The organism is Polaromonas sp. YR568 (assembly GCF_943369415.1).
Taxonomy (GTDB): domain Bacteria; phylum Pseudomonadota; class Gammaproteobacteria; order Burkholderiales; family Burkholderiaceae_C; genus Polaromonas.
Window position 1 is genome coordinate 1 of sequence record NZ_CALRNF020000021.1, and the last position, 54892, is coordinate 54892.

Sequence of the window (54892 nt, forward strand, 5' to 3'; positions counted from 1 at the left end):
CCACCATGGGTTCGGGCGTGGACAAGCGCAAGCTGGAAATGACGGTCTATGACGTGCTGCTTGAATCGGCCTCGGTGCTGGAGGCGCGCGTGCACAGCGACAAGTGTGGCTACGACGTGCTGGGCGCCAACCGCGAACTGGCCGGCGCCGAGGTCGAGCTGGTCGATGTCGAGCGCCGCGAAAAACGCCTCAAACTCGCGCTGGCCGCGGTCGACAGCGAGTACGACTTCGTGCTGATCGACTGCCCGCCATCCCTCAGCATGCTGACGCTCAACGGCCTGTGCTGCGCGCACGGCGTGATCGTGCCCATGCAGTGCGAGTACTTCGCGCTCGAAGGCCTGACCGACCTCGTCAACACCATCAAGCAGGTGCACGCCAACCTCAACAAGGATCTGCAGATCATCGGCCTGCTGCGCGTCATGTTCGACCCGCGCATCACGCTGCAGCAGCAGGTGAGCGACCAGCTCAAGGAACACTTCGCCGACAAGGTGTTCAACACCGTGATCCCGCGCAACGTGCGCCTGGCCGAAGCGCCCAGCTACGGCCTGCCGGGCGTGGTGTTTGATCCGGCCTCCAAAGGCGCGCAGGCTTTCATCACCTTCGCCGAAGAAATGGTCGACCGTATCAAGGCAATGTAAGACGGAATGGCTGGATTCCCCCGTAAACAGGGGCCGTCCAGCTATTAATACAGTAGCAATTGATTTTTTCGAACCATGACTCCCCGAAACGTCCTGATCCTTCCCGGCTGGCAAAACAGCGGCCCCGACCATTGGCAAAGCCGCTGGGAGCGCGCGCACGGCTACACGCGCGTCGAGCAGCACGACTGGATGCGGCCGCTGCGCGGCGACTGGAGCGCGCGCCTCGAAGACGTGCTGCTCGGCTGCGACGAACCGGCGGTGCTGGTCGCACACAGCCTGGGCTGCATGCTGACCGCGGCGTGGGCTTCGCATTCCAAAAACACCCATCGCGTCAAAGCCGCCCTGCTGGTCGCGCCGCCCGACGTGGAGCGTGACGACGTGCGCCAGATGGTGCCCGGCTGGTCGCCCGTGGCGCTGCACAAGCTGCCCTTTCCCGCCGTGCTGCTCTACAGCAGCGACGATCCCTATTGCACGCCCGAACGTGCACGCCAGTTCGCCATGGCCTGGGGTGCGGAGGCGGTCGACGCCGGGCCGCGCGGCCACCTCAATGCCGACAGCGGCCTGGGCGACTGGCCCGAAGCGCATGCGCGCCTGCTGCAACTGCAGAAGCTGACGCCGTCCGCCAACACACCATGAAGCACGGCACGCTCCCCTTGCTGCTGGCCCTCGCGCTGGCCGCCGGCGCCTCGCGCGCCGAGCCCGACGAGGCCGCGCTCAACAAGGCCAACGGCTACCCGATAGGCAAGGCCAGCACCTGGTACACCGAGGCTTACCGCGTGGGCTCCTGGTCGGCACTCGACAAGGTGCCCGGCGTGCGGACCCGCGTCGTCGCGCGCGCGGACCAGGCCAGCCCGCTGCCGCGTGTGGCGAATCCGGCGCCCATCGCCTACCGCTACAAGGGCGCCAGCTACACGCTGGCCGACTACCTGGACCGCCAGCGCGCCACAGGCCTGATCGTGGTGAAAAACGGCGAGATCATCGCCGAGCACTACCGTTACGGCCGCAAGGACGACGCGCGCTTCCTCTCCTTCTCGATGGCCAAGAGCGTGACCTCATTGCTCATCGGCAAAGCGCTTTCGCTGGGGCTGATCGCCTCGCTGGACGACCCGGCCGAAAAATATGCCAAAGACCTCGCCGGAAGCCCCTACGGCGCCACCACCATTCGCCAGCTGCTGCGCATGAGCTCGGGCCTGACGTTTAGCGAACGCTACGACGGCAAGGACGACCTCGCACGCCTGTCGCGCGCAGCCGCCGGCGCGGCGGGCGCGGGCTTGCCCCTGGATGTGCTGAAGTCCATCACCGACCGGCATTCGCCGCCCGGTGAAAAGTTTGTTTATGCCAGTTCCGAGACCGACGTGTTGGGTCGCGTGGTGGCCGCCGCCGCCGGCAAGAACATGTCGGAACTCACCACGGAGTGGTTGTGGAGGCCCATGGGTGCGGAGCACGATGCCTTCTGGCGCGTCGCCGTCGACGGGCAGGAGCAAGCCAATGGGGGCTTCAACGCCAGCCTGCGTGACTGGGCGCGGCTGGGCCAGTTGCTGGCCAATGACGGCCGCGCCATCGACAAAAGCACCGGCAAGCCCGGCGCGCTGCAAGTGGTGCCGCTGGACTACCTGCTGGACGCGACCGACCCGGCGCGCCAGCCGCCGGCCTTCCGGCCGCGCACGGCCACGCCTTACTTCGGCTATGGCTACCAGTTCTGGCTGGCGCCTTTCAAAGCCCGCACCTTCGCGATGCAGGGCATCCACGGCCAGACCGTCTATGTGCAGCCGTCCAGCGGCATCGTGATGGTGATGACCTCGGTCTGGGAACAGGCCAGCGGCAAGCAGAACGTGCAACCTTATGAAGAGCGCGACGCCCTCTGGCGCGGCGTGCTGCAGTCACTGGGCGGCGACCTCGCAGCCCCCTGAATAAAAGCCCCGAATTGAAAGAAAGAAAAGATACATGGTCACCAAAAAACCCAAGGGCTTAGGCCGCGGACTCGAAGCCCTGCTGGGCCCCAAGGTCAGCGAGAGCGCCACCGACGCGGAAAACGCCAACACCAGCGCCACCAGCCCGGGCCTGCCGGCTTCGCTGCGGCTGGAAGACATGGTGGCCGGCCAGTACCAGCCGCGCACACGCATGGACGAAGGCGCGCTCTACGAGCTCGCCGAATCGATCAAGGCGCAGGGCATCATGCAGCCCATCCTGGTCCGCCGCCTGACCTCGGGCAGCAACGACGGCAAGTACGAAATCATCGCCGGCGAACGGCGTTTTCGCGCGGCCAAAATCGCGGGCCTGGACAGCGTGCCGGTGCTGGTGCGCGACGTGCCCGACGAGTCGGCCGCTGCGATGTCGCTGATTGAAAACATCCAGCGCGAAGACCTCAACCCGCTTGAAGAAGCGCACGGCTTGCAGCGCCTGGTCAAGGAATTCGGCCTCACGCACGAGTTGGCCGCGCAGGCCGTGGGCCGCTCGCGCAGCGCCGCCTCCAACCTGCTGCGCCTGCTGAACCTGGCCGACCCGGTGCAGACCATGCTGATGGCCGGCGACCTGGACATGGGCCACGCCCGTGCCCTGCTGGGCCTGGACCGCGCCGCGCAGATCACCGCGGCCAACCAGATCGCGGCCAAAAAAATGTCGGTGCGTGAAGCCGAAAGCCTGGTCAAAAAACTGAGCGCCGAGTTTTCCCTCCAGCCGCAAAAAGCCACCAAGGAAAAATCGCGCGACACTCGGCGCGTCGAAGAGGAACTTGCCGACCTGCTGATGGCCGACGTCGAAGTGCGCATCAAGAAACAGGTCAAGCGCAACGGCCGGCGCGAAGACATGGGCGAAGTGGCCATCCAGTTCTCGTCCATGGATGAACTCAACGGGTTGATCGAGCGCCTGCGCGGCGGCAAGTAGCCGGCGGCGAAACTGTCCTACGGCGTTTCAGGCAAGCGCCGCGGGACGCCTGGCAATTGCCGGCGCCACCATGAGGGCATGGATGTCCTCAATCTTTTGCAGTGGCCCGCAATGGCCATCACAGTCATGGCCGCCTGGCTGGTCGCGTCCAGCCACAAACGCAAGCGCCACTGGGGCTTCTGGCTTTATATGGGGAGCAACGTGCTGTGGGTGGCTTGGGGCTTGTATTCCCACGCCTATGCGCTGATCGCGCTGCAGTTCTGCCTGGCCGCCATGAACATACGCGGCGCGCGCAAGACGGAGACCGCCGGCGCGGCCCCGAACTCCTGACGCGTTCAGGACAGCGAAAAAATCTTGCCCGGGTTCATGATGTTCTTCGGGTCCAGCGCGCGCTTGATGGTGCGCATCATGTTGACCGCGCCGTCGCCGGTTTCCGTCACCAGGAAGTCCATCTTGTGCAGGCCCACGCCGTGTTCCCCGGTGCAGGTGCCTTCCAGCGCCAGCGCGCGGGTCACCAGCTTGTGGTTCAGCGCCTCGGCCACTTCGCGTTCCTTCGGAATCGTGGGATCGATCAGGTAGCCGAAGTGGAAGTTGCCGTCGCCGACGTGGCCGACGAGGAAGTAGGGAATGCCGCTGGCGTCGACTTCGGCCACCGACTCGAGCAGGCAGTCGGCCAGGCGCGAGATCGGCACGCAGGTGTCGGTGGAGATCGCGCGGCAGCCGGGCCGCGACTGGATGGCCGCGAAATAGGCGTTGTGCCGCGCCGTCCACAGGCGCGTGCGCTCTTCCGGTGTGCTGGCCCATTCAAAGGCGTTGCCGCCGTGGCCGCTGGCGAGTTCCTGCACCAGCTCGGCCTGTTCTTTCACGCTGCCGGGTGAGCCGTGAAACTCCATCAGCAGCATGGGCTCTTCGCGCAGCGTGAGCTTGGAATGCGCGTTCACCATGCGCACGGTGTTGTGGTCAATCAGTTCCACGCGCGCGATCGGCACGCCCAGCTGTATCACTTCAATCGTGGTGCGCACGGCGGCCTCGATGCTGGGGAAGGAGCACACCGCGGCCGAGATCGCTTCGGGCAGCGGGTAAAGCCTGACGGTGACTTCGGTGATCACGCCCAGCGTGCCTTCGCTGCCCACCATGAGGCGCGTGAGGTCGTAGCCTGCGGATGATTTTTTGGCGCGTGTGCCGGTGCGGATCACGCTGCCGTCGGCGGTGACGACTTCGAGTGCCAGCACGTTCTCGCGCATGGTGCCGTAGCGCACGGCGTTCGTGCCGCTGGCGCGCGTGGCGCTCATGCCGCCCAGGGTCGCGTCGGCGCCCGGGTCAATCGGGAAGAAAAGGCCCGTGCTTTTGACTTCTTCATTGAGCTGCTTGCGCGTGACGCCCGGCTGCACGGTGACGGTCAGGTCTTCGGCGTTGATGGACAGCACCTTGTTCATGCGGCTCACGTCGATGCTGATGCCGCCCTGCACGGCCAGCAAATGGCCTTCGAGCGAGGTGCCCACGCCAAACGGGATCACGGGCACGTTGTACTGGCCGGCCAGCTTCACCGCGTCGGCGACGTCGGTGGTGCTTTCGGCGAACACCACGGCCGAAGGCGGCGGCGCGGCGAAAGAGGATTCATCGCGGCCGTGCTGCTCGCGCACCACCAGGGCCGTCGAGCAGCGCTCGGCAAAGCGCGCCTTCAGCGCATCGATCAGAGCAGCGGGGGTTTCACGTTGCTGGATTTCGGGAAGCAGGTGCTGGGGAAGGGGGGCGTTCATGGTTGTTGTCTCCGGGTGGTGGCACAGTTTACGACGCGCGCGCCGTTTCCGCCACGGCCCGCCCATGCGGCCCGCAGCCCGCGGCCTTGCGGCCGCGGGAGGGTTGTGGTGACTGCGTGAACGCGGGGCGATGGTCACCCCGCCAGGGGTCAAGAGCCTGTGGCGGCCTTGGTCAGCTCGGCCAGCGAGATAAAGGTGTCGTGGTTGGCGTCGATCTGGTCGAAGCGCTGGGCCACGGCCGGCAGGTGCTCGGCTTCCTGGCGATCCAGCTTGCCGTCCTTGTTGGCGTCGGCACGGCCGAAGGCTGCCTCGACGTCCTGAGGGGTGGTGCGGTTTTGCGGGACAGCCGTTGGGGGCGCCATCTGCGAAGGCGGGCTGGTGGGGCTGGCCGGTGAAGGCGGGGCCGTCTGCGCCCGCGCGACGCCGGCGGCGCCCACGGCCAGTGCGGCCACCAGCAGCACGCTGCGCAACTCGAAGCTGGGAATAGAATGTTTTGCAAGCCGTGTTGCGGTCGTGTTTGCTGTTGTGTGCAGGGTCATGCGAGGAATCCTTCAATCAAAGTGAACAATCCAGCATTGCAACGCAGCCCGCGCTTCAGGGCCAGCGCTTTTGCAGGGTGTTTCCTCACTGACATGACGGGTTACGACGACACATTTTCTTGCCCCGCGTAACGCTTGCCGCTTGAGCCCTTTTGGGTTCCTTTGCCTCATTGACTTTTCACTGCGCCTCACCCGCGCTTCGCACCATGGCCAACAGACTTTCGCAGATCGCAACCCGCACCGGAGACAACGGCACCACCGGCCTGGGCGACAACACACGCGTCTCCAAGGACAGCCTGCGCGTCCATGCCATGGGCGACGTCGACGAGCTCAACTCGCACATCGGCGTGCTGCTGTGCGAAGAGCTGCCGCCGGGCGTGCGCGAGCTGCTGGTCGAAGTGCAGCACCAGCTTTTCAACCTGGGCGGCGAGCTGTCGATTCCCGGCTTTGAACTGCTCAAGCCAGAAGCCGTGGCCCTGCTGGATGACGCGCTGGCCGAGCACAACGCGAAGCTGCCGCGCCTGGCCGAATTCATCCTGCCGGCCGGTTCGCGCGCAGCCTCGCTGGCCCATGTGTGCCGCACTGTGGCGCGCCGCGCCGAACGCGCCGTGGTGGCACTGGGCGCGGCCGAGCCCGTCAAGGACTCGCCGCGCCAGTACCTCAACCGTTTGAGCGACTTGCTGTTTGTGCTGTCGCGCGTGCTCAACCGCATGAACGGCGGCGATGACGTGTACTGGAAGAGCGAGCGAATGGCCCGCGCGGCCGGCGAGTAGGCGCTGCGCTAGATGTCGTAGCTTGCGGCGCCCGGCTCGTCGCTCAAGGTTTTCTCGACCACGGCACGGCTCAGCGTGGGCGCGAACGATTCGATAAACGCATAGACATAGCCGCGCAGATAGCTGCCGCGGCGCACGGCCAGCTTGGTCAGGTTGATGCCGAAGAGCGCGCCCGCGACCAGCGCGCGCAGCGCGGTGTCGCGCTCGGCCTCGTAGGCGATGGAAGCCACGATGCCCACGCCCATGCCCAGCTGCACATACGTCTTGATCACGTCGGCGTCCATGGCCGTCAGCACGATGTTGGGCGCCAGGCCGCGCTGCGTGAAGGCGCCGTCGATGTGCGAGCGGCCGGTAAAGCCCGTGTCGTAGGTGATCAGCGCGAATCGCGCCAGGCTCTCCAGCGTGAGCGGGCCGTCCAGCAGCGCGTGGCCGGGCGGCACGATGACCGAATGGGTCCAGCGGTAGCAGGGCAGGGCGACGAGTTCGGGGTAGTCGTTGAGCGCCTCGGTGGCGATGCCCACGTCGACCTCACCCGACATCAGCATGTCGGCCACCTGCTTGGGCGAGCCCTGGTGCAAATGCAGTTTCACGTTGGGAAACTGGGCGCGGAATTCCTGCACGGCCGGCGGCAGCGCATAGCGCGCCTGCGAGTGCGTGGCGGCGATCGAAAGCAGGCCGCTTTGCTGCGACATGAATTCCTGGCCGGCTTTTTTCAGGTTGCTGCTCTCCAGCAGCAGGCGCTCGATGATGGGCAGCACGTGGGCGCCCGGTTCGGTCAGGCCTGTCAGGCGCTTTCCGGCGCGCACAAAAAGCTCAATGCCGAGCTCTTCCTCCAGCTCGCGGATCTGCCGGCTGACCCCGGGCTGCGAGGTGTGCAGCGCGTTGGCCACGTCGGTGAGGTTGAAGTTGCATCGCACGGCCTCGCGCATGGAACGCAGTTGCTGGAAATTCATGGTGGCGAAGGCGCGGGCGCGCGGTGTTGAAGGTCAAACACCGGATTCTGGGCAGAGGCCCTTATTTGGGGAACTACTGATTAATTCCTTTTAAATAGCCAAAACAGCTAAAGAATGGCTTCTTAAGCCGGATTTTGTTATTTCGGCAACAACACGGCCATGGTGATGCGCGACACGCAGGTCAGCTCGCCCGCGTCGTTGGTGAGTTCGATCTGCCAGACCTGGGTGCTGCGGCCTATGTGCACGGGCCGCGTGATACCGGTGACCCAGCCGCTGGTCGCGCCCTTAGAACCTGTTCATGGTCTAAACGAGGCCGCGTTGGGGTGCAATCGGGATGAGTGGGCCGACCGGGCACGCCGCATGGGCTAATGCCCATGCAAGGGCCTGGGTGGCTCAATCGCCCGATTTCACCCCAACCCGGAGGGCAAGCGCTTTCTCGGGCGGTCTGCGGCGTTGCGGCGCTAACCCATAGCGTTGCTATGGGCAGCGCACCGCGCCTTGCATCCCATCCCGAGAAAGTGCTTGCGCGGCCCCGTTTAGACCATGAACAGGTTCTAGGTGGTTGGCATTGATGTCCAGCCCCACGGTTCGGTGGCCTGCGGGCGCCGCAAAGGCCGCACCGCAGGAGCCCAGGGTTTCGGCCAGCACCAGTGCCACGCCGCCATGCAGCAGGCCGTAGGGCTGCACCGTGCGGCGGTCCACCGGCACGCGGCCGCGTATGAAGTCGTCGCCGACTTCGAGGAATTCGATACCCAGGTGCGTGATGGCCGTGTCGGCGGCGGCGGCGGCGAGCAGTTCGATGGAGATGGGCTGTTTCCAGATGCGCATGATGGTGATGGGGTCCGCAGAGATGGCAATCCCCCGACTCTATAAGCTTGCGGCCTACAAAAGGTGGGCACCTTGTCGCCTCGGCAACAGCGGCCCCGCAGCCTAAGCTGGGAGACATGAGAAAGACGCTTCGATGACACGCAAAGGCAAATGGCTGGTGGGCCTTGGCATCGCGGCGCTGCTGGTCGGCGCTGCCTGGTTCGCCGTGCTGCGCTTTGTCCCCTCAGACGAGGAGCTGGCCCGCCGCGCCTCGGTGGAACTCGAGAAGCAGCTCGGCGTCAAGGTCCGCGTGGGCGCGCTGCACTGGCGGTTGCTGCCTTCGCCCGCCGTGGTGATCGAAGACGCCGCCACCGATCAGCCCCAGCCCATCCTGATCAAAAAACTCACGGCCTACCCCGACTTGTTCGCGCTGTGGCAGCGCCGCATCAAGATAGACCGGGCTGACCTGGAAGGCGCCGTGATCCCCCAGCTTTCCTTGCGAGGGCTGGGCAGCGGGCGCGAGAAGGAAGAAACGGCCGCCACCGAAGAGCTGCCGCTGGCGCGGTTTGTGTTTCGCGACGTCACCTGGATTTCGCGGCGCGGTATCGCCGTGGTGTACGAGGGCGAGGTCGATTTCGACCCGGCCTGGCGCCCGCGCAAGGCCGCGCTGCGCCGGCCTGGGGTCACGCCTGCCACCGACCTGACTTTGACCCGCCAGGGCCAGGACGACCGCTGGGCCACGCGCATCCGCGTGGGTGGCGGCACGGCGGACGGCGAGGTCAGGCTGGACTTCCGGGCCGGCGGCCGCATGCACCTGGAAGGCACGCTCAAGCCGCAGGGCATTGAAGTCGAGAGTGCGCTGGCCGCCTTCAACCGCCGCTCCGTCATCGCCGGCAAGGCCTCGGGCAACACCACGCTGTCGGCCAACGGCGACACGGTGGGTGAACTCGCGCAGTCGCTCCACACACAGACGCCCTTCACCATGGGCAAGTCCACGCTGCTGCGCTTTGACCTGGACAAGGCCGTGCGCACGGCCGGCAAGGAACACGACGGCCAGACGCCGCTCGACTCGGTCACAGGCCAGCTCGACACGCAGAACACGCCGCAGGGCATGGTGGTGACGTACACCCATCTCAAGGCCGCATCGGGCTCGCTGACCGCGTCGGGCGAGGCCAAAATCGCCAACCGGCAGATCGAGGCCGAATTCGCCGTCGACCTGGTGGACGGCATCGTCGGCGTTCCGCTGACCGTCAGCGGTCCACTGGACAAGGTCAAAATTTCCATGCCCAGCGGCGCCATTGCCGGCGCCGTGGTCGGCACCGCCGTGTTGCCGGGCGTGGGCACGGCGATAGGCGCGCGCATAGGCGCCACGCTGGGCAAGATCTTCAGCCCGGGGCCGGCCACGCCGGCTTCCGCGCCACCACCGGCGGCCCGCGCGGCCAAGCCCGCAAAAGCACGCTAGCCTGGCTCCCCGGGCGGATACCCCAGCCCGGCTAAAGCCTTTGAATGTGTCCCACCGCACTAAACGCGTAAAATCAGCTGCGAATCCCGCGCACCGCCGTTTGTAAGCCCTCGCTCTGGCGTGGGCCTGCCACCGGCAACGATCTGCACTTTCCATCGAGGCCATTGACATGCACCAGCAGCCTTCAGCCGCACCATCGGCCGCGCCCACGCCACTGCAACAGGCGCTCGATCAAAACGCGTCCGTGAAAGACACCGTCGAGCAGTCGGCCGCTGAATTGCTGGTGATCAACACCGTGCTCAAACAGGAAATCCCGCCGCACGTGAAAACCGGCGACGTGGCCCAGGCCCTGGAAAAAACCGACGCGCTGGAAACCCGCATCCAGGAATCCGCCGAAGACCTGGCCCAGGTCAACGAGGTGCTGGAGCAGCAAATCGGCGAACGCGCCGACCTGGAGCATGAGCTCAAGGTCACCAAGGCCGCGCTGGCCAAGGCCACCGGCCAATCCCAGGCACAGTAAGCCGCATCGCCGGGCATGCCCCGGCAGCCTCGCGCAGGCATAGCAGCCATCGCTGCGTCATCAATCAGTCAGGGTTTCTACCTAGAATCGTCCGGATTCAACCGATTCTCCTGCCCTTGCGTGCCTTGTCGCGCCCGTTGGCAGCCGGTTTAACCCTGCAAGGCCGCACGGCCCTGTCCTTTTGGCCTTCACGGCCTTCCTCCACTGGAGATTCGCGATGTTTCGCCGCCGCTTCCTTTCGTTCGCCCCTCAACTGGCTGTGCTTGCCGCCGCCCCCGCTTTCATTCGCAATGCGTATGCCCAGGACGGCTTGACCGCCAAGGCCATCACCATCGGCTGCACGGGTGCGACAAGCGGCCCGCTGGCTGCTGTGGGCGCCGAGCTCAAGACGGGCGTGGAAGCCGCCATGGGCCAGATCAATGCCAAGGGCGGCGTGAACGGCCGCGTGCTGCAGTTCCAGATGATGGACGATGCCTACGTGCCGCAGCGCAGCGCCGACAACGTCAAGAAGATGATTGGCGACGGTAGCATCTTCGCGCTGATGTCCTGCATCGGCACGCCCAACAACACCGCCATCGTGCCGCTGATTGAAGAGTCCAACCTTCCTTACGTCGGGCCGCGCTCGGGCGCCTCGTCGCTGCGCAAGCCCGGCATGCGCAACGTGTTCCATGTGCGCGCCAGCTACACCGACGAAACCCTGCGCCTGGTGCAGCGGATCGTGAGCATGGGCATCAAGGACCTGGCTGTCGTCTACCTGGACAACGACTATGGCAAGGAAGTGCTGGCCGACATCAACCGCGCGCTGCAGGCCCAGGGTACCAAGGCTGCGGCGCAGGTGGCCCTGGCTGTTGACGGCAAGAACCTCAATGAGGTCGTCGGCCAGGTCATCTCGGGCAAACCCGGCGCCGTGCTGCTCGGCACCGCCGGGTCGGTCTCCGTCGGCCTGATCACCGCGCTGAAGAAGGCCTCGCCCATGCTGCCGGTTGCGGGCCTGAGCGTCACGCTGGCAGCCGACGGCATCAAGGCACTGGGCGCCGCCGGTTCCGGCCTGGCCCTGACCATGGTGTTCCCCGATCCTTATCGCGCCAAGCTGCCGATCGTGCGCGACTACCAGGCCGCCATGCGCGCCATCGGCCAGCAGGAGTTCTCCCTTGTCGGCTTTGAGAGTTACATCAACACCCTCGTCATGGCCGAGGGCCTGGAGCGCGCCGGCCGCGAGGTGACGCGCGCCAAGCTGCGCACCGCGCTGGCGGGCCTGCAGAAGTTCGACCTTGGCGGTTTCAGCGTCGACTACGCCGCGCCGCCGTTCGCGGGGTCGAAGTTCGTGGACCTCGGCGTGCTGGGCGCCGGCGGCCGCTTTATCGGTTAAACCGCCCGCCGCGCGGACGCTGCGCCGCAGCGTCACCAAACAGTCAGGTTTGCCGCGGGCAATTGTCTAGACTTAAACCAACACAGCCGTTACCGCGGCCAGTGTCCTGAACAGGGCCTATACGGCCCTGTTTCTTTTGGCCCGCCGGGCTATCCCGTTCCGGAGAACTTCGCGATGTTTCGCCGCCGCTTTCTTTCGCTCGCCCCCCAACTGGCCGCCCTGGCCGCCGCCCCCGCCTTCATCCGCACCGCCCATGCCCAGGAAGGCCTGAGCGGCAAGGCCCTCACCATCGGTTCGTCGGGCGCGCTCAGCGGCCCGCTGGCCGGCTTTGGCGTGGACCTCAAGCTTGGCGTGGAAGCCGCCATGGGCCAGATCAACGCCAAGGGCGGCGTGAACGGCCGCGTGCTGCAGTTCCAGATGGTGGACGACGGCTATGTGCCGCAGCGCACGGTGGACAACGTGAAGAAGATGATTGGCGACGGCAGCGTCTTCGCGCTGATGTCCTGCGTCGGCACGCCCAACAACACGGCCATCGTGCCGATGATTGAAGAGTCCAGCCTGCCTTACGTCGCGCCGCTGACGGGCGCCTCCTCGCTGCGCAAGCCCGGCATGCGCAACGTGTTCCACGTGCGCGCCAGCTACACCGACGAAACCCAGCGCCTGGTGCAAAAGCTCGTGGGCATGGGCATCAAGGACCTGGCCATCGTCTACCTGGACAACGGCTTCGGCAAGGAAGTGCTGGCCGACGCCGTGCAGGCGCTGCAGGCCCAGGGCGCCAAGGCCGTGGCGCAGGCCGCGCTGGCCACCGACGGCAAGAACCTCAGCGAGGTGGTGAACCAGATCACCGCCGCCAGGCCGGGCGCCGTGCTGCTCGGCACGGCTGGCGCCGCGTCGGTGGGCCTGATCGCCGCGCTCAAGAAAGCCTCGCCCATGCTGCCGGTCGCCGGCCTGAGCGTCACGCTGACCGGCGACGGCCTCAAGGCGCTGGGCGCCGCCGGTTCCGGCCTGGCGCTGACCATGGTGTTCCCCGACCCTTATCGCGCAAAGACCCCGGTGGTGCGCGACTACCAGGCCGCGATGCGCGCCATCGGCCAGACGGAGTTCTCGCTGGGCAGCCTGGAGAGCTACGTCAACACCCGCGTGCTGGCCGAGGGCCTGGAGCGCGCCGGCCGCGAACTGACGCGCGCCAGGCTGCGCACCGCGTTGGCCGGCATGCAGAAGTTCGACCTGGGCGGCTTCAGCGTGGACTACGCGGCGGCTTCGCCGTTTGTGGGTTCCAAATACGTGGACCTCGGCGTGCTGGGCTCCACCGGCCGTTTCCTGGGCTGATCCGGCTCCCGCGTCCCCACGAAAAAGCCCCGGCTGGTCAGTGACCAGCCGGGGCTTTTTGTTGAGCGTTTTCAGCGCTTGCGGTTCAGCAGCGCATACAACAGGATGGCACCGAAGGTTGCCGTGCCTATGCCGCCCAGCGCGAACTGGCCGAAGCGCAGCGTGAAGTCGCCGGTGCCCAGCACCAGCGTGATGGCCGCGACGATCAGGTTTTTGTTGTCCGAAAAATCCACCTTGTTGTCGACCCAGATCTTGGCGCCGGCCACCGCGATCAGGCCGAACACCACGATGCTCACGCCGCCCATCACCGGCAGCGGGATGGCCTGGATCAGCGCGCCGAACTTGGGGCTGAAGCCCAGCACCACGGCGATCAGCGCCGCCACCACGAAGACGGCGGTCGAGTAGATCTTGGTCGCGGCCATCACGCCAATGTTCTCGGCGTAGGTCGTCACGCCGGTGCCGCCCGCGCCGCCCGAGACCATGGTCGCCACGCCGTCGCCGATGAAGGCCCGGCCCATGTAGGCGTCCAGGTTCTTGCCGGTCATGGCCGTCACCGCCTTGATGTGGCCCAGGTTTTCCGCCACCAGGATGATGGCCACCGGCGCGATCAGCAGCATGGCGTTCAGATTGAACACCGGCGCCGTGAAGCCCGGCATGCCGACCCAGGCCGCGTTCGCGATGCCCGACAGGTCAATCGGCTTGCCCAGGCCCAGGCCGTTGGTGAGCACCGCGTAGATCACGCTGGCCACGATCAGCCCGACCAGGATCAGCAGGCGCTGCACCATGCCGCGCGTCATCACCGCGACCAGCGCCACGCTGACGAAGGTCACCACCTGCATCCAGGCGTCGAAGTTGCCGGCGGCCATGTTCTTGACGGGAATGCTGGCCAGGTTCAGGCCTATCACGGCCACCACCGCGCCCGTGACCACGGGCGGCATGAAGCGCTCTATCCAGCCCGTGCCTATGGACTGCACGACGACACCGATCAGCGTGTAGAGCGCGCCGCAGGCGATGATGCCGCCCAGGGCCACGCCCAAGTTGGTGTTGGGCCCTTTGCCCGCGTAAGCCGTCGCCGCGATCACCACGCCGATGAAGGCAAAGCTCGAGCCCAGGTAGCTGGGCACCTTGCCGCCGGTGACGAGGAAGAAGATCAGCGTGCCTATGCCGCTCATGAGGATGGCGATGTTGGGATCAAAGCCCATCAGGATGGGCGCCAGCACCGTGGCGCCGAACATCGCAATCACGTGCTGCACGCCCATGACGGCGGTCTGCGGCCACGGCAGGCGTTCATCGGGGCCGATCACGCCGCCTTGCTGCAGCACCGCACCGCTCTTTTCCGTCCAGTCGAACATTCCCATCGCATTCCCTCCGGTTGTTAAGTGAGGCAATGCTAGGGGCAACGGCGATGGTGCACAAGCCATTTGAGGGCCGTGCTTTTACCCGGGACAGGCGCCGTGCTTTATGCGAAGGTTTGCTGGAACAACCGCGTCGCGTAGAGGCCTGCCGGTGTCCAGTGCGCGCTGGGCGACATGGCCTCGACCAGCAACTGCGCGGCGGCTTGCGCATCCGGCGTGGCGGCCAGCCGCTGCCTGAGCTGCTGCAGGTCGGTGTCGAGCAGGCCATCGTCTGGTGTGCCGGTATCGCGCGCTTGCCGCTGCGCCGCCAGCCGGGCCGCCGCGCGAAAGCTTGCGCGGCGCGTGCCGGTGGGCGCTGATTCGGTATAAGCCTGCCCGTCGGCGCTGGCCTCGCCGCGCAGCCAGTCATGCAGCACCTGCAGCTCATAGGGGCTGAACACGCCGAACATCTCGGCGCGTTCGCCTTGCAGCAGGCCCCAGAAGCGGCTCTCGGCGGCCGGTGCGCCACGCTTGATCCAGCCCGCTTCCTGCAGCGCCGCCAGAAAATCAGGCATGTGCGCGGGCTGCGACAACCAGTCGTTCACGCTGCGGCCCGCCACGCGGCAGTAGTCCGAATGCGCGCCATGGCCGGCCACGCTTTTGTGCGAGAGGATGCGCAGTACCTCGGCATCGATGTCGAAGCCGGCGATCACGTCCCGCGTGCCCATGCCGGCGCCGCTGAGCTTACAGCCATTGCGCACACGCCGCCAGAAATCCTCGCTGCCGGCCAGCTTGGGCAAAGCCTCGTGCACGGCCTGCACCGCGCGCCGGGCATGGCCGGTGTCGTCGTTGTCCACGGTGACGTGCAGCGTGAAGTAATACGGGTCTATGCCGAGCTCGTTGAGCTCGTAGGCGGTGATGAGGAGGTGCAAGGGCAGCTGTTCATAACCGAGGTTGAACCCTATCACCTCGGGCAGGAATTCTTCCGCGCCCCAGCCCAGCGCCAGTTGCAGCGCGCCTTGCCGGTAGGCGTCGTCCTCAAGCCCGCTCGCGGGATCCAGCCCGTGCTGCGCCAGCAGCTTGCGGTACAGCAGCACGTGGTTTTTGCCGGCCAGGCCGTCGCCCAATTCTTCGAGGTAGGTGCGCACCAGGTCGCTGAAGCGCGGGTTTCGCCAATGGCGCAGCAACCCGTAGAGCCAGGCGCCATCGACCAGCTTGGTTGGCGCCACGCCACGCAGGAAATACAGCGCATGCGCGCGGTTGCTGAAGTAGCGGCGCGGTGCGCCGGCCTTTCTTTCTTCCAGGTAGGCTAGGTATTGCGCATTGGCCAGCTGCGCGGAATTGCGCATCCAGGCCAGCAGGTCCTGCGGCGAGGCTGGCAGGTCGCAGTCCTGGGCTTGCACTGCGTCCAGTTCTGCTTGCAGGAAGGCGCGGGTGGCGCTTCGCAGGGCATCGCCGGGTTCGCCCTGCAACAGGCTTTCGTACAGCTGCTGCAAGCGCCCTTCACGGGCGGCGCGAGAAAGCTCGCTGGAATTGCTGCGCAGGCCGGGTGCGTGGTTGTTCGCGTTTCGCGGGGGCGTCCATTCGTGGGCAGCAACAAACATGAGAGGGATTGGAGAAGTTGAACGAAAGGCCAGTATTCGTTCGCCGCCAACGCCGTTGTATAGGTTTTGCGCGCCGCCGCCCGTGGGCGCTTTCCTACGGTGGGTATGTCAAAAAATGTCCAGAGCTTCTAGAGCCATCCCCATTCGACAAGCCGGCGCAGGTCGCTGCGCTCTACGCGCTCGCCGATGTCCGTGCGGTAACGCAGGTTGGGCAGCACCACCTGGCGCGCCAGCGCATAGGCCGCGTCGCGCGCCGCGCCCACGGTGTCGCCGGTGCCCGTGGCCACGCCGACGTAGCCGGTGCTGCCGCTGGTCACCAGGTGTTCGCCGCGGCGCTCCACCTCCGCGTAGTAGAGCGCCGCGTGGTCCTGCACCGTCATGCCGGGGCGAAAACTCAGGGGCGCGCCTTTGGACAGTTCCGCATAGCCGTGGCTGTAGGGAAAGGGCGGCACCGTCAGCACCACGCCGGCCGCGTAGCCCGCGCGCGTGGCGACCTGCAGGCCGTCCTTCCTGAGCATGCGCCGGAAGATGCTGTCCCAGCCTTCTTCATGCAGCGCCTCGCAGATCGCAAAGCCCGGGTAGCCGAAGCGGCTGGTGAATTCCAGCGGCCACAGGCCCTCTTCGTTGACGATCATGTTGAGGTTGATGTAACCGCAATAGCCGCCTTCGCGCAGCAGCGGCGCCATCTTCGCGAGCGAGGCGGCAAAAAGTTTGTCGGAACCCCGGTAGCTGACGATGGTGCCCATCTCGCCGGTCAGCTCGCCGAGCTCGCCCGTGAAAAAGCGCTTGTGCTCGAAGTCCAGGCAGGCCGGCGACAAAAACTCGCTGCCGTTGAAGTAGGCGCCGACGCCCGCCTCCACGCCCTGCACGAACTCCATGAGCACGAAGTCGGGCTGCCCGCGCGTGCCCGTGTGTTCCGCGTGTGCCGCGTAGGTGGACAGCAGCGCCAGCATGTCCGAAGCGTCGTCGAGTTCGCCGATGTAGTTGCGCGTGCGCGGGTTGTCGGCGCCGTTGAACTTGAGCACGTAGCGCCCGCCCTTGCGGCGCAGGAAGTCCAGCGCGGGCTCGTTGGCCGTGAAACCGTGGGTCGCCGCCAGGCGCAGGCCGAAGCCCTGCAGCACCTGCTGGCCGAAGGCGCGGTCGGCTTCCAGGCGGTCGCCGAAGGCGCTGCCGCCTATCACCTGGAAACCCTCGCGCCGCAGGGCGTCCTGCGTTTGCCCCTGCGTAGCCGATTCAAACAGCGCGATGCCGTCTTCGCCGGCCTCGCGCAGCCAGCCGAGTTCGGCCTGCCAGTCGTGGGTGAAATCCAGCATGCCGCCGTAGACGTCTCGGTACGCCGGGTTCGCGACGCACACGCGTACCTCATGGCCGCGCCGCGCCAGGCCGTGATACATCGCACCCAGGTCGTTGTAGTCGCCGATACCGAGAAACCTCATGGCTGCGCCTTGCCTTTCTGCTGCACGGTGAGCGCAACCGCGGCGATGCGGTCGGCGGCGGCATAGGCCGGCATCTCGAGTTCCTCGCCGAACACGTCGGGGTCGAGTTCGCGGTAATGGAAGCGGCAACCCGCGCGCTTGAGCACCGGCTCCACCGCCTCCAGGAAAGGGTCGCGGCCTTCCAGGATGGGCACGCCGGTGTACAGCAGCAACTGCCCGCCCGGGCGCAGGCGCGGGATGCCTTCTGCGACGATGCGCTCGCCCAGGCCGGTGCCCAGGCTGCCGCCGCCGTTGCGGTAGACGCGCCCGGCCGGGTCCACCAGGTAGGGCGGGTTGGCGACGATGAGGTCGAACTGGCCCTCGGCCGCGCCGTAGAGGTCGCCCTGCCGGCACTGCGCGCCGGCCACGCCGTTGAGTTCGGCATTGGCGCGCGCATAGGCCAGTGCCTGCGGGTTGATGTCGGCGAGCACCAGTTCGGCCGGCAGGCCGTTGTGCCGGGCGGCTACCAGCCCGCCCGGCCCCGCGCCGCAGCCCACGTCGAGGATGCGGGCCGCTTCTTTCAGCGGCTGCTCGCGCAGCGTGTTTTCAATCAGCGCCGCAAAGCGGCAGGTGTCCGGCCCGAAGAACACCGCGTCGGCGCCCTGGGTGGGGTAGGCACTGTGCGCAAACAGCATGCGGCCCAGGCTGGAAAACCGCACCTTGCTGCGAAACAGCCCGGCCTGCGGCTCCAGCAGGTTGCCCGACTGCATCGCTTCAAACGCATCGGCGGGCAGCAACGTGGAATCAAAAGGCCGGCTCCAGCCGAACACGTCGCGCAGGGTGCGCGCCTTTCCGGCGCCTGGCCGGGCATTGACGCGCGCATGCGTGGCCGGCGTGACCGTGGTGAATTCGTAATGCGCGTAGCGCAGCCAGGCGCCGAGGTGGACGAGGGCCGTGTGTAAGGGAGAGGTCGAAGGCATTGGCAGGGCAGGAAAGAAAAGAAGGGGAAGCGGCACGCCGCCGGAATGTCCCGTTAATGTCTTTTCCCCGCCGCGCCGCCGCTGTGGGACGCCGCTGCCGCGCGCCGTAGGACGGCTGCGCGGCCGCCATGTTTGTTCCCTCTCCCTCTGGGAGAGGGCCAGGGTGAGGGCCAGCGGCCTCCAGCCACGCAGGGCGGAACACCAACACCGCGAGCCCTCATCCCAGCCTTCTCCCGGAGGGAGAAGGAGCAACCCCGGTCAGGCCAGGAAGGCGGCCACTTCGCGCAGCACCTCGGCGTCCTTGAGGATTTTGCGGTGGCCCAGGCCTTCGGTGGCCAGCAGGCGCGCGCCGGCAATGGTCTCGCTGTAGGCCACGCCGTCGGCAAAGCGGTTGATGCTGTCCTGCCGGTCATGCACCACCAGGGTGGGCAGCGCGATGCGAGGGCCGACCGCTGCGGGCTCGAACTGCGGCATCAGGATGCCTTCGCGCGCCTCGATGCGCCGCTGCATGGCCGCGCGCGTGACTTCGCTGAGGCCGAACACGTGGGCGAACAGCCGCGTGTATTCCAGCGGTGAGGCCGGCGGCGCCAGCAGCACCAGGCGCCCGGCCGCCAGACCGCGGCTGGCCGCGTAGGCCCCGGCATTGGCCGCCAGCGAATGCGCCACCACCGCGCGCAGCGTGTGGCCCTGCTGTTGCAGGCGCGCCGTCACGTACTCCAGCACGCGGGCGAATTGCGGCAGGTTGCTGACCGAGCCGCCGCTGCGGCCATGCGCCGGCATCTCCACCATGACGGGCCTCAAGCCTTGCGCGCTCAATTGATCGGCCAGCGCCAGCATCTGGCCGGCATGGCCGCCCCAGCCGTGCACCAGCAGCACGACAGGGCCGTGCGGCGCGGCGGGGCGCGAATACAGCGTCAGGCTGGCGTCCTCAAACGGCCACTGCTCGATGTGCCAGTCGGGGCTCCAGCTGCGGCGGCGGCTGATCCATTTGGGCGGCAGCGGCGTGCCGAACAACCTGTAGGCCGCGCGCACGGCCAGCGCCGGCCACAGCTGCTGCGAAGCGCCCAGGCCCCAGCGGAAAATGCGCGTCAAAGGGCTTGCGCTGTAGAAGGCCGAGGTGGCCTGCAGGGAAGTGCGTGTCATGGCGCGGCCTCCGCGCGCTCAGTACCAGACCCAGTCTTCGTTGCTGCGCGGCAGGCCGCGCAGCGAAGCCAGGGCCGACATCACGGCGCGGGCGCCGAAAAATACACCTAAGGCAATGATCAGGATCAACATGATTTCCCCATTTCTCCGCACAGTCGTGCGAAATTAGAACTTACCGACATATCCGGAAATGGCGTGGCTGCCCTTTCCGCGCTTGTTTGTCTCTTATTTTTGGGCCGTTGCCTCTGCCTGGTAGCTTTTGAGCAGGCGCTTCCAGGATGCCTGCGCCCGTTCGGCCGCGCGCGTGTCGCGCAGGAAACGGGCATCGTGCAACAAGCCCATGGACAGGGCGTAAATCTCCGCCACCAGCTGCTCGGCGTCGGTGTCGGCCTGCAGGTGGCCGGCCTCCACCGCCTGCAGCACGGTGCGCCGCAACGCGGCGCGCCAGCGGGTCACCTGCCCCAGCAGGGTCTCGCGCAGCTCGCCTTCGCGGTCGTCCAGCTCGAAGGCGCCCGCGGTGTAGATACAGCCCGATTCGATTTCCACGTCGCGCATGCGCACGATCCAGCGCTGCACGATGCTGTCCAGCCGCGGCAGGCCCTTGGGCTGCTGCATGGCGGGCACAAACACGTCGGCCAGGAAACGCCGGCCGTATTCCTCGATCACTGCCTTCTGCAAGGCCTCGCGCGAGCCTATGCGTGAAAACACGCCGCTCTTGGAGATGCCAATGCGGTCGGCCACCGCCTGCAAGGTAATGGCCTCCAGGCCGTCCGCCGCGGCCAGGTCAATGCCCGCGCCAATGATGGCGGTCCGGGTCATTTCGCTTTTCTGGGTCTTGGCGTCCATTTGGCGGATATTAGCACGATTGTGCGAAACGGCAATCCCCCGTTTGCGGCTCGGGTTTTTACGCTCCTAACAGGCGGCGATGCAGTCGATCTCAATGTCAAAGTGGCCCGGCCAGGCGGGCACGCAGACAAAAATACGGGCGGGTGGGTCATTGGGGAAGTAGCGGGCATAAATCGCATTCACCGCCGCGAACTTCTCGACCGAGGTGCAGTAGACATTGCACTTCAACACCTGGCCCAGCGACGAGCCCGCCGTTTCCAGGCAGAGCTTCATCTGCTCCAGGACGAGTTCGGTCTGGCGCTCAAGGGGCGCATCAACCACTTCGCCCGTGGCCGGGTCAAACGGCGGCAGGCCGGAGACATACACCGTATCGCCATGCCGCGTGACGACCGAGGTGGGCGCCTTCCATCGCTCCAGGTAAGTGGAAATGGGTTCGACACGAATAATTCCTTTGGCCATGGCGGTGTTCTGGGTGAGGTGTGGGGGTTCTCCCTTTGTACCCCGCAACAGCATGGCCATGCTTCGCGCTGGAACGAAGCATGCGCGTTCGCCGTTAACGTCGGCGCTTGCCCGCAGGAACCGGGCTTTTGGGCATCAAGCCCACGGCCGCGCGCGCCAGGGCGTCGGCTTCGCGGTTGCGGTGGCGCGGTATCCACACCAGCCGCGCCGATTCGAAAGACCGCAGTTCGGTGCGCACCTCATCGAACAGCGGCGCCAGGCGCAGAAAGGGTTCAACGGCTGTGCCCGCCAGCTGTTCCACCACCACGCTGTTGTCGCAGTGAATCACCAGCGTGGTCGCACCGCGCTGCTTCGCATATTGGAGCGCCGCCATCAGCGCGCGCAGTTCCGCCTCGTTGTTGCAGCCGCGGCCTTCCGCCGGGAGAGACAGTGTGTGCCGCGTGCCGTCAGGTGCCGTGAGCACAGCGCCCAGGCCCATGCGGCCCGGGTTGGGCACGGCGCTGCCGTCGCAGTAAATCATCCACGGCGCGGCATCACCCTGCATCGCGGGCCTCCTGCGCCAGCGAGATCACGAAGTCGAGAAAGGCCCGCGTCTTGGCGGGCGGGTGGTGGCGCGAAGGGTGCAGCGCATAAAGCGGGAAATGCTCATCGGGCCAGTCGGGAAACAGCTCCACCAGTTTGCCGCTCGCCAGCAAGGCCTCCGAGCCCAGCGTCATGATCTGCGCGATGCCGTAGCCCGCAAGGCACGCGCTCAGCAGCGTCCCCGCGTCGTTGACGGTCAGGCGCGCACCCGGCCATATCTCTATCTTCTTGCGCTTGCGGTGGAACTCCCAGCTAAAGGGCTTGCCGGTTTCGGGATTGCGGAAGTCGATGCAGACATGCGAGGAGCCGCGGTCCAGTTCCTGCGGCGTCAGCGGGCGGCCGTGCTTCTTGAGGTAGGCGGGGCTGGCCACGGTCGCCATGCGCGAATCCAGCAGGCGGCGGTAGACCAGGCTGGAGGACGCGGGGTTGCCGAAGCGCACCGCCAGGTCAAAACCATCCGCCACCATGTCCCCGAGCTGGTCCCTGGTCACGAGGTCCAGCTGCAGTTCGGGGTAGCGCGCCATGAAGGAGCCTAGCCGCGGCCCCAGCACCAGCCGCGAGAAGAAAGGGTCCACATTGACGCGCAGCCGGCCGCGCACCGCCGTCGCGCCGCCGGCCGCCGTGGCCGCGGCTTCCTCCAGGCCCGCCATCAGCGGCATGACCTGCTCGTAAAAGCGGCGACCCTCGTCGGTCAGCGAGATGGCGCGTGTGGTCCGGTCGAACAGGCGTATGCCCAGCCGCGCCTCCAGGCGCGCCACGGCGCGGCTCACGCCGGGCTGCGACATCTCCAGCTGCTCGCCCGCGGCGGCGAAGGTGCCGGCGTCAACGATGGCGGCAAACACCCCCATGCCGTTGAGCATGCGTTCGTCAAATCCGTTCATACATGCCTGTCTGTCATGAATCAAATGCCATTCATGTTATCGCCAAATGAATGTGCTGCGCCCAGAATTCACTCCATCGCGGCGTTTGCCGCAGCAACCAAGGAATGGACATGTATGTGATCACGGGAATTACCGGCAAGGTTGGCGGCGTTGTCGCGCGGACTTTGCTGGCGGCAGGCAAGCCGGTGCGGGCCGTCGTGCGCGACCCGGCCAAGGGCCAGGCTTGGGCCGGCCAGGGCTGCGAGGTGGCGCTCGCCGACATGAATGACGAGGCGGCGCTCACGCGGGCTTTCACCGGCGCCGAGGCGGTGTTTGTGCTGCTGCCGCCGCACTTTGACCCTTCGCCCGGCTTCACCGAAACGCGCCGCATCGTCGCCGCGCTGCACGGCGCCCTGGCGGCCGCGCGCCCGGCGCGCGTGGTGTGCATCTCGACGGTGGGCGCGCAGGCGAAGCAGCCCAACTTGTTAAGCCAGCTGGGCCTGCTTGAACAGGGTCTGGGCGACCTGGCTTTGCCGGTCACCTTTTTGCGCCCGGCCTGGTTTATGGAAAACGCCGCCTGGGACGTGGCGCCCGCCCGCGAAGGCGGCGTCATCTCCAGCTTCCTGCAGCCGCTGGACCGCGCGATTCCCATGGTCGCCACCGCCGACGTGGGCCGCACGGCGGCCGGGCTTTTGCAGGAGTCCTGGCAAGGCCACCGCGTGGTTGAACTTGAAGGGCCGAGCCGCTATTCACCGAACGACATCGCCGCCAGCCTGGCCCGCCTGCTGCGTACCAGTGTGCGTGCCGAAGCCGTGCCGCGCGAGACCTGGCAGGCCGGCTTCAGCGCGCAAGGCATGAAGAACCCGGAGCCGCGCATGCGCATGCTCGACGGCTTCAACGAAGGCTGGCTGTCGTTCGAGCACACGCCACGCAGGGGCACTGTGGAACTCGACGCCGTGTTGCAGTCCCTGGTGTAAGAAGCTCAGCAGGGGAATCCCCGACGCGTGCGCGAGCAGGCGCGGGGTAAGCTTGTTGCATGACCCCTGTTCCGCAGATACGCCATTACCAGAACTGGCTCAAGGCCACACGCGGCCTTTCTTTCGACAGCTACGAGGCCTTGTGGCGCTGGTCGGTGACCGATCTCGATGCATTCTGGCAAAGCATCTGGGACTACTTTGAGATCGAGTCGCCCAGCGCGCACAGCGCCGTGCTGGGCCGGCGCAGCATGCCGGGGGCCGAATGGTTTCCCGGCGCGCAGGGCAACTACGCGCAGCAGGTGTTCCGCCACGCGGATACGGCCGGAGCAGCCGGTGTGCCCGCGCTTGTCAGCCATGGTGAAGCCAGCCTGGCCAATGGCGAAGCGCCGCGTGAACTGGGCTGGGCCGAGATGCGCCGCCAGGCGGCCTCGCTGGCCCTGCACCTCAAGGCGCAGGGCGTGCAGCCCGGCGACCGCGTGGCCGCCTACCTGCCCAACACGCCAGAGACCATGGTCGCCTTCCTCGCGACGGCCAGCCTGGGCGCGGTTTGGAGCGTCTGCGCGCCCGACATAGGCACGCCCGCGGTGCTGGACCGCTTTCGCCAGATCGCGCCCAAGGTGCTGATCGCCTGCAACGGCGTGCACTACGGCGGGCGCGACATGCCCCGCCACGAAGCCGTGGCTGAACTGCTTGCGGCCTTGCCCAGCGTCACGCATGTGATCATTCATGAGATTCTTCCGGGAACTGATTTACCGGCCGGCCGCGCGCGCCTTGCGGATGCCGTCGCGCGCGACGACGCGCAGACCTCGGCTTTCGAGCCGCTCTGGCTGCCCTTCGAGCATCCGCTGTGGATCGTCTATTCGAGCGGCACCACGGGATTGCCCAAACCCATCGTCCACGGCCACGGCGGCGTCGCGCTGGTGGGGCAGGCGCTGCTGCGCCTGCACAACGACCTTGCGCCCAGCCATGCCGACCCCAAAAATCCCGAACGCTTTCACTGGTACAGCTCCACCGGCTGGATCATGTGGAACGTGCAGGCCGCCAGCCTGCTCAACGGCACGACCTGCTGCATCTACGACGGCAATCCGGCCGGCACCAACAAGGACAGGCCCGACTGGACCACGCTGTGGCGTTTTGTCGCGAGCACGCGCGCGACTTTCTTCGGCGCCGGCGCCGCCTTTTTTGCCAACTGCATGAAGGCCGGCGTTGACGTCGCGCAATGCGGAGACTTGAGCCGGCTACGGACTTTAGGCACGACAGGGTCGCCGCTCAGCGAGGACACACAGCGATGGGGTACAGCGCAGTTCGCCAAAATCGGCAACCCTGATCTCTGGTGGTGCAACATCTCCGGGGGAACGGACTTTGCGGGCGCATTTATTGGCGGCAACCGCGAACTGCCGGTGGTCCCCGGCGAAATGCAATGCCGCATCCTGGGCTGCGCCGTCGAAGCCTGGAGCGACAAGGGCGAGTCCGTCATCGATGAAGTCGGTGAACTGGTCTGCACGCAGCCGCTGCCGTCCATGCCGCTTTACTTCGTCGGCGACACCGGCAACCAGCGTTACCTTGCGAGCTACTTCGACACCTACCCCGGCGTCTGGCGGCATGGCGACTGGCTCAAGGTCACGCCCTCGGGCAGCTGCATCATCTACGGCCGCAGCGACGCCACCATCAACCGCCACGGCCTGCGCATGGGCACCAGCGAGCTTTACAGCGCCATCGAGGCGCTGCCCGAAGTGCTGGACTCCCTGGTGGTGGACCTCGAATACCTGGGCCGCGAAAGTTATATGCCGCTTTTTGTTGTGCTGCGTCCCGGCCACACGCTGGACGAGGCGATGAAGGCGCGGCTGAACCAGGCGGTCAAGACAGCCTTGTCACCGCGCTTCGTGCCCAACGAGATTTTTGTCGTGCCCGAAATCCCGCGCACGCTCTCGGGCAAGAAGCAGGAACTGCCGATCAAAAAGCTGCTGCTGGGCCAGCCGATCGAGAAGGTGGTGAACCGCGACGCGATGGCCAACCCGGCCTGCCTGGACTGGTACCTGGCCTTCGCGCAAAAGCGCCTGGCGCAGGCCTAGCCCGGCATCAGCGCGCCGGCGCAAGCGCTCCCAGGTAAGTGCGCACCCTCTCGTCCTGCGCCAGCGTGTCGAAATCGGGCGCCTCGCTGATCGCGCCCTTTTGCACAAAGATGAAGCGCTCGCAGCACTGCCGCAGGATGTCGACGTGGTAAGGCTCGTTCGGGTGCAGGCACAAAAACACCAGTTTGCCGTTGGCCTTGAGCCTGGCGAAGAAGTCCAGCATGAAGCCGATGTAGCCGTCCTGGGTGTTGAACTGCGGCTCGTCGAACAGATGCACCAGCGGCGAATCGCTTTGCGCATGCGCCAGCATGAAGTCGGGCTTGGTCTTCTGGAAGGACCGCACCTGGTAGGACTGGTGGTAGTGGATGGCCAGCCGGTCGCGCTCCTTCGTGCGCACCTGGTGGATGTCCTGGCCGTTGACCAGCACGCGGCCCGCGCTCGGCAGGTTGCTGCCGGTGATCAGCTCGAACAGCGTGGTCTTGCCCGAGCCGTTGGGGCCCATGACGCCGACCACGCAGGGCTTGTGCACCTCGAAGTCGGCGTTCAGCGAAAAGGTCGTGGTCTTGCGGATGAGGCCGCGCTGGTATTGCTTGGCGACGTTCTCGACGCGCAAAAGTGGATGGCTCATGCTGGCTCAAACTCCCAAAAGTTGCCGGCACAGCACGGCGTCGTTGCGCAATTGAGCCGCGGGGCCCTCGTGGACGATCACGCCCTGATTCATCACATAGGCCCGGTCGGCCACCTGCAGCGCGCTTTGCACGTTCTGTTCGACCACCAGCACCGCGATGCCTTCGGCCTTGAGCCGGCTGATGGTTTTCATCACATCCTGCACCACCTTGGGCGCCAGGCCCTGGCTGGGTTCGTCGAACAGCACCAGCCCGGGCGAGCCCAGTAGCGCGCGCGAGATCGCGACCATCTGCATCTCGCCGCCCGAGAGGTTTTCGCATTCGCGGTGCATCAGGTATTCGAGCGCGCTGAAGATTTCAAAACACTCTTTCTCGTGCCAGGACCGGAAGCGCGTGGCCTTGCGAGCGATCGCCAGGTTGCGCGCCACCGTCAGCGTCGGGAAGATGCGGCGGTCGTCGGGCACCCAGCCCATGCCGGCCTTGGCGATCTCGTGCGTGGGCATGCGCGTGATGTCGCGCGCGTCAAACGCGATGCTTCCCTTGCGCGGCGGCGTCAGGCCCAGGATGGAGCGCAGCAGCGTGGTCTTGCCCGCGCCGTTGGGCCCCAGCAGCGCCACCACTTCGCCGGCGCCGACTTTGAGCGAGACGTCGAACAGCACCTGCGTCTCGCCGTAAAAAGTGTCTATGCGCTCCACGGCCAGCATGTCCGCCGGCTCCGAAACGGTCTGGATGACGGACTTGGGGACCGCGCTCATGCCAGCGCTCCCAGGTTGGAGCGGCGCACCCATTCGTTTTGCCGCAGCTGCTCGGGCGTGCCCTGGCTGATGACCTGGCCCCAGTGGATGACGGATATCTGGTCGGCGAGTTTGAAAAGGAAGTTCATGTCGTGTTCGATGATCACAATGGTGAGCTGGCGCTTGAGTTCCTTGACCAGCTCCATCAGGCGCGCCGTGCCTTCGGCGCCCAGGCCGGCGGTGGGTTCGTCCAGGAAGAGCATGCGCGGCTCGGCCGCCAGCGCCACGCCGATTTCCAGCGCGCGGCGCTCGCCGTAGGACAGGCTGCTGGCCGGCGTGCGTTCCTTGCCCTTGAGGCCCACGCGTTCCAGGATGGCGGCGGCCAGTTGCTGCGCCGTGCTGTCGGCGCCCAGGTCGCGCCAGGGATTGAAGCCTTGCTTGCGCACATGCGGCGTGGCCACCAGCACGTTGTCCAGCGCGGTGTAGCTGTCGAACAGGTTCATGATCTGGAAGGAACGTGACACGCCCTTGCGCGCGATCTCGCGCGGCGACAGGCCCGTGATGTCTTCGCCGGCAAAGGTCACGCGGCCGCGGTCGGGCTTGTAGCGGCCCGTCAGCACGTTGAAGCAGGTGGTTTTGCCCGCGCCGTTGGGGCCCATGATGCCGTTGAGTTGCCCTTCCTCGAAGCTGAGCGTGATGTCTTGCAGCACCACCTGGGCGCCGAAACGTTTGGAAAGGCCGCTGGCCTCAAAAAGCTTCACAGCGCACCTCCCGCCGCGGGGGCTGCCTTGTTGTTGGCCAGCGCATTGCGCCGCGGCCTGGCCTTCCAGGCCTGCCATGCGCCGGCGATGCCCTCGGGCTTGAACAGCACCATGGCCATGAAGATCAGGCCGTACCAGAGAAGCCAGGTCTCGGTGTAAGCGCCCAGCAGGTCGCGCGCCAGGATAAAGAAGGTCGCGCCTATGACGGGGCCCCAGAAGCTCACGAGGCCGCCGCCTATCAGCACCATCATCACGACAAAGCCCGAGTTGTGCAGGCTCATGACGTTGGGGTAGGCCGACTGCTGCGCCATGGCGAACAGCGCGCCGGCCAGGCCGGCGACGGCGGTGGAGATCGTGAAGGCCAGCCATTTGTAGAGCCACACGTTGTAGCCGACGAAGGCCGCGCGCATTTCGTTCTGCTTGATGGCGCTGAAGATGCGGCCCAGCGGCGAATGGATCAGCCGCCACAGGCCCAGCAGCACCAGCGCGAACAGCGCCAGGCAAAAGAAGAAGAGGGCGTTGTTGCCCGACAGGTTGAAGGACACAAAACCGAAATCGGCCGGCAGGCGCTTGATGTTGAGCAGCCCGTCCTCGCCGCCGGTGACGGTGTGCCACTTGTTGGCGACGAACCAGAACACCTGGCCGAAGGCAATGGTGAGCAGCGCGTAATAAATGCCGCGCCGGTGCGAGATGAACAGCGCGACGAGGCCGCCCAGCACGGCCGTGACCAGCACCGCGCCGGCCAGGTCGAACCACAGGTTGGGCCAGACCTTGAGCTGCAGCAGGCCGAAGGCATAAGCGCCGACGCCGAAAAACGCGCCGTGCCCGAAGGAGGGCAGGCCGGTGAAACCCAGCAGCAGGTTGTAGCCCATCGCGAACAGCACCCAGATCATGATTTCCAGGGCCAGGTATTGGTACAACCCCACGCGGCCCACCCACAGCGGCGTGGACAGCAGCACCAGCAGGGTGGCGAGCATCGGTAAAGGGAGCAGCGGCGCGCGGCCGGAAGCGAGTTGCATGGGGTCCTTGTCTCTTCGGTTTTTCTGGTGAAGGAATGAAGCTTGAAAAATAGGCGCTGAAAAAAAGGGCTGGACAGAACAGAATATACGTTCTATTATTTAAACAAGCAAGAACATTTATTCTAATTTGACGCGATGCAAGCCGGCCCGGCCCATCGCATTCCCGAGGCGGCAACGACATATGGACTCTGCAACGACTTACGAAGAACTCAAGGCGCTGATTGGCCGGACTTACCCGGACATGTCCAAGCAGCTGCAGCGCATCGCGCGTTTCGCGCTCGAGCAGCCCAACGACCTGGCGCTGGGCACGGTGGCGACGGTGGCCGAAGCCACCGAGGTGCAGCCTTCGGCCATGATCCGCTTCGCCAACGCGCTGGGCTACGGCGGCTTTTCCGAAATGCAGCAGGTGTTTCGCGGCCATTTGCTGGAGCGTTCCGACAGCTACCGCGAACGCATAGACCAGATGCGCCGCAAGCAGCTCAACGGCGAGCGCGCGCCGGCCGGCATCCTGCACCAGCTGGTCGGTGAGTCGGTGGCCGAACTCGGCCACCTCGAAGAAACCATTGCCCAGGCCGACCTGAAGGCCGCCGTCAAGCTCATGGCCTCGGCCGCGCGCATCCATGTGCTGGCCCAGCGCCGCGCCTTCCCGGTGGCCGGCTACCTGGCGTATGCCCTGAGCCAGCTCGAGCTGCGCACCCACTTGCTCGACGGCACCGGCGGCATGCTGCGCGAAAGCCTGCGCTCCATCGCGCCCGGCGACGTGCTGATCGCCGCAAGCTTTCGCAACTACTCGCCCGACGTCATAGAGGCCGCCGCCATCGCCGCCAGGATGGGCGCCTCGGTGATCGCCATCACCGACGGCCCGCTGTCGCCGCTCAAGGCGCACGCCAAGGTCTGCCTGGAGCTGGCCGACGATTCGTCCAAGCCCTTCCGCTCGCTGGTCGCGCCGCTGTGCCTGGCGCAGGCGCTGGTGGTCAGCACCGGCCACCAGCTGGCCGAGCAAAGCCCGGCCAAAGCCAAAGGCAAGCCGGCGGCCAAGGCCGCCGCCAAGACCGCGCGCAAGGGGACCGCATGAGCCGCCCGCTGGACCTGATCTGCATGGGCCGCGCCGCTGTCGACCTGTACGGCGAGCAAATCGGCGGCCGCCTCGAAGACATGCAGAGCTTCAGCAAATACCTGGGCGGCTCGCCGGCCAACACCGCCGTGGGCGTGGCGCGCCTGGGCCTCAAGCCCGCCATGCTGACGCGCGTGGGCGACGAGCACAACGGCCGCTTTGTGCGCGAAACCCTGGCGGCTGAAGGCGTGGACGTGAGCCACGTCGCCACCGACCCCAAGCGCCTCACGGCGCTGGTGTTCCTCGGCATCCAGGACCGCGACACCTTTCCGCTGATCTTCTACCGCGACAACTGCGCCGACATGGCCATCAGCCCGGACGACTTTGACGCGGCCTTCATCGCCTCGTCCAAAGCCTTGCTGATCTCGGGCACCCACCTGTCGCAGCCGCTCACCTATGAAAGCTGCACCCGCGCGATGGCGCTTGCCAAAGCCGCCGGCACGCGCGTGGTGCTGGACATCGACTACCGCCCCGTGCTCTGGGGCCTGACCAGCCCCGGCATGGGCGAGCAGCGCTTCGTGCCCTCGGGCGAGGTCAGCGCGCACCTGCAGACCATCATCGGCCAGTGCGACCTGGTGGTCGGCACCGAGGAAGAAATCCACATCGCCGGCGGCAGCACCGACACGCTGGCCGCCCTGCGCCGCCTGCGCGAGCTGACGGCCGGCACGCTGGTCGTCAAGCGCGGGCCCATGGGCTGCGTGGTGTTCGACGGCACGATTCCCGATTCGCTCGAAAAAGGTTTGCAAGGCCCGGGCTTTCCGGTCGACGTCTACAACGTGCTGGGCGCCGGCGATGCCTTCATGTCGGGCTTTCTGCGCGGCTGGATTCCGGGCGAACCGCTCACGCGTTGCTGTGCTTATGCGAACGCGTGCGGTGCCTTGGTCGTTTCGCGCCACGGTTGCGCGCCCGCCATGGCCAGCTGGGAAGAGCTGCAGTTTTTCCTGGCGCACGGCTCGGCCACGCGCCGCCTGCGCGAAGACGCGCAGCTCGAACACCTGCACCGCGCCAGCACACGCACGCGCCGCTGGGAAGAGCTGGTCATCCTGGCCTTCGACCACCGCATGCAGCTTGAGGAAATGGCCGCGCGCCACGGCGTGGGCAACGACCGCATCCCGCCGTTCAAGGCCCTGATCGCCGAGGGCGCGCGCCGCGGCGCCGCCCAGCGCGCCGGTGTGGGCGTGATCGTCGACGGCCGCTTCGGTGAAGACGTGTTCCCCTCGGTCACCGGCAAGGGCTGGTGGGTCGCGCGGCCGGTCGAGCTGCCGGGTTCGCGCCCGCTGCAGTTCGAAGCCGGCGCTGGCCTGGGCGCGGCGATGCGGACCTGGCCCGGCGAGCATGTCGCCAAATGCCTGGTGTATTACCACCCGCACGAGAAGCCGGCCCTGCGCGAAGCCCAGCTGGCAAAGCTGGCCGACCTGCAGCGCGCCGCGGTGGACAGCTTCCACGAATTCCTCATCGAGGTGATTCCGCCCAAGGACATGCCGGCCGACGAAGACACCGTGCCGCTGGCCATCGAACAGATTTACCAGGCCGGCATCTTCCCCGACTGGTGGAAGCTGCCGCCCGCCGCCAGCGCCGCCGCTTGGGAAAAGACCGCCACGGTGATCCACCAGCACGACGCCCATTGCCGCGGTGTGCTGGTACTGGGCCTGGAAGCCAGCGAGGAAAAGCTAGCCCAGAGCTTTCGCATCGCGGCGCCGCACGCCATCTGCCGCGGCTTCGCGGTGGGGCGCTCGATTTTTGCCGATGCCGCGAACGGCTGGTTCTCCGGCGCCATGGACGATGCGGCGGTCGTGAAGGACATTGCCGAGCGCTATGCGCGGCTGATCGTGCTGTGGGACCAGGCGCGCGCGGGCCAACCGGTGGGCGCCGCGGCCGGTGCAGCTGAGGCCGTGAACTGAGCGCCGGCATCCCTGACCAATCAATCAAACAAGCAACAACGAGAAAGAGGACGGAGACACCATGAGCACCCCCAAAATCGGATTTATCGGCATCGGCATGATGGGCCACGGCATGGCCAAAAATCTGCTGGCCAAAGGCTTGGGCCTGACCTTCAAGGTCAACCGCAACCGCGACAACCTGGCCGACCTGATCGCCGCCGGCGCGAAGGAAGCCAAAACCAACGCCGAATGCGCGCAGGCCAGCGACATCGTGTTCATCTGCGTCACGGGTTCGCCCCAGGTCGAGGAGATCGTCTACGGCAAGGACGGCCTGCTCGAAGGCGGCCGTAAAGGCCTGATCGTGGTCGACACCTCCACCGCCGAGCCGGCCTCCAGCACCCGCATCCGCAAGGACCTCGCGGCCAAGGGCATCAAGCTGGTCGACGCGCCGCTGGCTCGCACGCCCAAGGAGGCCGAGGAGGGCCGGCTCAACACCATGGTGGGCGCCGAGCTTGAGGACTTCAAGACGCTGGAGCCGGTGCTCAGGGCATTTTGCGAAAACATTTTCCACGTCGGCCCGCCCGGCCACGGCCATGTGCTCAAGCTGGTCAACAACATGATGGCCATGAGCTTCGCGGCCTCGATTGCGGAGGCCTTCGCGGTCGCGGCCAAAAGCGGGCTGGACCTGAATCGCCTGTACGACGTGATCTCGGCCGGCGGCGTGAACTGCGGCATCTTCCAGATGATGGCGACCAGGACGCTCAAGGAGGGCGACGTCACCGGCTTCAAGTTCGGCATCGCCAATGCGCAGAAAGACCTGCGCTACTACACCCACCTGGCCGAGATGCTGCCCGTCACCAGCTTCATGGGCGAGGCCACGCACCAGAGCCTGATCCAGGCCAGCAACGCCGGCTTCGGCGACAAGCTGATCGCCTCCCTTTTCGAAGCGCAAGAAAAACTCAACGACGTCAAGATCGTTCCCCGTTAAGCCCATCCCTCAACAAGCAGGAGACAAAACCATGAGCGACATCAACAACAACGACACCAGCGACAGCAGCCCTGAAACCACGCCCGACAGCAAGGCAACCTCGCGCCGCGCGCTGCTCAAGCATTCCAGCCTGGCGCTGGTGGGCGCGGGCCTGTACGGCGCGGCGCCCTTCATGGGCCCGTGGAAGCACAACCACGCCTGGGCGCAGACCGGCCAGAAAAAACCGCTGACCATAGGCCTGACCATGGACGCCTCGGGCCTGTACGCGGCTTCGGGTGCCGAAGAGCGCCTGGGCGCCATGATGGCCATCAAGGAATTCAACGACAAGGGCGGCGTGCTGGGCCGGCGCATCGAGGCCATCCACATCGACACCGAGACCACGCCGGCCACCGGCTCGCGCGTGGCCGAGCGCATGATCACGCGCAACGAGGCGGCTTTCCTGATTGGCGCTGTGCACTCGGGCGTGTCCAATGCCATCTCGCAGGTCGCGCAGAAATACGGCACGGTGTTTTTCAACACCAACTCCAGCAGCCCGACCGAAGCCGGCAAGGACTGCCACCGCACCAAGTTCGTCTGGGACGGCAACGGCACCAACTTCTCGAATGCCATCGTCAAGAACGCCATCAAGGCCAGCGGCCGCAACTGGGTGCTGCTGACCAACGACTATGTGTGGGGCCACACGACGTCCAAGGCGACGCGCGCCATCGTCGAAGCCAACGGCGGCAAGATCGTCGAAGAACTGCTGGTGCCGCAGAACACCCGCGACTTCTCGTCCTACCTGCTCAAGCTGCAGCAGCTCAAGCCCAATGTGGTGGCCACGGCCGTGGGCGGCGACGACATCAAGGCGCTGCGCCAGCAGGTGGTGCAGCTCAAGATGAACCAGACCATGGCCTGGATCAACAACCAGCAGGATTGGCCCGACGTCTACGGCCTGGGCCCCGAGGCCATCTTCGGCGTATTCGGCACCACCTGGTACTGGCGCCTGAACCTGCCGGGCGTGAAGGAGTTCGTCGCGGCCTACCAGAAGCAGTTCCCGGGCATGGCCATCCGCGTGCCGGGCAATGTGTACCACAACGGCTACATGGCCACGCGCGAACTTCTGCGCTGCGTGGAAGAGGCCGGTACCACCAACAACATCGCGGTCATCAAGAAACTTGAAGGCCGCAAGATGAGCGCGGCCGACCGCCTGCAGCACTATGACGCCTGGATGGACCCGGTCACGCACCAGTGCCAGCAGACGATTTACATGGCCAGCTACAACGACCAGCCCTCCGAGAAGGACGACATCTTCAAGATCCTCACGCAGGCAGACCCCAAGGACGTGATGGACAAGGATTCCGCAGGCGCCTGCAAGCTCGAAAGCTACGAAGCGACGCCCAGCTACGAAGCCTGAACGCCCAGCCGCCAACCTTCTTTCAAGACCGACATGGATTTCCTGCTTCAGCTCATTCCGCACCTCGTCAACGGCGTCTCGCTGGGCCTGCTGTTCGCGCTCATCGCGCTGGGCTTCATGCTGATCGTGGGCGTGATGGAAACCATCAACCTCGCGCACGGCTCGCTGTTCGCGCTGGGCATGTACTTCGCGCTGTTTTTGATCGCGCCACAGCTGGGCATGTTCCCTGGCCTGCAGGCCTGGTACATGACCTTGCCGCTGGGAACGCGCTATGGGGTGGCGCTGATTTTCGCGCCCATTTTTGTCGGCATCTTCGGCATGCTGCTGGAGCTGTGCATGCGCCGCACTTATGGCCGCGACCCGCTGTACGGCTTGCTGCTGACTTTCGGCGCCGCGCTGGTGATCGAGGAAGGCATACGCCTCGTGTGGGGCTCATCGGAAAAGCAGATCATGCTGCCAGAGGCGATTTCCGGCGCTTTCCTGATGGGTGACCTGGTCTATTCGAAGTACCGCTTTTTTGCCAGCGGCTTCGCCATCCTGATGATCGTGCTGCTCTGGGTGTTTTTGCAGAAAACGCCCTACGGCGCCATCATCAAGGCCGGCGCGCACGACAGCGAAATGGTGCGCGCGCTGGGCATCAACCTGTCGCGCCTGCGCCTCTTTGTGTTCGGCCTGGGCGTGGCGCTGGCGGCGATTGCCGGCGTGGTCATGGCGCCCATCTGGGGCATACGCCCGCATGTGGGCGTGGACGCGGTAGTGCCGGCCTTCCTGATCATCGTGCTGGGCGGCGTGGGTTCGCTGTGGGGTGCGGTGATTGCCGGGCTGATGGTGGGTATGGTCGTGGGGCTCACGGGCTCTTACGCGTCTGAGTGGTCGCTGATGTCCATGTATTTGTTGTTCATTGCCGTCGTGACGTTCCGCTCGCGTGGCCTCTTCGGCAAAAAGAGCGTCCTCGACGCTTGAGTCCCTTCATCACTGTTTACCGCAGAAAGTATTTGAATGAAACCGCTACAAGATAGAGTCGCGCTGGTTACCGGCGCGGCGGGCACCATGGGCCTGGCCGTCGTCAAGGCCTTGCTCGAAGACGGCTGCAAGGTGGCGATGGTGGATGTGAGCCATGAGCGCAACCGCGCGCTGGCCGGGGAGCTGGGGCCGCGCGCCTTTCCCTTCTCGTTTGACATCAGCGACCCTGCCGCCGTGCGTGAGGGCCATGCGCTCATCGTCAATGCCGTGGGGCCGGTCGACATCCTGGTCAACAACGCCGGCATCCTCTCCAACAACAAGGTCGAAGCCACCGAGGCCGGCGAGTGGCGGCGCGTGCTGGGGGCCAACCTGGACGGCGCGTTCTACCTCGCGCAGCAGGTGGTGCCGGCGATGAAGGCGCGGCGCTTCGGCCGCATCATCAACACCAGCTCGCTGGCGGCCAAGACCGGCGGGCTGACGGCGGGCACGGCCTATTCGGTGTCCAAGGGCGCGATGAGTTCGCTGACCTTTTCGCTGGCGCGCGAACTCGCGCCCTTCGGCGTCACGGCCAACGCCGTCGCGCCGGCGTATGTGAAGACGCCCATGATCACCGAACAGCTCAATGAGGAGCAGCGCCAGAAGCTGCTCAAGGACATTCCGGTCGGCCGCTTTTGCGAGCCCGAGGAGTTCGCCCACGTGGTGCGCTTCCTGGCCTCGCCGTTGTCTGGTTTCATCACGGGCGAGATCATCGACCTCAACGGCGGCCTGCTGATGGACTGAGGGAACAAGGGAAAGCCCTTTCGCCGCCTGGCCGTTTTGCACCCACAATTTCGCATCCATGAGCATCACACCCCGGATTGATTTCAGCACCGCGCTGACAGGCCTGTTCGACCTGCGCGGCAAAACCGCTTATGTGCCCGGCGGTTACGGCGGCATCGGCGAGGCGATTGCCTGGGGCCTGGCGATGGCCGGCGCGCGCGTGGCGGTCTCGGGCCGCGACGAGGCCAAGGCGCTGGCCGTGGCTTCGGCCCTGCAGGCGGCGGGCCACGAGGCCATGGGCCTGGCCATGGACGCGCACTCGGTGCCGCAGATGCAGGCTTCGGTCGATGCCGTGGCCGCGCAGTGGGGCGGGCTGGACATCCTGGTCAACTGCGTCGGCATGCAGCGCGAGCAGGCCTTGCTCGACGTCACCGAAGAAGCCTTTGATGAAGTGCTGCAGGTCAACCTCAAGGCCGCGATGTTTCTCGCGCAGGCGGCGGCCAAAAAACAGCTAGCAGGCGGAATGGGCGGCGCGCAGGTGCACCTGCTGTCGGTGCGCGCGCAGCTGGGCTTGCGCGGCCGTGGTTATTCGGCCTACAGCAGCAGCAAGGGCGGCCTGGTCATGTTGATACGCCAGCATGCGAGCGAACTGGCGCCGCACGGCATCACCGTCAACGGCATCGCGCCCACGGTGGTGCAGACCGAGATGGCGCGCCACTGGCTGGAAAACCCCGAAACACGCAAACAGGTGCTGGAGCGCATTCCGCTGGGCCGCGTGGCCGACCCCCAGGACGTGGCCGGTGCGGCGGTGTTTTTCGCAGCGCCCGCGTCGCGCTTTGTCACCGGGCAGGTGCTGTACCTCGATGGCGGGATCACCGCCTCGCAGTAGCGCCACTCAAAAACCCCTCCTGGCGTTGTTGCGCCGCCTTGCCGTGCCTTCAGCACTGTCTGCGGCGGCGCGCCTAGCCAGGACCGCTTCGCTGGGGTTTGTGAGCGGCTTTGGAGAACTTGATCCGGTACTCAGCGTTGGCCCGCCGCCAGCGCCGCGACGGCGTGTTGTACACCGCCGCTGCCGATGGGAATGCCTTGAACCCGCATGGCCGCTTCCACGCCGGCCAGGCAGCCCAGGATCATGGCCGGGTTCATGTCTCCCAGGTGGCCGATGCGAAAGGTGCGTCCCGCCAGCGGGCCCAGGCCGCCCGCAATCGCGACCTGGAACTGCTCGCGCGCGACCGAACGCAAGGCCTCGGGGTCAATGCCGGCGGCAACAGACACCGTGGTGACGGAGACCGAGCGCGCCGCCGGCTCGCGCACAAAAAGTGAGAGGGCACCGCCTTCGCTCCAGGCCTCGACTGCGGCATGCACCGCGCCCGCGATCAGCCGGTGGCGGGCGATGACCTCTTCAACACCCTCGTGGAAAATCAGCCCCAGCGCGGCCTGCAGGCCGTAGAGCAGGCTTTGCGGCGGCGTGCCGCAGAACTTGCGGTAACTGAGCGGGCTTTGCCGCCGTGCCCAGTCCCAGTAAAAGCGCGGAGCCGGATTGGCCGCGGCCACCTTCATCGCGCGGGCGTCCGCGGCGACAAAGGCCAGGCCGGGCGGCACCATCAGGCCTTTTTGCGAGGCGCCCAGCACCACGTTGGCGCCCAGCGCGTCCATGCCAAAGGGCGCCGCGCCCAGCGACGCGACCACGTCCACCACCAGCAGGGCCGGGTGGGCCGCGGCATCCAGCGCCTGCCGTACCAGGCCCGGGTCGCTGGTCATGCCGCTGGCGGTGTCGGTGTGCACGACAAATACCGCGACGATGGCGTGCGACGTGTCGGCGCGCAGTGCGGCTTCAATCGCCGGCACGTCGATCGGGTAGCCCTCGCGCCACGGTGTGCGCAGCACTTGCGCGCCCATGGCTTCGGCCTGCACGGCCCAGGATTCAGAGAAGTGCCCGGTCCCGGCGATCAGCACCTGTTGCCCGGGCGCCAGCAGGTTGGCGATCACGGCCTCCCAGGCGCCGTGGCCGTTGCAGGCGTACAGGAAGACGTCGGCCGTGGCGGTTTGCAGCAGCGCCTTGAGCCCGGTTTCGCAGGCCTGGATCACGCCGTCAAGCCGCGGGTCGGCCAAGTCCATGGGCTGGCGCCGCATCGCATCCATGACCTCGTCGGGCACCCGCGTGGGCCCGGGTGAGTGGAGGAACCGGTGGCCGGGGATGCGTTTGTGGGGCGTCATGCTGAAAAATTATGCACCTGCCGGCTTGCGGTTGACCAGCACGATGCCGACGGCCACCGTGGCCAGCGCCACCAGCAGGCCGGTGGTCACGCTTTCCTTGAGCCACAGCGCGCCGAACAGCAGCGCGAACAGCGGCGTGAAAAACACAAACACCGAAATCTTGGTGACCGGGTAGCGCCCCAGCATCCACATCCAGGCCAGATAGCTGGCGAAAGCGCCTATGACGGTTTGCAGCGCGAGCGAGGTGACGGCAAAGGGACTGAAGTGCCAGGACCATTGCTCGCCCAGGTAGAGCGACAGGAAGGGGAACACCGCGGCGCTGACGGCCAGCTGGTAGAACAGCAATTTTTCGGGGGAGATGCTGGTGAGTTTGGTGGCGCGTATCACCACCGTGGTCAGGCCCCACAGCATGCCGGCGGCCAGCGCCAGCAGGTCGCCGTGCGCGGTCGAGGCGTGGTCGCCGGTGAAGCCTTCGCGCAGCGCGAACACCACGGCGGCAAACGCGCACAGCAGGCCCACCCATTGCAGGCCGCGCAGCCGTTCGGACTTGACCCACACCGGCACCAGCAGCGCGACCCAGAAAGGCGAGGTGTACAAAAACACCGTGAGGCGCGAGGCGCTGGTGTACTGCAGGCCCACATAAATGCAGGCGAACTCCGCGCCGAAGAGGGCGCCCGCCAGCAGGCCGGCTTTCAGCGAGCCGTCGCGGCGAAACAGCGGAATCTTGCGCCACAGGCACCAGAGCCACAGCAGCGCCGTGGCGCCGACCAGGCGCAGCGAAGCCTGGAACATGGGCGGGATTTCGCTGATGGTGGCCTTGATCAACACCTGCTGCAGGCCCCAGAACAGGCAACAGCCCAGCAGCAGGGACATGGCGAGGGTGTCGAGATGGGTTTTGCGTGTCATCGGTGAAGGATCTGGAAACTGACTCGGGACGTGGACGCCGCGGTGCCGGGGACCGGCGCTTTGCGTTATTTACAGCGGATGTTCGGTATAGAACTTGCCGCCGTGGAACAGCAGCGGCGAGGCGCCCGCGCGGTGGCTGCAGCGCTCGACTTCACCGACGAAGATCACGTGGTCGCCTTCCTCGTAGCGGCTGCGGTTGAAGCATTCGAAGTGGGCGGCCGCGCCGTCCAGCAGCGGTGCGCCGCTGGCGCCCTCGGTGTGGGCCACGCCGTCCCAGCGATCCGCGCGCCCGCTGGCGAACTGTTCGGCCAGCGCCTTCTGGTCGGCCGCGAGGATGTTGATCGCGTAATGCGAACCGGTGCTCAGTGCAGCCATGGAGCCGGCCGCCTGCGCCAGGCTCCAGAGCACCAGCGGCGGCTGCAGCGATACCGAGTTGAAGGAATTGGCGGTCAGGCCCACCAGCACGCCGGCCGGCGTGCGCGCGGTGACGATGGTGACACCGGTGGCGAACATCGCCAGCGACGCCCGGAATTCCCGCTGCGAAAAGGCGGGACTGCTCGCTTTGCGAGGGTTGGCGGGGGTCGGCATAGAAGGGTAATTTAACTGATGTGGTGCTGGCCCACTCGCGGCAGGGTCTGGCGGCCGTGCCGTGAAAGGCTCCGGCAGCGGCGGTTAAACTGGCAGGCATGCCTTTCCGCCGTTTTGCCTTCAGCCTGGTCGCTACTTATTTAATAGCGTCCGGCGCCCAAGCTGCTTCGCCTTGTGCCGAGTTTTCAGCCAAACTGCCGAACGTCAAGCGCGAACTGTGCGACGCGGCGCAGCTGCAGTCTTCGGGCGCGCGCTCGGTCAACGGGCAGGCGCTCTGGGTGCGCGACATCAAGCCGGAAAACGCCACCTTGCGCGTGCTGGTGCTGGGCGCCATCCACGGCGACGAGCTGTCTTCCGGCGCGGTGGCCCTGCACTGGATCAAGCTGGCCGCGCAACCGCCGCAGGACCCACCCCAGGTGATCCACTGGCGCTTTGTGCCGGTGCTCAATCCCGATGGCGTGCTGTCCCGGCCGCCGCGGCGCGTCAACGCGCACGGCGTGGACCTGAACCGCAACTTCCCGACGCCCAACTGGGACCGCGACGCCAAAATCTACTGGGAAAAACGCACCGGCAAGGACCCGCGCCGCTGGCCCGGCCCCAAGCCCTTGTCAGAGCCCGAATCGCGCTTTCTGCACGAGCAGATGCAAAGCTTCAAGCCCCAGCTCATCGTCAGCATCCACGCGCCTTACGGCGTGCTTGACTTCGACGGGCCGTCGGTGCCGCCGTCCCGCCTGGGACGGCTGTACCTGGACCAGGTCGGCATCTTCCCGGGCTCATTGGGCAACTACGGCGGCATCCACAAAGGCGTGCCGGTTGTGACCATAGAGCTGCCCAACTCCATGCGCACGCCGCTGGACGCCGAGATGCGCCAGATGTGGCTGGACCTGCTGCGCTGGACCAGTGAACGCATTGTTGCGCCAGGCAACGTGAGCGCCGGCACGGCCACGGAGACGCCGCACCGCGCGCCCTGAGCAGGGCCGGGCAGCGCCTCCCGAAGCCCGTCAGAGCTTTTTGTAGGCGCGATCCATTTCCACGCTTTTGCTGGTGTCTTTGATGCCGCGCTTTACGTCGCGGCCGGCCTGCTCGACGACCGGATTGGGTTTGGCATTCGTCATGTCCACGGCCTGGTCGCGCTCGTGCGGCAATTCCAGGCTGGCTTCCACCGAGTCGTCTTTGGGCGTATCCGCTTCCCCGGGGCGTGAGCGCTGCTCGCGCGGCTCTTTGGCGGGCATGCCTTTGCTCGACGCCGCTTGTTTGTCACTGTTCAGGGGAGTGTTCTTGGGGTTCATGCCAAGACTTTGCGCGCTCCCACGCGCCGGCCCTGTCAGCCCGGCAAATCAGGACCTGTAGGAGAAGGCCACCTCAAGCGCCAAGCAAGGCTTTCAAGCGGTCAGAAAGCCCGCGGCCTGCGCCACAGCCGCCGTGTCGGCCTTGACCGCATCGGGCGGCCCGCCTTTGCCCCACAACTCGCCGCCGTAGTTCATGGCCATGAACTGCGCGCACAGCCGGATCGAATCGACCATGGGCTGGGCTTTGGCGCGGTCGCCGCTGGTGGTGATCAGCCACAACGTCTTTTTGGCCATCTCGTCCTTGAAGGGCAGGCCGGGCACGCGCATCCAGGCGCTCCAGTGATCCAGGTAAATCTTGAGCGGTGCGGGGATGCTGTACCAGTAGACCGGGGCGACGAACACGATGTCAGTTGCGGCCATGGTCGCGTCCAGCAGGGTTTTCATGTCGCCTTCGGGCATGGGGTACTGGCCCGTGGTGTGGCGCTGGTCCACGAACAGCGGCATCTGCATGCGCGACAAATGCCGCCAGGCCTGGGGCGTGCCGGCCGGCAACCCGGCGGCGGCCTGCTGCGCGAGCCATTCGGTGTTGCCCAGCGCGCCGGGTTCGCGCGTGGAGGTGGTCAGGAAAAGGAAGCGGGGCTGGGTCGTCATGGCGGCCATGGTAGCGGCAGGCGCGGTACTCTGCTTGCGGCGGGGTTGGGGCCCGCGTGCCAGAATGAATTTACCCACAAGCGTTTAGGGGCGCTTTCCCATGATCCATATCCGTGACATCGACCACATCGTCCTGCGCATCACAGACCTGCAAACCATGCTGCGCTTTTACCAGGAGGTGCTGGGCTGCACCATCGAGCGCCGGCAGGACGAGATCGGCCTGGTGCAATTGCGCGCCGGGCGCTCGCTGGTCGACCTGGTGCCGGTGGACGGCAAGCTGGGGCTGGCCGGCGGCGCGGCGCCCGGCAAGGAAGGCCGCAACGTCGACCATGTCTGCTTTCGTGTGGAGCCTTTTGATGCGGATGCCATCCATCGCCACCTGGCGGCCCATGGCGTTGACGCGGGCAAGGTGGAGTCGCGCTACGGCGCTGAAGGCGAGGGACCTTCGATCTACCTCAACGACCCGGAAGGCAACACGGTGGAGTTGAAGGGTCCGGCCTGGCCCGAAGGCCGCCGGCCCTAAAACTGCCGCCAGCCCTGCCAGGCCGTGAAGGCAGCGCACGCGATCAGCACCGCACCCACGGTTCGCGCCATCATCACGCTGGTGCCCGGCCGGTCCGCCAGCCACTGGCGCGCGCCGGAGGCGGCCAGGGCCAGGGAACCGTAGATGCCGGTCTGGGTGAGGGCGATGATGAGGCCCAGCGCCACCGCCTGTATCCACAGCGAGCCGTGTTCGAGGCGCAGGAACTGCGGAAAAATCGCCAACATGAAGAGGTAGGCCTTGGGGTTGAGCAGGCAGGTCAGCGCCGCCTGGCGGAAGGTGCGCCACGGTGACTGCGCTTGCACATCCGGCAAGCCACCGAACACGGAGGTGCTGTGCATGAGCGACCAGCCTATCCAGGCGATGTAAAGGCTCCCGGCCACCAGCATCACGTTGACCATGCCGGGGACGAGCTGCAGCAGAATCCCCAATCCCAGGGCCCCGGCCACGACGTGGCAAACCCCGCCGGCCACGATGCCGCCGACCGCAAACAGGCCGGCGCGGCGCCCGCCGGTCAGCGAACTGGCCATGACAAACGCCATGTCCATGCCGGGCAGGATGATGATGCCCGCCACCATCAGGAAGAAAAGCCAGAGGTGGGCAAACTGGTCCATGGCGGCTTCGCGGCGTTATGCGGCGTTATGCCGCGGAGTAGGCCGGGCGGGTCAGCTCCATCACCCAGTTGGTTTCCCAGTGCCGGCCGCCGTCCTCTGAAAACGCCTGCTCCCAGCGAGCGCTGCGCGGCGTGATGCCCGACCAGGTGAAACGCACGCGCACCGGCCGGCCCTCGTGCATGTCGTTGCCTTCGAAACGGCCTATGCCGTCCGCGAACGCGCCGATCACGGGCGGCTGCATCAGGCCGTCGCTATGGCTGACCCAATAAATGCTCCAGAGCCGGGTCTGCGGGCTGAAAAAGCGCAGCGCCATGCCTATGCACCGGTTGCCGTCGGCGACCAGGTCGTTCATGTTCCCCAGCCCGTCCAGCAGCAGCGCGCCGTCCTGCACGGCCTCGAAACGCTCCCAGTCGGTGCAGCCGGCCAGCCGTTTTTTGAGACGCTTGTTGCCCACCAGCCAGCGGCCGGTGATGAAATTGAAGTCGTGGCGCCCGTCGCTGAGTTGGGCGGTGTCCGCAGGGTGGCTCAGGGTGGTGGTGCTCATGGTCTTGAAAAGCGCTTTTGGCGCCTGGAATGAATGCCCGGGGATCCCCCGTAAATTGGTCCGGCTGGGCCGGTGAAAAATGAGTCTAGAAATGTAATAGGGCTATTTCGGCCCTGATTAACGGCTAGACTTTTCGCCATGTATTCACCGACCACCCGCGTACTGACCGTGCTGGAGTTGCTGCAGTCCCACGGGCGCATGAGCGGCGCCGAACTGGCGCGCCGGCTGGAGGTGGACGGGCGCACTTTGCGCCGCTACATCGCCAAGCTGGAGGACTTGGGCATCCCGGTGGTGGCCGAGCGCGGCCGCTATGGCTACTACAGCCTGATCGCCGGCTTCAAGCTGCCGCCCATGATGTTCACCGACGACGAGGCGCTGGCGCTGTCCATAGGCCTGCTGGCCGCGCGCAGCCTGGGTCTGGCCGAGGCCGCGCCCGCCGCGCAGAGCGCGCAGGCCAAGCTCGAACGCGTGATGCCGCACAACCTGAAAAACCGCATACGCGGCCTGGGCGAGACGGTGACGCTGGACCTGCGCCCGGCGGACGCGCCCGGCGACAACACCGCCTTGCTGGCCCTGAGCGCCGCCGCGCACGGCTGGCAGCGCGTGCACATGGCCTACCAGTCGGCCGAGGGTGAGGTCACGGAGCGTGACTTCGACGCCTACGGCCTCGTGTTCCGGCGCGGCCGCTGGTATGCGGCGGGCTGGTGCCACCTGCGCGGGGCGCTGCGCTCATTCCGGCTGGACCGGGTGCGTGAGGTGAAGGCGCTCAACGTGGTGTTCACGCCGCCGGCTGATTTCGACGCCGTGCAGCACCTGGCGCTGGGGCTGGCCACCATGCCGCGCAGCAACACCGTACGGCTGTTGTTGCACACGGACCTGCAGACCGCGCAAATGGAATTGCCCGACAGCGTCGGCGTGTTCCAGCCCAGCGAGGAAGGTGTGCTGCTGCACAGCCAGACGGACCACCTGGGCTGGTTCGCGCGCCAGCTGATGCGCCTGTCTTTTTCCTTCGACATCCAGGAGCCTGCCGAGCTGCGCGTGGCCTTGCGCGAGCATGCCGAGCGCACCCTGGCGCACCATGCCGCCTGAGCTTTCAGGAAGCCGGAATCAGGCGGCTTTGGTTTGCAGCCGGCCGCCGGCCCGGTCCTGGCCGTAGAAGCCGAAATTCATGGCCGGCACTTCACCGCTGATGAGTTCGGCGATCGCCTTGCCCGAGCCCGCACCGTGCGTCCAGCCCAGCGTGCCGTGGCCGGCATTGACCCACAGCCGGCCGACTTTGGTCTTGCCGATGTAGGGGATGTTGGTGGGCGTGGCGGGGCGCAGGCCGGCCCAGAAATGCGGCGTGCCGCCTTGTTCTTCAAGACGGGTGTCGCAGACGCCCGGCAGCACTTCCTCGATGCGCTCGGCCAGCATCTTGCAGCGGGCCTTGGCCAGCGGCGTGTCCAGCGAGAGGTCGTAGCCGCCGACCTCGATGGTGCCGGCCACGCGCAAATGGTCGCCGAGCCGGCTCATCGCGCATTTGACTTCGTCGTCTATGGTGCTGACGAAGGGCGCCAGTTCCGGCTTGAGCAGCTTGAAGGTTGCGCTGTAGCCCTTGCCCGGGTAGATGGGCAGGTCCACGCCCACGGTGCGCAGCAACGGCGCCGTGTAGGAGCCGCAGGCCACGGCGATCTCGTCGGCTTTGAGCTGGATCAAGTCTTCATTGCTGCCGCGCAGGGTGCGCGGCCGGATGGCGACGGACTGGATCGCGCCGCCGGCTTTTTCCAGCCGTTCGATGTCGTGGCCGTAAAGGAAGCGGGCGCCGCGGTCGGCGCAGCGCTGCGCCAGCGCCTGGGTGAAGATGCGGGCGTCGCCGCTTTCGTCGCTGGCGGTGTAGGTGCCGCCCACGATGCGGTGCGCGAAGGACTTGAAGGCCGGCTCTATGGCCAGCAGCTCGGCCGTGCTGACCACGCGGCGTGCCACGCCGTATTTGCGCATCAGGGCCGCGGCCTCGCCGGCGGTGTCGAAAGTCTTCTGGTCGGTGAAGTAATGCGCGATGCCGCGCTCAAGCCGGTTGTATTCGATGCCGGTGGCGTTCACCACGTCCTTGAGCGCGGCGTGGCTGTAGGCGCCCAGCGCCACCAGCTGCTGCACGTTGCGCTCGAAGGCGGCGTCGTTGCACTGCGCCAGGAACTGCAGGCCCCAGCGCCACTGCTGCCAGCCTTCGCCGAAAGGCAGTTGCGGACGGAACAGCAGCGGCGCGTCGTCCCGGAACATCCATTTGAAGGCTTTGAGCGGGGCGTCCTTGTTGGCCCAGGGCTCGCAATAGCTGACGGAAATCTGCGCCGCGTTGCCGAAGCTGGTCTCCAGCGCCGCGTCGGGCTGGCGGTCCACCACCGTGACCTCATGGCCGCGCTCCAGCAGATGCCAGGCGGTGCTCACGCCTATGATGCCCGCGCCCAAAACTACAACTTTCATGGCTGACCCCTTTACAGCGTCCGAGTGTGCGGGATGTTGCTTTCAATTAATAGAAAAATTAAACTCTCAGTGAAAACATCAGAACAGCTAATAGAGAAAAGGGATGCGGGATGAGTACTTTTGACCCTGATGCGCTCGAATGCCTGGCGGCCATTGTGGAAGAAGGCGGTTTTGAGCGGGCCGCGCAGCGCCTGTCGATCACCCAGTCGGCGGTCTCGCAGCGCCTGCGGGCGCTGGAGGCCCAGGTCGGCACCGTGCTGATCGTGCGCAGCCGCCCGCTCAAGCCTACCTCTGCCGGCCAGCTGTTGCTAAAACACACCAAGATGCTGCGCCTGCTGCGCGCCGACCTGGAGCGCGACCTCAAGGAACTGGCGCCCAGTTCGCTGGGCGGCGCGCGCGAGGAAGAGCGCATTTCCATCGCCATCAACGCCGACAGCATCGCCACCTGGGCCATGCAGGCCCTGACGGACCTGGCGCAGCAGGGCCTGCCCATGGAAATCATCACCGACGACCAGGATTTCACCCACGAATGGCTGCGTGAAGGCCAAGTGTTGGGCTGCGTCACGACGCTCAAGCAGGCCTTGCGCGGCTGCAAGGTCGTGACGCTGGGCGCGATGGAATACGTCGCCGTGGCCGAGCCGGGCTTTGCACGCGAGCGGCTCGGCAAGGGCGCCGCCCCGGGCACCGATCCGGTGCTCACGGCGCACAATTTCCGCGACGTCCCCTTTGTGGCCTTCAACCGCAAGGACGACATGCAAAGCGAGTTCGTCGGCAAGGCCTTCGGGCTCAAGCGCGTCACGCTCAACCAGCTGTTCGTGCCCTCCTCGGAGGGCCAGGTGCGCGCCGTGCTCGCGGGCTGGGGTGTCAGCGTGGTGCCGCGCCTGCTGGCGCAGGGCCTGATCGACCAGGGCCAGCTCGCCAACGTGGCGCCCGCCTACATCTTGCCGATACAGCTCTACTGGCACTGCTGGAACCTGGAATCCGAAGTGCTGGATGCGCTGACCGCCGCGCTCAAGCAGTCCGCCGCCCAGTCGCTGGTACCCTGACGCGCGGCACGTTTGGGCCGCCGCAAAGCCGTTCATACAAGACTGGATGCGCGCCGGGTCCGGGCCGGGGGCTAATCCCATTTACAAAAGGCGGGCAGGTGCGCACACTGCAAGGGCGATGCGGGACGCAAGGCGGCGCGGCATGGCGCTGAAAGGCACGAGGTAACAGGGATGCTGGGATGGCTGGGACTGCGTACCCGTCTGGTTTTGCTGGTGCTGCTTGCGCTGCTCCCCGTTTTCGGCCTGCTTGTCTATTCGGCGGAGCAGGGCCACCGGGCCGCGCTGCGGCTTGCGCAATCAGACCTCCTGTCGGAAGTCCTGATGCTGTCGGCCCGCGAGCAGCGCACGGTGGACATGGTCCACGAGCTGCTCAACGGCATCGCCAGCGGGCCGCACATCAAAAACCCCGCGCCCGGCCTGTGCGGGCAGCACCTGAAAAACCTCCATCAAGAACACCCCGAGTTCACCAACCTGGGCCTGGCAGCACCGGACGGCACCATGCTGTGCGATGCGCTGGACGCCATCGCCAACCTGAAGGCCGACCAGCGGGCTTTTTTCCAGCAGGTCATGGCGGGCCAGCGCTTCGCCGTGGGGCGCTACGCCATAGGCCGCGCCAGCGGGCGTCCCGGCATAGGCTTTGCGGTGCCTGTGCGCAACGATGCCGGGAACATCAGTGGCGTTGCCTTCGCGGTGCTGAGCCTGGAAGGCCTGGCGCAATCGCTGGCGGATGCGCCGGCCGTGCCCGGTGCAACGCTGGCCGTGATGGACAGGGACGGCACGGTGCTGGCCGTTTCCCCCGCGCAGCCGTCCTGGCTGGGACAGCCGCACCCGGACCCCGTCATACAGCAGGCCGTGCGGGAGCGCCGGCAAGGCGTGCTGCATGCGGCCGACGCCCAGGGGAGCGCGCAGGTCTATGGCGTGGCGCCCGTGTCGGGCGGGGGGCGCGAGGGCCTGTTCGTGGCGATCAATCTCCCGAACGCGCTGATCGCGGCGCCCAGCCGCGAAGACCTGATTGTTGAACTGCTGGTATTGCTGGTGGTGGCGATGTTCGGCGTGGCCTGCGCCTGGTGGATGGGCAACCGGCTGATCGTCAACCCCGCCCATGCGATCCTCAAAGAGGCCAACGAGGTGGCCCAGGGCAACCTGGGCGCGCGCGTCAGCCTGGGCCCGTTGTACCAGGGCGAACTCGGCGAGATCGGCCTGTCGTTCAACCGCATGGCCGAGTCGCTGCAGGCCCGGCAGCGGGAGCTGGACGCCGTGCTGGGCCGCGTGGACAAGGAACGCGCGCTGCTGGACCTCATCCTCAACAGCATGAACGAGGGCGTGATCGCCGCGGACACCCAGGGCCGCTTCCTGCTGTTCAACGCGGCGGCGCGGGCGCTGTATTCCGCGGTGCCCGCTCCGGGCATGCGGGTGGAGGACTGGCGGCGTGGCCACGAGCTGCTGATGCTGGACGGCAAGACGACGTGTGCTGTTGCGGACCGGCCCCTGTCGCGGGCCATCCGCGGCATCAGCATCGACAACTGCGACCTGCTCATGCGCCGGCCCGGCGTGGAAGACCGGGTGCTGCGCATCAGCGCCAGGCCGCTGCGCGACGCCGCCGGCATGCTGATAGGCGGCATCACCGTGTTCAACGACATCACCGCGCTGAAAGCCGCGGAAAACTTCGCCCGGGCGCAGGAGCAGGTGCTGGCCCTGATCGCCGGCGGCGCGCCCCTGGCGCAATCGCTGCAAGCCATCGTGCGCCTGAGCGAAGAGAGCTCGCCGGAGAGCATTTGCTCCATCCTGCTCGTCGAGGACGGCAAGCTGCACCTGGGCGCGGCGCCCGGCCTGCCCACCCTCTACAACGAGGCCATCGAAGGCGTGCAGGTCGCCGAGGGCGCGGGTGCCTGCGGAGCCGCCGCGTTCCGCAACGAACTGGTGGTGGTGGAAGACACGCAGATCGACCCGCTGATGCGGGACTACCGCGAGCTGATGCTGGAGCACGGCCTGCGCGCCTGCTGGTCCATGCCGGTGGTGTCGACCAACGGCGAGGTGCTCGCGACCTTCGCGATCTACCGGACCTACCCCTGCAGGCCGGAAGCCGGGGAGCTGGAACTGATCGCCACCGCGGCGCGGCTGGCCGGCATCGCGCTGGCGCGCGCGCGGGCCGAAGCAGCCTTGGTGAGCAGCCAGGCGCTCTTTCGCGAACTGGCGGAAAACATCGACGATGTTTTCTACAACGTCGATCCCCGCGCCGGCCAGCTGCTCTACATCAGCCCGGGCTACGAAAAAATCTGGGGCCGCAGCCGCGAAAGCCTGTACGCCGACCCGACGTCTTACGGCGAAGCCGCGCTGCCCGAGTACCGGACTATGCTGGAGGCCGCGAGGCAACGCAACCGCGCCGGGGAGATGTCGGATGTCGAATACCGCATCCTGTCCAGGGACGGCAAGACCCGCTGGATACGCGACCATGCCTACCCGGTGTTCAATGCCTCGGGCGTGCTGGAGCGCGTGGTGGGCACCGCGCGCGACATCACCGAGCGCAAGCTGGCCGAACTGGCATTGGCCAGCACGAATCGCGCGCTGCAGATGCTCAGCCGCTCCTGCATCGCCATCAACCGCATGGACGAGGAGGCCGAGCTGCTGGCCGAAGTGTGCCGCGTGGCCGTCGACGTGGGCGGCTATCGCATGGCCTGGGTGGGTTATGCGCAGAACGACGCGGGGCGCAGCATACAGCCCATGGCCCACGCCGGCGACGACGACGGCTATCTCGCGGCGATCCGCCTCAGCTGGCGTGACGACGACGTCACCGGCCAGGGCCCGGCGGGCCAGGCCGTGCGCACCGGGCAACCCCAGCAGACCGGCGACATCGGCCTGATAGACAGCCGTTTCTACTGGAATGCGGATGCCCTGCGCCGCGGCTACATGAGCGCCATCTGCCTGCCGCTACGCGACGGGCCCCGCAGTTTCGGCGTGCTGTGCCTCTATTCGGGCGAGGCGCAGAATTTCGGCGCCGACGAAGTCAAGCTGCTGCAGGAGCTGGCCGACAACCTGGCCTTCGGCGTCATCGGCCTGCGCGTGCGGCTGGAGCGCCGGCGCAGCCAGGAGGCCGAGCGCCAGGCCGTCATCAAGATACGCGAGCAGGCCTCTCTGCTGGACCGGGCGCAGGACGCCATCATGGTGCGCAACCTGGACCGGACCATACGCTTCTGGAACAAGGGCGCCGAGCGCCTTTACGGCTGGACGGCCGGTGAAGTGCTCGGCAAGACCATGGAAGACCTCATGTACAGCGACCCGCAGGTGCTGATCGACGGCATGGCCCGCACGTTGGCCAGCAACGGCGATTGGAGCGGCGAGATAGAGCAGCGCGCGCGCGACGGCTCGTTGGTGTGCATCGAGGCGCGCTGGACGGTGGTGCGCGACGAACAGGGCCGGGTCAACGGCGTACTGGGCACCAACACCGACATCCGGGAACGCAAGCGCGCGCGCGAGGAGATTCTGCGGCTCAATGCCAGCCTTGAGGAGCGCGTGCTGCAGCGCACCGCCCAGCTGGAATTCGCCAACAAGGAACTGGAGGCGTTTTCCTACTCGGTGTCGCACGACCTGCGCAGCCCGCTCAGCGCGATCGACGGTTTCAGCGACCTGCTCGAGCGCGCCATGGCCAAGGCCGACGCCAGCGCGCTGACCGAGCGCAGCCGGCACTACCTGGCGCGCATACGCGCGGGGGTCTCGCAGATGGGTGAACTGATCGACGCCATGCTCACGCTGGCGCAGGTGTCGCGCTCCAGCCTGCGCTGGGAGCGGGTCGATCTCAGCGCCCTGGCTCAGGCCCTGCTGGCCGGCTACCGCGAGCGCGAGCCCGACCGCGCCGCGCGTCTGCAGGTCGAGCCCGGCCTCATAGGGCAGGGCGACCCGCGGTTGCTCAAGCAGGTGCTCGACAACCTGCTGGGCAACGCCTGGAAGTTCAGCGCCCGGCAGGAATGCACCGACATCACCTTCGGCCATGAAACCGGCAAGGCCGGCGAAACGGTGTACTTCGTGCGCGACCAGGGGGCGGGCTTCGACATGGCCTACGTCGAAAAACTGTTCGGCGCCTTCCAGCGCCTGCACTCGCTCTCGGAATTCGCCGGCACCGGCATAGGCCTGGCCACGGTGCACCGCATCATCACGCGCCACGGCGGCAAGGTATGGGCCGAGTCCCAGCCCGGGCACGGCACCACCTTCTACTTCACCCTAGGTGCAGAGACACTGTGAGCGCTACGCCCCGGTGCGATGCGAAGCGAGCCGTTTAATACCAGCCGGGGCCGCGGGACTGGCTTTGCCAGACCGCAGGCGCAGCGGCCCCCTCGGGGGGCAGGGAGCTACACGAAGTGAGCGACCGTGGGGGCCCGTCTAGAAACTCTGCTGCAGCAGAGTTTCGCGTAGCGTTTGCGCCTTGCCGGCGTCAAACTGCCCTTCGACACGGGCCAGCACGTCGCCCTGGCGGTTGACCACCACGGCGTAGACCTGGCCGGCGCCGTCCAGGCCGGCCGAGCGCATGAAACTGGCGCGGTCGGTGAACACCGGCACCAGTTTGGCGCGCTCGGTGTCGGCGGGGTAGCGCTGCAGCAGCCGGTCTTCGACGGCGCTGCGGCCGGTCAGCGTGCCGGGGTCGTTGAGCACCGGCATGCGCATCCAGGTGATGGACGGGTCGTTCCTCAGGTTCATCCCCTGGATCCAGCTCTCGACCTGGGCGTGCTGGCCGCGCTGGAAGGTGATGAGCGCGAGGGTGCGGTCGGAGGGCAGGCCCTCGGGCACTGTGACCGGCTGGCGCAGCAGGGTTTGCGCCATGAAGGCAGGCAGTCGGCCCATCACGCTGGATTCGTTGGGCGCCGCGAATGCCAGCGCAAAGGCCAGGCCGGCGGCGACGAGCCAGGCGCCAAGATAAGGCACATTGCTTTTCATGTTGCTCTCCCAATGCGGATCCGGTGCAAGAGGTCTTGCATGAACCCTTCATGCAAGATACATGCAAGCCGAACAGCGTGCAAACCCACAATTGGAACAAAGTGTTATGTCGCTTTGACCGAACCTGGATCACCACGCGGCGCCGCATCGCTGATCTGATTGGGTCTCGCGGCGCGCGGGAAGTTCAAAAAAAATGGCGCCGTCTTGCGGGTCACGGCGCTATCACTTTAGTGAGCACTTGCGCACCGGCTGCGCACCAGGAAGAGTGCTATTGGCCGATGTTGATGAGCAGCCCGGGCAGGAAGCCCTCCTGCTCGCCCTTGCGTGCATAGCCCAGCGGGTTGGCCACGACGCGGCAGCCGCGGCTGCTGTAGTCGATCGCGCAATGCAAATGGCCGTGCAGCCACAGGTCGGCCAGCGGCAACAAATCATCAAGCGCATTGCAAAAGCCCGCCGTGCCCGGCGCCAGGCCGTAGCGCGGGTCCGCGCTCAGCAGGCTGGGCGCGAAATGGGTGACGGCCACCGTGGGGCCGTCAAAGGGCGCGGCCAGCGCCTGCCGCAGCCACGCCTGGCTTTTCAGGCCTTGCTCGCGCACGTCGGCTGCCAGCAGCGGCTGCCCGTCCCTGAAAGAATGGTTTTTGCTCAGGTAGAAATTGGCCGCGCGAAACGCTTTTTCGCGCGCCTTGAGCTGCTCGCCCAGCGTGATGTCCGCGTCCTGGGCCTGGCCGCCGCTCAGCGCGTCGAAGTCGGTCCACAGCGTGCTGCCCACAAAGCGCACGCCGTGCAGCACCACGCTTTCCTGCTCCAGCCAGACCATGCCCAACCGTTCGCAGGTCTCGCGCAGGCGCGCATGGGTCTCGTCGAAGTCCAGCCCGTCATATTCGTGGTTACCCGGCAGGAAGAGCACCGGCACCGGCCAGCCCGCGCCGCCTTGCGCCACGGGCAGGGGCGAAAACCGCGCCAGGCCAAAATCGGCGATGTCCCGCTCAGCCAGCAAGGAACCCTGCTGGTAGGAGCCGATGTCGCCGGCCAGCACCAGCAGGTCTGCGCCGGGCACGGGTTGCGCGGTGAAGTTCGGGTTGCTTTCGAGGTGCAGGTCGGACAGGAGCTGGATGTTCACCCGCTGATTGTGCGGGAAGATGCCCGCGGCCTTGCGCCCGTGCTAGATTTCGCAGGCAAGAAGCCGGGGGCAGATAGATGGGCAACAGGAGCCGCTTGTGAAAGACATCGGGAACGCCGCCGTCGCGCGAACCTTCGCGGCCTATCCGCCGGCTCTGCGGCGCCGGCTGCTGGTGCTGCGCCAATTGATCCTGGACACGGCATCGGCCACGCCCGGCGTCGGCGAGCTTGAGGAAACACTCAAGTGGGGCGAGCCGGCCTACCTCACCTCGGCCAGCAAAAGCGGCAGCACCATCCGCCTCGGGCCGGTCAAATCCAGCCCCTCGCAGTACGCGCTCTACTTCAACTGCAAGACCACGCTGGTGGATACCTTTCGCACGCTGTTCCCGGTGGAGTTGCGCTACGAGGGCAACCGGGCCATCGTGCTGGACGCCGGCGATGCGCCGCCGCTGGACGCGCTGGCGTTCTGCATCCAGGCGGCGCTGACCTACCACCGCAAGCATCGCGCTTGAGGCAGCGGCCAAAAGCCCTCAAGCCAGCGGCGCGGGCAGCCGCACCGTGAAGGTCGTGCCCTGGCCCGGCCGGCTGCTGACTTCGATCTCTCCCTGGTGCAGGTCCACGCACTCCTTGACGATGTGCAGGCCTATGCCGGTCCCGGAGATATTGCCGACGTTGGTGCCGCGGTGAAAGCTGCCGAACAGGCGCGGCAGGTCGGCCTCCGGAATGCCTATGCCCTGGTCGCTGATGCGCAGTTGCATCTGCCCGCCCACGCCGCGGACCGCAAAGCGCACCGGTGTGTCCGGGTCTGAATATTTGAGGGCGTTGCCCAGCAGGTTGACCACCATGTGGCGCAGCAGTTGCTGGTCCGCCGTGCGCGGCGCGTCCAGCCCGTCGCAGGTGAGGGACACGCGCGCGGCCTGCGGGTTGCTTTGCTCCAGCTCGGCCATCACCTGCACCAGCCAGTCGGGCACCACCAGCGGCGCGGCCTGGAACTTGAACTTGCCCAGCTCCAGCCGGCTGGTCAGCAGCACCTGCTCGACCATGCCGTTCATGCGCGCCACGGCGGTCTTGATCTGCCCCAGCAGTTCGCGGCGCTCGTCGGCCGGGAAACTCGCACCGTAGGTGTCCAGCAACTCAACCGACGACAGGATGGCCGCCAGCGGCGTGCGGAACTCGTGCGAGGTGACGGCCACGAAGCGCGACTTGAGTTCTGACAGCTCGCGCTCGTGCGCCAGCGCCTTGAGCATGTCTTCCTCGGCCTGGCGCTTGAGCGTCACGTCGGTCAGGAAGTTGAGCGTGGCGGGCGTGCCCTCCCATTCGAACATCACCGCGCTGATCTCCAGCCAGCGCGTGCCGCTCTGGCTGTGCTGCACGCGGAACTGGTAGTGGTTTTCGGCCGTCTCGCCGCGCAGGCGCTTGCGGTGGTTGCCTATCACCCGCTCGCGGTCGTCGGGGTGGATGAATTCGATGAAGGGCCGGGACTTGGCGGTTTCCTCGTCCAGCGCGGTCAGCTTCAGCGCTTTTGGGTTGGCGTACAGGATGCGCCCGCCGGCTGTCACCAGGATGCCTTCGCTGACGTTCTCGACCACCGCGCGGTACTTGGCCTCGGAGTCGGTGCGCCGGCCGATTTCCATGCGCAGTTGCTTGGAGGTGTCGAGCTGCCAGGTGATGTTGGTCGCCAGGTGGATGACACGCAGCAACTGCCCGGAGGCGTTGTGGATAGGCAGCGCCCGCTGGCTCAGGCGCGCGATGTCGCCGCCCGGCCGGCGCACCCGGTATTCCTCGGTGCGTTTGAGGGTGGCCACCTGCAGCTGCCGGACCCGCTCGCGGTCCGCCGGGTCGACCTGCTCCAGCCATTGCCATGGCTTGCCCGCCAGTTTGTCGGCCGACAGGCCCCAGAAGATCTCGAAAGCCGGGTTGGTGTAGCTGATCCGGCCGCCCGCCGGGTCCCAGGACCAGAGCATGGCGTCGATGTTGGCCGCGATCTGCCGCAGCAGTTCCTCGCCTGGCAGCGAAGCGGGCGCGACGGCCGTCGTCGATGCAGGGGAGGGGTCGGACATGCTGGGAGCATAGCCGCCCGGGCGGCGTGAACTCCTCCCGTTAAACCCCGGGTATGTGGGGCTGCGAATCAAACTATGCATGTTTTGCATGGGTTTGGGACTGGGCTAGGCTTGAAACCCTAGGGAAAACCCTTATTCTTGATTTATCGCAACTTTTCACCCGCTGACGGTGACTTCGACATGTACACGCTGCTCTCCCAAATCGCCCGTTTCCTGCCTTCCGCCACCCGCGTAGCCCCCATCCATGGCGTTGCCCACAGCCTGATGGAACGCGCCGAAGCCGGCGCCGGCCGCAACCCGCACCAAGCGCAGGAACTGCGCGACGCCGCCCGCGCCTACCTCAGCGTGATTCGCTGAGCCCCCACGCTTCCCCACTTCGTGTGGGTCGCTGC

55 protein-coding genes are annotated in these 54892 nt (G+C 66.5%); 26 read left to right on the plus strand and 29 right to left on the minus strand.

Going from position 1 to position 54892, the window contains the following annotated elements:
• The 5 genes from ACLV74_RS14200 to ACLV74_RS14220 all read left to right on the plus strand — a co-directional run.
• Nucleotides 1-638 (plus strand): ParA family protein (locus ACLV74_RS14200; protein WP_411880040.1); only part of this gene is annotated, 638 nt, incomplete at its 5' end.
• Between the two features lie 75 nt (nt 639-713).
• Nucleotides 714-1274: an RBBP9/YdeN family alpha/beta hydrolase gene (locus tag ACLV74_RS14205; protein WP_411880041.1), complete on the plus strand. Its 561-nt coding sequence runs from the start codon at nt 714-716 to the stop codon at nt 1272-1274.
• On the plus strand, nt 1271-2548 hold the full coding sequence (locus tag ACLV74_RS14210; RefSeq protein ID WP_411880042.1) for a serine hydrolase domain-containing protein: 1278 nt from the start codon (nt 1271-1273) through the stop codon (nt 2546-2548). Before ACLV74_RS14205 ends, ACLV74_RS14210 begins: the two co-directional genes overlap by 4 nt.
• A gap of 34 nt (nt 2549-2582) precedes the next feature.
• Nucleotides 2583-3521: a ParB/RepB/Spo0J family partition protein gene (locus ACLV74_RS14215; RefSeq protein ID WP_411880043.1), complete on the plus strand. Its 939-nt coding sequence runs from the start codon at nt 2583-2585 to the stop codon at nt 3519-3521.
• A gap of 111 nt (nt 3522-3632) precedes the next feature.
• Nucleotides 3633-3851, plus strand: coding sequence for a hypothetical protein (locus ACLV74_RS14220; RefSeq protein WP_411880044.1), 219 nt, complete (start codon nt 3633-3635; stop codon nt 3849-3851).
• Nucleotides 3852-3856: 5 nt separating this feature from the next.
• Here ACLV74_RS14220 and ACLV74_RS14225 read toward each other — a convergent pair whose 3' ends face one another.
• On the minus strand, nt 3857-5281 hold the full coding sequence (locus ACLV74_RS14225; protein WP_411880045.1) for an FAD-binding oxidoreductase: 1425 nt from the start codon (nt 5279-5281) through the stop codon (nt 3857-3859).
• Between the two features lie 149 nt (nt 5282-5430).
• Nucleotides 5431-5820, minus strand: a complete 390-nt coding sequence (locus tag ACLV74_RS14230) for an EF-hand domain-containing protein (RefSeq protein WP_411880046.1) — start codon at nt 5818-5820, stop codon at nt 5431-5433.
• A gap of 206 nt (nt 5821-6026) precedes the next feature.
• Between ACLV74_RS14230 and ACLV74_RS14235 the strand changes: the two genes are divergently transcribed.
• The gene (locus ACLV74_RS14235; RefSeq protein ID WP_411880047.1) at nt 6027-6593 is read left to right on the plus strand and encodes a cob(I)yrinic acid a,c-diamide adenosyltransferase; all 567 of its coding nucleotides are present in this window, start codon (nt 6027-6029) and stop codon (nt 6591-6593) included.
• Between the two features lie 8 nt (nt 6594-6601).
• Here ACLV74_RS14235 and ACLV74_RS14240 read toward each other — a convergent pair whose 3' ends face one another.
• The 3 genes from ACLV74_RS14240 to ACLV74_RS14250 all read right to left on the minus strand — a co-directional run bounded on the left by ACLV74_RS14240 (nt 6602) and on the right by ACLV74_RS14250 (nt 8374).
• Nucleotides 6602-7546, minus strand: coding sequence for a CysB family HTH-type transcriptional regulator (locus tag ACLV74_RS14240; RefSeq protein ID WP_411880048.1), 945 nt, complete (start codon nt 7544-7546; stop codon nt 6602-6604).
• A 137-nt stretch (nt 7547-7683) separates the two neighbouring features.
• Nucleotides 7684-7791: a hypothetical protein gene (locus ACLV74_RS14245; RefSeq protein WP_411880049.1), complete on the minus strand. Its 108-nt coding sequence runs from the start codon at nt 7789-7791 to the stop codon at nt 7684-7686.
• A 232-nt stretch (nt 7792-8023) separates the two neighbouring features.
• Nucleotides 8024-8374: a hotdog fold thioesterase gene (locus ACLV74_RS14250; protein WP_411880050.1), complete on the minus strand. Its 351-nt coding sequence runs from the start codon at nt 8372-8374 to the stop codon at nt 8024-8026.
• Between the two features lie 133 nt (nt 8375-8507).
• Between ACLV74_RS14250 and ACLV74_RS14255 the strand changes: the two genes are divergently transcribed.
• The 4 genes from ACLV74_RS14255 to ACLV74_RS14270 all read left to right on the plus strand — a co-directional run bounded on the left by ACLV74_RS14255 (nt 8508) and on the right by ACLV74_RS14270 (nt 13033).
• A complete protein-coding gene (locus ACLV74_RS14255) occupies nt 8508-9815 on the plus strand; it encodes a hypothetical protein (RefSeq protein WP_411880051.1) in 1308 nt (435 codons plus the stop codon).
• Between the two features lie 169 nt (nt 9816-9984).
• Nucleotides 9985-10335 (plus strand): hypothetical protein, encoded by a 351-nt coding sequence (locus tag ACLV74_RS14260; RefSeq protein ID WP_411880052.1) that lies wholly within the window; start codon nt 9985-9987, stop codon nt 10333-10335.
• Between the two features lie 217 nt (nt 10336-10552).
• The gene (locus tag ACLV74_RS14265) at nt 10553-11704 is read left to right on the plus strand and encodes an ABC transporter substrate-binding protein (protein ID WP_411880053.1); all 1152 of its coding nucleotides are present in this window, start codon (nt 10553-10555) and stop codon (nt 11702-11704) included.
• A gap of 174 nt (nt 11705-11878) precedes the next feature.
• Nucleotides 11879-13033, plus strand: coding sequence for an ABC transporter substrate-binding protein (locus ACLV74_RS14270; RefSeq protein ID WP_411880054.1), 1155 nt, complete (start codon nt 11879-11881; stop codon nt 13031-13033).
• Nucleotides 13034-13104: 71 nt separating this feature from the next.
• Here ACLV74_RS14270 and ACLV74_RS14275 read toward each other — a convergent pair whose 3' ends face one another.
• From ACLV74_RS14275 to ACLV74_RS14315, 9 genes are all read right to left on the minus strand, one after another.
• A complete protein-coding gene (locus tag ACLV74_RS14275; RefSeq protein ID WP_411880055.1) occupies nt 13105-14391 on the minus strand; it encodes a solute carrier family 23 protein in 1287 nt (428 codons plus the stop codon).
• A gap of 101 nt (nt 14392-14492) precedes the next feature.
• Nucleotides 14493-15971 (minus strand): iron-containing redox enzyme family protein, encoded by a 1479-nt coding sequence (locus ACLV74_RS14280; RefSeq protein ID WP_411880056.1) that lies wholly within the window; start codon nt 15969-15971, stop codon nt 14493-14495.
• A gap of 128 nt (nt 15972-16099) precedes the next feature.
• On the minus strand, nt 16100-17407 hold the full coding sequence (locus tag ACLV74_RS14285) for a phosphoribosylglycinamide synthetase C domain-containing protein (protein ID WP_411880057.1): 1308 nt from the start codon (nt 17405-17407) through the stop codon (nt 16100-16102).
• The gene (locus ACLV74_RS14290; RefSeq protein WP_411880058.1) at nt 17404-18366 is read right to left on the minus strand and encodes a methyltransferase; all 963 of its coding nucleotides are present in this window, start codon (nt 18364-18366) and stop codon (nt 17404-17406) included. Before ACLV74_RS14290 ends, ACLV74_RS14285 begins: the two co-directional genes overlap by 4 nt.
• Nucleotides 18367-18624: 258 nt before the next feature.
• Complete coding sequence (locus ACLV74_RS14295; RefSeq protein ID WP_411880059.1) at nt 18625-19509, minus strand: alpha/beta hydrolase; 885 nt, start codon at nt 19507-19509, stop codon at nt 18625-18627.
• Between the two features lie 225 nt (nt 19510-19734).
• A complete protein-coding gene (locus ACLV74_RS14300; RefSeq protein WP_411880060.1) occupies nt 19735-20355 on the minus strand; it encodes a TetR/AcrR family transcriptional regulator in 621 nt (206 codons plus the stop codon).
• 66 nt (nt 20356-20421) lie between these two features.
• On the minus strand, nt 20422-20814 hold the full coding sequence (locus ACLV74_RS14305; RefSeq protein ID WP_411880061.1) for a RidA family protein: 393 nt from the start codon (nt 20812-20814) through the stop codon (nt 20422-20424).
• Between the two features lie 94 nt (nt 20815-20908).
• On the minus strand, nt 20909-21358 hold the full coding sequence (locus ACLV74_RS14310; protein WP_411880062.1) for a ribonuclease HI family protein: 450 nt from the start codon (nt 21356-21358) through the stop codon (nt 20909-20911).
• Nucleotides 21348-22277 (minus strand): LysR family transcriptional regulator, encoded by a 930-nt coding sequence (locus ACLV74_RS14315; protein ID WP_411880063.1) that lies wholly within the window; start codon nt 22275-22277, stop codon nt 21348-21350. The genes ACLV74_RS14310 and ACLV74_RS14315 overlap by 11 nt, the downstream gene beginning before the upstream one ends.
• 110 nt (nt 22278-22387) lie before the next feature.
• Here ACLV74_RS14315 and ACLV74_RS14320 point away from each other — a divergent pair, with 110 nt between their 5' ends.
• Nucleotides 22388-23233, plus strand: a complete 846-nt coding sequence (locus tag ACLV74_RS14320; protein WP_411880064.1) for an NAD(P)H-binding protein — start codon at nt 22388-22390, stop codon at nt 23231-23233.
• Between the two features lie 59 nt (nt 23234-23292).
• The gene (locus ACLV74_RS14325; RefSeq protein WP_411880065.1) at nt 23293-25305 is read left to right on the plus strand and encodes an acetoacetate--CoA ligase; all 2013 of its coding nucleotides are present in this window, start codon (nt 23293-23295) and stop codon (nt 25303-25305) included.
• A 7-nt stretch (nt 25306-25312) separates the two neighbouring features.
• On the opposite strand, the gene ACLV74_RS14330 is transcribed toward ACLV74_RS14325, so the two are convergent.
• The 4 genes from ACLV74_RS14330 to ACLV74_RS14345 are packed head-to-tail and all read right to left on the minus strand — an operon-like array spanning nt 25313 to nt 28445.
• Entirely contained in the window at nt 25313-25933 is a 621-nt protein-coding gene (locus ACLV74_RS14330; RefSeq protein ID WP_411880066.1) for an ATP-binding cassette domain-containing protein, read from the minus strand.
• Between the two features lie 6 nt (nt 25934-25939).
• The gene (locus ACLV74_RS14335) at nt 25940-26686 is read right to left on the minus strand and encodes an ABC transporter ATP-binding protein (RefSeq protein WP_411880067.1); all 747 of its coding nucleotides are present in this window, start codon (nt 26684-26686) and stop codon (nt 25940-25942) included.
• Nucleotides 26683-27426: an ABC transporter ATP-binding protein gene (locus ACLV74_RS14340; protein WP_411880068.1), complete on the minus strand. Its 744-nt coding sequence runs from the start codon at nt 27424-27426 to the stop codon at nt 26683-26685. The genes ACLV74_RS14335 and ACLV74_RS14340 overlap by 4 nt, the downstream gene beginning before the upstream one ends.
• Nucleotides 27423-28445, minus strand: a complete 1023-nt coding sequence (locus tag ACLV74_RS14345) for a branched-chain amino acid ABC transporter permease (protein ID WP_411880069.1) — start codon at nt 28443-28445, stop codon at nt 27423-27425. Before ACLV74_RS14345 ends, ACLV74_RS14340 begins: the two co-directional genes overlap by 4 nt.
• Nucleotides 28446-28626: 181 nt before the next feature.
• Here ACLV74_RS14345 and ACLV74_RS14350 point away from each other — a divergent pair, with 181 nt between their 5' ends.
• The 7 genes from ACLV74_RS14350 to ACLV74_RS14380 all read left to right on the plus strand — a co-directional run bounded on the left by ACLV74_RS14350 (nt 28627) and on the right by ACLV74_RS14380 (nt 36431).
• Nucleotides 28627-29520, plus strand: a complete 894-nt coding sequence (locus ACLV74_RS14350) for a MurR/RpiR family transcriptional regulator (protein WP_411880070.1) — start codon at nt 28627-28629, stop codon at nt 29518-29520.
• Nucleotides 29517-31460: a bifunctional 5-dehydro-2-deoxygluconokinase/5-dehydro-2-deoxyphosphogluconate aldolase gene (locus ACLV74_RS14355; RefSeq protein WP_411880071.1), complete on the plus strand. Its 1944-nt coding sequence runs from the start codon at nt 29517-29519 to the stop codon at nt 31458-31460. Before ACLV74_RS14350 ends, ACLV74_RS14355 begins: the two co-directional genes overlap by 4 nt.
• A gap of 61 nt (nt 31461-31521) precedes the next feature.
• Nucleotides 31522-32427: an NAD(P)-dependent oxidoreductase gene (locus ACLV74_RS14360; RefSeq protein ID WP_411880072.1), complete on the plus strand. Its 906-nt coding sequence runs from the start codon at nt 31522-31524 to the stop codon at nt 32425-32427.
• 31 nt (nt 32428-32458) lie between these two features.
• Nucleotides 32459-33820, plus strand: coding sequence for an ABC transporter substrate-binding protein (locus ACLV74_RS14365; protein ID WP_411880073.1), 1362 nt, complete (start codon nt 32459-32461; stop codon nt 33818-33820).
• 33 nt (nt 33821-33853) lie between these two features.
• A complete protein-coding gene (locus ACLV74_RS14370; protein ID WP_411880074.1) occupies nt 33854-34783 on the plus strand; it encodes a branched-chain amino acid ABC transporter permease in 930 nt (309 codons plus the stop codon).
• A 36-nt stretch (nt 34784-34819) separates the two neighbouring features.
• A complete protein-coding gene (locus ACLV74_RS14375; RefSeq protein WP_411880075.1) occupies nt 34820-35563 on the plus strand; it encodes an SDR family NAD(P)-dependent oxidoreductase in 744 nt (247 codons plus the stop codon).
• A gap of 58 nt (nt 35564-35621) precedes the next feature.
• Nucleotides 35622-36431: an SDR family NAD(P)-dependent oxidoreductase gene (locus tag ACLV74_RS14380; RefSeq protein ID WP_411880076.1), complete on the plus strand. Its 810-nt coding sequence runs from the start codon at nt 35622-35624 to the stop codon at nt 36429-36431.
• A 131-nt stretch (nt 36432-36562) separates the two neighbouring features.
• Here ACLV74_RS14380 and ACLV74_RS14385 read toward each other — a convergent pair whose 3' ends face one another.
• From ACLV74_RS14385 to ACLV74_RS14395, 3 genes are all read right to left on the minus strand, one after another.
• Nucleotides 36563-37759 carry a pyridoxal-phosphate-dependent aminotransferase family protein gene (locus ACLV74_RS14385; RefSeq protein WP_411880077.1) on the minus strand — a complete coding sequence of 399 codons (1197 nt, stop codon included), beginning with the start codon at nt 37757-37759 and terminating at the stop codon, nt 36563-36565.
• Between the two features lie 9 nt (nt 37760-37768).
• Nucleotides 37769-38665, minus strand: a complete 897-nt coding sequence (locus ACLV74_RS14390; RefSeq protein ID WP_411880078.1) for a DMT family transporter — start codon at nt 38663-38665, stop codon at nt 37769-37771.
• A gap of 69 nt (nt 38666-38734) precedes the next feature.
• Complete coding sequence (locus ACLV74_RS14395) at nt 38735-39178, minus strand: flavin reductase family protein (RefSeq protein WP_411880079.1); 444 nt, start codon at nt 39176-39178, stop codon at nt 38735-38737.
• A gap of 173 nt (nt 39179-39351) precedes the next feature.
• On the opposite strand from ACLV74_RS14395, the gene ACLV74_RS14400 reads away from it, so the two are divergent.
• Nucleotides 39352-40224 (plus strand): M14 family zinc carboxypeptidase, encoded by an 873-nt coding sequence (locus ACLV74_RS14400; protein ID WP_411880080.1) that lies wholly within the window; start codon nt 39352-39354, stop codon nt 40222-40224.
• Nucleotides 40225-40254: 30 nt separating this feature from the next.
• Here ACLV74_RS14400 and ACLV74_RS14405 read toward each other — a convergent pair whose 3' ends face one another.
• Together ACLV74_RS14405 and ACLV74_RS14410 are read right to left on the minus strand one after the other, a co-directional pair.
• Nucleotides 40255-40542 (minus strand): hypothetical protein, encoded by a 288-nt coding sequence (locus ACLV74_RS14405; RefSeq protein WP_411880081.1) that lies wholly within the window; start codon nt 40540-40542, stop codon nt 40255-40257.
• Between the two features lie 93 nt (nt 40543-40635).
• Nucleotides 40636-41193, minus strand: coding sequence for a flavodoxin family protein (locus ACLV74_RS14410; protein WP_411880082.1), 558 nt, complete (start codon nt 41191-41193; stop codon nt 40636-40638).
• Nucleotides 41194-41293: 100 nt separating this feature from the next.
• Between ACLV74_RS14410 and ACLV74_RS14415 the strand changes: the two genes are divergently transcribed.
• Nucleotides 41294-41716 (plus strand): VOC family protein, encoded by a 423-nt coding sequence (locus tag ACLV74_RS14415; RefSeq protein WP_411880083.1) that lies wholly within the window; start codon nt 41294-41296, stop codon nt 41714-41716.
• Here the strand turns inward: ACLV74_RS14415 and ACLV74_RS14420 are convergent.
• Together ACLV74_RS14420 and ACLV74_RS14425 are read right to left on the minus strand one after the other, a co-directional pair.
• Nucleotides 41713-42348 (minus strand): LysE family translocator, encoded by a 636-nt coding sequence (locus tag ACLV74_RS14420; RefSeq protein WP_411880084.1) that lies wholly within the window; start codon nt 42346-42348, stop codon nt 41713-41715. The genes ACLV74_RS14415 and ACLV74_RS14420 overlap by 4 nt on opposite strands.
• A gap of 25 nt (nt 42349-42373) precedes the next feature.
• The gene (locus tag ACLV74_RS14425) at nt 42374-42892 is read right to left on the minus strand and encodes a hypothetical protein (protein WP_411880085.1); all 519 of its coding nucleotides are present in this window, start codon (nt 42890-42892) and stop codon (nt 42374-42376) included.
• 138 nt (nt 42893-43030) lie between these two features.
• On the opposite strand from ACLV74_RS14425, the gene ACLV74_RS14430 reads away from it, so the two are divergent.
• Entirely contained in the window at nt 43031-43981 is a 951-nt protein-coding gene (locus tag ACLV74_RS14430) for a helix-turn-helix transcriptional regulator (RefSeq protein WP_411880086.1), read from the plus strand.
• Between the two features lie 18 nt (nt 43982-43999).
• Here ACLV74_RS14430 and ACLV74_RS14435 read toward each other — a convergent pair whose 3' ends face one another.
• Nucleotides 44000-45349 carry a D-amino acid dehydrogenase gene (locus ACLV74_RS14435; RefSeq protein WP_411880087.1) on the minus strand — a complete coding sequence of 450 codons (1350 nt, stop codon included), beginning with the start codon at nt 45347-45349 and terminating at the stop codon, nt 44000-44002.
• Between the two features lie 110 nt (nt 45350-45459).
• On the opposite strand from ACLV74_RS14435, the gene ACLV74_RS14440 reads away from it, so the two are divergent.
• Nucleotides 45460-46395, plus strand: a complete 936-nt coding sequence (locus tag ACLV74_RS14440; protein WP_411880088.1) for a LysR family transcriptional regulator ArgP — start codon at nt 45460-45462, stop codon at nt 46393-46395.
• A gap of 171 nt (nt 46396-46566) precedes the next feature.
• Nucleotides 46567-50631, plus strand: a complete 4065-nt coding sequence (locus tag ACLV74_RS14445) for a PAS domain S-box protein (protein WP_411880089.1) — start codon at nt 46567-46569, stop codon at nt 50629-50631.
• 138 nt (nt 50632-50769) lie between these two features.
• On the opposite strand, the gene ACLV74_RS14450 is transcribed toward ACLV74_RS14445, so the two are convergent.
• Together ACLV74_RS14450 and ACLV74_RS14455 are read right to left on the minus strand one after the other, a co-directional pair.
• Nucleotides 50770-51321, minus strand: coding sequence for a hypothetical protein (locus ACLV74_RS14450; RefSeq protein ID WP_411880090.1), 552 nt, complete (start codon nt 51319-51321; stop codon nt 50770-50772).
• A gap of 268 nt (nt 51322-51589) precedes the next feature.
• Nucleotides 51590-52441: a metallophosphoesterase gene (locus ACLV74_RS14455; protein WP_411880091.1), complete on the minus strand. Its 852-nt coding sequence runs from the start codon at nt 52439-52441 to the stop codon at nt 51590-51592.
• Nucleotides 52442-52538: 97 nt separating this feature from the next.
• On the opposite strand from ACLV74_RS14455, the gene ACLV74_RS14460 reads away from it, so the two are divergent.
• Nucleotides 52539-52952, plus strand: coding sequence for a DUF1801 domain-containing protein (locus tag ACLV74_RS14460; protein WP_411880092.1), 414 nt, complete (start codon nt 52539-52541; stop codon nt 52950-52952).
• An 18-nt stretch (nt 52953-52970) separates the two neighbouring features.
• Here ACLV74_RS14460 and ACLV74_RS14465 read toward each other — a convergent pair whose 3' ends face one another.
• Nucleotides 52971-54500 (minus strand): ATP-binding protein, encoded by a 1530-nt coding sequence (locus ACLV74_RS14465; RefSeq protein ID WP_411880093.1) that lies wholly within the window; start codon nt 54498-54500, stop codon nt 52971-52973.
• Nucleotides 54501-54680: 180 nt separating this feature from the next.
• Here ACLV74_RS14465 and ACLV74_RS14470 point away from each other — a divergent pair, with 180 nt between their 5' ends.
• Nucleotides 54681-54857: a hypothetical protein gene (locus ACLV74_RS14470; protein WP_411880094.1), complete on the plus strand. Its 177-nt coding sequence runs from the start codon at nt 54681-54683 to the stop codon at nt 54855-54857.
• Nucleotides 54858-54892 lie beyond the last annotated feature (35 nt).

Coding starts and splice junctions, on each gene's coding strand:
- ACLV74_RS14430 (WP_411880086.1), top strand. CDS start 43,031: ATGTATTCACCGACCACCCGCGTACTGACCGTGCTGGAGTTGCTGCAG.
- ACLV74_RS14385 (WP_411880077.1), bottom strand. CDS start 37,759: ATGACGCCCCACAAACGCATCCCCGGCCACCGGTTCCTCCACTCACCC.
- ACLV74_RS14320 (WP_411880064.1), top strand. CDS start 22,388: ATGTATGTGATCACGGGAATTACCGGCAAGGTTGGCGGCGTTGTCGCG.
- ACLV74_RS14290 (WP_411880058.1), bottom strand. CDS start 18,366: ATGCCTTCGACCTCTCCCTTACACACGGCCCTCGTCCACCTCGGCGCC.
- ACLV74_RS14215 (WP_411880043.1), top strand. CDS start 2,583: ATGGTCACCAAAAAACCCAAGGGCTTAGGCCGCGGACTCGAAGCCCTG.
- ACLV74_RS14445 (WP_411880089.1), top strand. CDS start 46,567: ATGCTGGGATGGCTGGGACTGCGTACCCGTCTGGTTTTGCTGGTGCTG.
- ACLV74_RS14410 (WP_411880082.1), bottom strand. CDS start 41,193: ATGACGACCCAGCCCCGCTTCCTTTTCCTGACCACCTCCACGCGCGAA.
- ACLV74_RS14265 (WP_411880053.1), top strand. CDS start 10,553: ATGTTTCGCCGCCGCTTCCTTTCGTTCGCCCCTCAACTGGCTGTGCTT.
- ACLV74_RS14470 (WP_411880094.1), top strand. CDS start 54,681: ATGTACACGCTGCTCTCCCAAATCGCCCGTTTCCTGCCTTCCGCCACC.
- ACLV74_RS14225 (WP_411880045.1), bottom strand. CDS start 5,281: ATGAACGCCCCCCTTCCCCAGCACCTGCTTCCCGAAATCCAGCAACGT.
- ACLV74_RS14240 (WP_411880048.1), bottom strand. CDS start 7,546: ATGAATTTCCAGCAACTGCGTTCCATGCGCGAGGCCGTGCGATGCAAC.
- ACLV74_RS14210 (WP_411880042.1), top strand. CDS start 1,271: ATGAAGCACGGCACGCTCCCCTTGCTGCTGGCCCTCGCGCTGGCCGCC.
- ACLV74_RS14205 (WP_411880041.1), top strand. CDS start 714: ATGACTCCCCGAAACGTCCTGATCCTTCCCGGCTGGCAAAACAGCGGC.
- ACLV74_RS14275 (WP_411880055.1), bottom strand. CDS start 14,391: ATGGGAATGTTCGACTGGACGGAAAAGAGCGGTGCGGTGCTGCAGCAA.
- ACLV74_RS14465 (WP_411880093.1), bottom strand. CDS start 54,500: ATGTCCGACCCCTCCCCTGCATCGACGACGGCCGTCGCGCCCGCTTCG.
- ACLV74_RS14295 (WP_411880059.1), bottom strand. CDS start 19,509: ATGACACGCACTTCCCTGCAGGCCACCTCGGCCTTCTACAGCGCAAGC.
- ACLV74_RS14355 (WP_411880071.1), top strand. CDS start 29,517: ATGAGCCGCCCGCTGGACCTGATCTGCATGGGCCGCGCCGCTGTCGAC.
- ACLV74_RS14255 (WP_411880051.1), top strand. CDS start 8,508: ATGACACGCAAAGGCAAATGGCTGGTGGGCCTTGGCATCGCGGCGCTG.
- ACLV74_RS14305 (WP_411880061.1), bottom strand. CDS start 20,814: ATGGCCAAAGGAATTATTCGTGTCGAACCCATTTCCACTTACCTGGAG.
- ACLV74_RS14345 (WP_411880069.1), bottom strand. CDS start 28,445: ATGCAACTCGCTTCCGGCCGCGCGCCGCTGCTCCCTTTACCGATGCTC.
- ACLV74_RS14230 (WP_411880046.1), bottom strand. CDS start 5,820: ATGACCCTGCACACAACAGCAAACACGACCGCAACACGGCTTGCAAAA.
- ACLV74_RS14310 (WP_411880062.1), bottom strand. CDS start 21,358: ATGCAGGGTGATGCCGCGCCGTGGATGATTTACTGCGACGGCAGCGCC.
- ACLV74_RS14280 (WP_411880056.1), bottom strand. CDS start 15,971: ATGTTTGTTGCTGCCCACGAATGGACGCCCCCGCGAAACGCGAACAAC.
- ACLV74_RS14395 (WP_411880079.1), bottom strand. CDS start 39,178: ATGTTCGCCACCGGTGTCACCATCGTCACCGCGCGCACGCCGGCCGGC.
- ACLV74_RS14405 (WP_411880081.1), bottom strand. CDS start 40,542: ATGAACCCCAAGAACACTCCCCTGAACAGTGACAAACAAGCGGCGTCG.
- ACLV74_RS14335 (WP_411880067.1), bottom strand. CDS start 26,686: ATGAGCGCGGTCCCCAAGTCCGTCATCCAGACCGTTTCGGAGCCGGCG.
- ACLV74_RS14370 (WP_411880074.1), top strand. CDS start 33,854: ATGGATTTCCTGCTTCAGCTCATTCCGCACCTCGTCAACGGCGTCTCG.
- ACLV74_RS14415 (WP_411880083.1), top strand. CDS start 41,294: ATGATCCATATCCGTGACATCGACCACATCGTCCTGCGCATCACAGAC.
- ACLV74_RS14420 (WP_411880084.1), bottom strand. CDS start 42,348: ATGGACCAGTTTGCCCACCTCTGGCTTTTCTTCCTGATGGTGGCGGGC.
- ACLV74_RS14450 (WP_411880090.1), bottom strand. CDS start 51,321: ATGAAAAGCAATGTGCCTTATCTTGGCGCCTGGCTCGTCGCCGCCGGC.
- ACLV74_RS14270 (WP_411880054.1), top strand. CDS start 11,879: ATGTTTCGCCGCCGCTTTCTTTCGCTCGCCCCCCAACTGGCCGCCCTG.
- ACLV74_RS14365 (WP_411880073.1), top strand. CDS start 32,459: ATGAGCGACATCAACAACAACGACACCAGCGACAGCAGCCCTGAAACC.
- ACLV74_RS14300 (WP_411880060.1), bottom strand. CDS start 20,355: ATGGACGCCAAGACCCAGAAAAGCGAAATGACCCGGACCGCCATCATT.
- ACLV74_RS14360 (WP_411880072.1), top strand. CDS start 31,522: ATGAGCACCCCCAAAATCGGATTTATCGGCATCGGCATGATGGGCCAC.
- ACLV74_RS14435 (WP_411880087.1), bottom strand. CDS start 45,349: ATGAAAGTTGTAGTTTTGGGCGCGGGCATCATAGGCGTGAGCACCGCC.
- ACLV74_RS14330 (WP_411880066.1), bottom strand. CDS start 25,933: ATGAGCCATCCACTTTTGCGCGTCGAGAACGTCGCCAAGCAATACCAG.
- ACLV74_RS14425 (WP_411880085.1), bottom strand. CDS start 42,892: ATGAGCACCACCACCCTGAGCCACCCTGCGGACACCGCCCAACTCAGC.
- ACLV74_RS14375 (WP_411880075.1), top strand. CDS start 34,820: ATGAAACCGCTACAAGATAGAGTCGCGCTGGTTACCGGCGCGGCGGGC.
- ACLV74_RS14325 (WP_411880065.1), top strand. CDS start 23,293: ATGACCCCTGTTCCGCAGATACGCCATTACCAGAACTGGCTCAAGGCC.
- ACLV74_RS14350 (WP_411880070.1), top strand. CDS start 28,627: ATGGACTCTGCAACGACTTACGAAGAACTCAAGGCGCTGATTGGCCGG.
- ACLV74_RS14380 (WP_411880076.1), top strand. CDS start 35,622: ATGAGCATCACACCCCGGATTGATTTCAGCACCGCGCTGACAGGCCTG.
- ACLV74_RS14315 (WP_411880063.1), bottom strand. CDS start 22,277: ATGAACGGATTTGACGAACGCATGCTCAACGGCATGGGGGTGTTTGCC.
- ACLV74_RS14260 (WP_411880052.1), top strand. CDS start 9,985: ATGCACCAGCAGCCTTCAGCCGCACCATCGGCCGCGCCCACGCCACTG.
- ACLV74_RS14235 (WP_411880047.1), top strand. CDS start 6,027: ATGGCCAACAGACTTTCGCAGATCGCAACCCGCACCGGAGACAACGGC.
- ACLV74_RS14250 (WP_411880050.1), bottom strand. CDS start 8,374: ATGCGCATCTGGAAACAGCCCATCTCCATCGAACTGCTCGCCGCCGCC.
- ACLV74_RS14440 (WP_411880088.1), top strand. CDS start 45,460: ATGAGTACTTTTGACCCTGATGCGCTCGAATGCCTGGCGGCCATTGTG.
- ACLV74_RS14400 (WP_411880080.1), top strand. CDS start 39,352: ATGCCTTTCCGCCGTTTTGCCTTCAGCCTGGTCGCTACTTATTTAATA.
- ACLV74_RS14285 (WP_411880057.1), bottom strand. CDS start 17,407: ATGAGGTTTCTCGGTATCGGCGACTACAACGACCTGGGTGCGATGTAT.
- ACLV74_RS14390 (WP_411880078.1), bottom strand. CDS start 38,665: ATGACACGCAAAACCCATCTCGACACCCTCGCCATGTCCCTGCTGCTG.
- ACLV74_RS14220 (WP_411880044.1), top strand. CDS start 3,633: ATGGCCATCACAGTCATGGCCGCCTGGCTGGTCGCGTCCAGCCACAAA.